Genomic DNA, 57,671 nt, shown 5'->3' on the forward strand with positions numbered 1-57,671 from the left:
AAAATCTTTGGAACCCTGGAACGTCACAACATCCTATGCTACTCCAACATGACTCATGAACCTATCTACGAAGATTCACACTTTCGCTTGTGACAAGGACTTGGGTGGAAAAGATTTTCAATATATTTTCCTGAAATAGGCCCACATAAAGCAAGTTTATACACCAGAAATTTATATGAGTTATTCACTTCCAAATTTTAGTTCTAAGTGGTATACTTTATATTGTTTTAGACATGTGGGGAGGGAAATAAAGTATGTTGTTAAAAGTAATTCTAAAAAAATCATATGATTTAATGGGTAGTACTTGGGGTTTTTTAGGTTTAATTTTTGTTCTACTATTTTACAGTATTACAGCCATTATAAGAATCTTTTGGAGTCCTATAGAGTATGGAATGTGGGGAATGGCCATTATAATATTATGCATATTAGTTTATAGGCGTATGCCTAATAATTTATCCAGTAGAGTAAGTCGTATAGAAAATCAAGTATCCAATCAAAAGTACGAAAAATCATTAAAGGAATTGGATAAAATACTTAGTAAAAAGGTTCCAAAATTAAAAGGGAACAAAAAAAACAAAATATACTACAAGTGCATTTTTTCAAAGGCATTATGCCTTTTAAATTTAGGACTTTCCCATGGGGATTTGGAAAAATTAAAAGAATCCATCACACTTTTTGAGGAAAATATTAAAATAGCTTTTCGAAAAAACATTAGTAAAAATGTCCCAATACTTATGCTACATCTAGGCTTATGCCATTACTATTTAGGTTATTGGGAAAATAATGAAGAATCCTTAGAAGAGGCAATAGACATTTTTAAAAATGCATTAGAAGAAAAAAATATTGAAGATGATAATTTTAATATTTCTATTTACTCAAGGATTGGCTATACCTATGAAATCCTATCATCCATTTATAGTAAGAAGGAACATCTGCAAAAATCATTAGAATCATTAGATTACGCCTACGAGCTATCCTGTAAAATAAATTCATTAGAAGATCAAGCTTATATCAATAATCGAAGGGGATCCATACTAAGAAAATTGTACGAAATAAATAATGATAAAGCTACTAAGGACAAGGCCATAGAAATGCTAAATAATTCTATTTTTTACTGTAGTAATAATATAAATAAGCATACGAAGAGATTTTTTATGGACTATTATGTCTCTGTAAAATTTCATATTGGAAAAGCATATTTTGATTTATTTATACTTGATAAGCTAGAAGATGATTTAAAAAAATCTAGAGAAGCACTTACAGAAGCTTCCACATACTATACGAAAGAAAAATCTTATTATTACAATAAACAAATTAATGAGATGCTAGATTATCTTGATAAATCCCCTATTATAATTTAAAGGAGAGGCATGCCTCTCCTTTTATACTTTTGTTATCCATATATATAAGAATATGGCAAGCTTTGCAACTATACACCATTTGAAAATCGTATAAAAAACATATATTACTTTACTTATTAGAGGTGTTTTAAGTTTTTCCTTAAAATCACTATCTTCAAAAATTTTTTCTATATATTCCTGAAGAGTTTTATTTTTAGGATTATACCCTTTTAATTTAGTAAAATAAAGAAACAGTTCACTAGACTCTACTTTTTCAACTAATAAATCCATAAACTCTAAATCTTCATTTGTACACTCTTCCTTTAATTTTAAATGTTTGTTAAATTCTTTAAAACTCTTTTCTTCTTCTCCAATTTCAAAATAGGCTTTAGCAAGGAGTAGATGTACCTTTTTTTCCTTTGGACATTCTTTAGCTATATCTTTTAACATATCTATCCTATCTTCTAAATACTCCTGCATATTTTCTTTAAAGTACTCTATGTTCTCTAAACGTCTTTGATTACCCTTATCATTTGGATTTATTCTCAATATTTCTTTCACATGTCTTTGGGCTTCATGAATATTTCCAAATTCATACTGTATAATTGCATATTGCTCATGGGGCATACAATGTTGTGGGTCTAGTTCTATGGCCTTTCTAGCTTCTCTTTGGGCATCGTCTAATCTTTTTGCAAAAAAGTATAGGATACCTAAAAAGCTATGGCCTAGGGCAAATTGGGGATCTATTTCTATACTTTTTTCTAATATTTCTATGGATTTAAATAAATTATCCTCATTTTGCCCGATTAAACACAGACCTAACTTAAAGTAATGGTCTGGGTCATTTGGATCTATATCTATTGCCCTATGGAATTCTTCTATTGCCTCCTTAAACTGCCTCTTACTTTGTAATATGCGTCCATATAAGGCGTGGGCGCAATCATCTTCCTGGTATTTTTTTAAATATTCTAATATTACAGTTTCTGCCATATCCATCTTATCTAGATTTTCATATGCTTCTGCTAACATATATAATCCGTACTTGTCTTGTGGGTCCATACTTAATAAATTTTTTGCTTCTTCCACTACCGATTCTATTTTTCCCACATTTGATAAAAATTCAATACGTTTTCTTATTTTTTTTATTTCAATATCTATACTACTTGTCTCTTTCATCACAATATATGTTCCTCCCCCTTTTACTATTTATTTTTTTCAAAGTATTCTAATATCTCATCATAAATACCACTTTGGTTACTATATGTGGCATAATTTTTTGCTGTTTTCAACCACTCTATGGTAGATGGTTTCAAAATCCTAATTCCACTTAATAAATCATCCGTATTAATGGGCACTATTTTTCCAGCTTTCATGGCCTTTTTAATAGCTCTATCACTAGCAAAATCACAGACCCCCTTTATATCTGCACCTGAATAGTTTTTCATCTTTTTAGCTAAGAAGGTATAATCTATATCTTCACAGGGTCTATCCTTTAAATGTAGCTTAAGAATCTCTATCCTAGCAGCTGTATCTGGTGGTGGAATAAATTGAATTCTATCAAACCTTCCTGGACGTCTTATTGCTGAATCCACATACCAGGGCATATTAGTAGCTCCAATAACCAGTAAGTTTTCATTGTTATTTCTAGTGCTATCTAGCTCTATTAACAACTGATTAGTTAGGGTACGGCTTGTTTGATTTTTCATTCCCTGTCTACTACTTCCAATTGCATCTATTTCATCAATAAATATGATGGATGGTGCTTTTAACCTAGCTGTTTCAAATAGGGTATGAAGATTCTTCTCACTTTCGCCTAAATACATATCTAAAATATCCGTAATAGAAATGCTCACAAAGTGGGCATTACATTCTCCAGCTGTTGCCATGGATATGAAAGTTTTCCCACACCCAGGAGGCCCATATAATAATATTCCTCCTCCAGCAGATTTTCCATAGGCTCTATAGATTTCAGGATTTTGCAGGGGAAAAATAATGTTGGAACGAATACTCTCCTTTACATCTTCTAGACCTGCAACATTTTCAAAGTTAATTTTAGGTTTTTCAAATTCTCCATCTATTTCCTCTCCTGCTGAAAAATTAATCACCTTTAGGGGCACTTTTTCTTTTCCAGTATGATTTAATAGTTCTTCATAAAATTCTTCATCCCTTAAATTTGTGTCTAATTCCACTGCCTTTTCATAATACGTCTTAGCTTCTTCATATTCTTCTTCATCATATAAACACTCTGAGAGTACCTTGTACCCAAAGGCCCAGTTTTGTCTTTCCTCTATTTCATCCTCTACTATCTCCAATGCTTCTTCATAATCTTCTAATTCTAATAAGCTTTTTAACATACCTTCTAATGATTCTAAGTCATTTTCTTGATCATATATAATTTTATAATTTTCATAGGCTTCTTCATATCTTTCTCCTTCAAATTGAAGCTTTGCCACATGACTTCTAAGAATAGAATTATCAGCACTTACTTCAAGTGCCTTAATCAACACCTGTAATTCATCCATTTTATTTCCCCCTAGGTTTATAATAATTTACCAAATAGTAATTTCTTATAATATATACTTTTATTTCCACAATTTTTCCAAGTAGTCCCATATATAAAAAAATAAAGTAATAAGAGTTCCATGGGTAAGACACATATAAATGGTTCCCTTACGAATATCTTTTTTAAGTTTATCCTCAAAATTAGTATGATTGTAAATATAATCCATATGAATCTGAACATTCTTATTGTCAGAACCTTTCGCCTTTAATTTGTCCAAATAATAACGAACATAGGCTGGCCTAACTTCCTCAATAAGCCTTCTAACAAAATCTATTTCAATATGTGTATTTTCTGGATTTACTAGCAAATGCTTATTCCACTGGGCCAATGCCTTATCCTTTTTTCCAATTTTAAAATAAGCTTTAGAAAGGAGTAAGTATACTATTTTATCCTCTGGATATGCTTTGGCTGCACTTGATAAGTATTTTATACGATCTTCTAAATACTCGTCCATGTTTTCCTTAAAATAATTTATATCATTTAGCCAATTTCTATGTGCTTCAAAGTCTGGATTCATTCGAAATAGTTCCTCAAAATGTTTTTGAGCCAAATGAATATTTCCAAATTCATATTGGATTCTTCCATATTGATCATGGACCATATGATGATCAGATGCTAATTCTAATCCTTTCATAACCTCCCTTTGTGCATCATATAATCTTTTATCATTAAAATATAGTTCTGCTAAATAGGAATGGTTTATTCCATTATTAGGACTTATTGATACGGCTTTTTCTGCTAATTTTATACACTTTGGTAAATTTTCATTATCATGAATCATTAGATTGATAGCTAACTTAATATAATAGGAATCCTCATCTGGATCTAAGTCTATTGCCCTTTGAAATTCTTTCTCTGCCTTCTTATACTCATTCATTTCTTGCAATATATCACCGTATAAAACATGTCCATTAGGATCCTCTTCATATCTCTTTAAATATTCTAATATAACCGCCTCTGCCTCATCTATTTTCTTTAGTTTTTTATATGCCTGTGCTAGCATATATAATCCATACTCGTCTTCTGGATCTATACTTAATAAGTTTTTTCCTTCTTCTATTAATAATTCTAATTTATTTGAATCCCATAAAAATTCAATCCGTTTTCTTATTTTCCCCAGTTCAATATCCACACCACTCGTATTTTTATTCACCTTATTGCCCCCCCTCATGAAACAAGCTTTCACACATTATGTATCAATCCTTACATAATCCCATGAATCACCCCTATGTCCAATATAGAATATAATTCTTCATCTTCTATATATGATAAAAAGACAACTCCACTAATTATTAAAAGAGTTGCCTTTTCACTTTATCTAGTTCCTTCTAGCCTTCGCTCTTTTTTCATATTTATCATAAGCGAAAGTTTCTTCTACTAAATTAATATAAATTCCAATATATTCTTTATATTTATAAAAACAGAAATTATTACAGTAAATACCATATTTCATGTTTAAGATTTTACCAACTTATGTGTATAATGCAATATGTCTAAAGTCCCATTTTTCATTATTTTTATAAGACAAAATAAAAAAGTTAGAAATATTGAAGAGAATTTTCTTCAAATTTCTAACTTTTTATCTTAGCTGTTATTTAAATTATTTTTTTATATTATTTGGATAACCTACGCCTTAATCTTATAAGTTAAATACTTTCAAACTATCCTTATTAAATTCTAATACTTCCACATAGGCCCTGAATGTATCTATACATGTGAATATATTTACATTAGACTCAATGGCCTTTCTTCTTATTTTAAATCCATCACGCTTAGAATCATTTCCCTTTGTAGGGGTATTTATTACCATGTGAATTTCATCTTTGTTTATAAGAGTTAATAGCTCATCGGATTCCTTTAGTTTATCCACTTTTTGCACACTCAAATTGTTAGTTTTTAACAATTCATAGGTCTTACTAGTGGATATAAATTCATATCCTAGTTTGTCTAAAAGCTTAGCTATTTCTAGGAACTCCCCCTTGTCTTCATCCTTTACAGTGGCCAATACTTTTTTCTTTTCACACTTCATATTGAAGTTAGCTCCTAAGAACCCCTTGTATAGGGCTTCTTCTAATGTTCTTCCCACACCTAGGACTTCTCCTGTTGATCTCATTTCAGGTCCTAAGGAAACTTCCACATCTGGTAATTTACTAGTAGAAAATACGGGCACTTTTACAGATATTAATTCAGGTCTCTTATATAAACCTATTCCATATTCTAAATCCTTTAGCTTTTGTCCCATGACTACCCTAGTAGCTATGTCTATTACGGGTACATCACTTACTTTACTTATATAGGGCACCGTTCTACTTGAGCGTGGATTTACTTCTATTACATATAATTCATTGTTACTTTCTATAAACTGAATATTTATCATACCCTTAGCATTTAAGCCCTTACCTATTTTTTCAGTATACTCTATTATTTTATTTTTAATATGATCATTTATGTCATTACTTGGGAATATGGTGATACTGTCTCCTGAGTGAACTCCTGCCCTCTCTAGATGTTCCATTATACCTGGAATCAGTATATGATCTCCATCACAAATGGCATCTATCTCTATTTCTTTTCCCACTAAATACTTATCTATTAAGACAGGATTCTTTTTATCCCTTTTAAAGGCATTTTCCAAGTATTTCTCAAGTTCCTGTGGATTATGAGTAATTTCCATACCCATTCCACCTAGTACATAGGATGGTCTTACTAAAAGGGGATAACCTAATTTCTCACCTTCTAACAGTCCATCTTTTGTGGAAAATACTGCCTTTCCCTTAGGTCTATTTATATCTAGGTCATCTAATAATTCCTCGAATCTTTCCCTATCTTCTGCTCTATCTATGTTGTCATAACTAGTTCCTAATATTTTCACATTCTTTTCATTTAAAAACTTAGCTAATTTTATAGAAGTTTGACCTCCAAACTGTAGTATAACCCCCTCTGGCTTTTCCTTGTCTATTATATTTAGTACGTCCTCTTCTGTTAAAGGCTCAAAATATAATTTGTCAGATATATTAAAGTCTGTACTAACAGTCTCTGGGTTGTTATTTATTATAATAGTTTCATATCCTAATTTTTTAAGGGCTAATATGGAATGTACACTACAATAGTCAAATTCGATTCCTTGACCTATTCTTATGGGTCCTGATCCTACAACTACTACTTTCTTTTTGTCACTTACTACCACTTCATCATATTTATCATAAGTTGAATAGTAATAAGGTGATAGGGCTTCAAACTCTGCCGCACAAGTATCTACCATTTTATATGCAGGTACTATCCCTAATTCTAATCTCATTTGGTATATACTATCCGTTTCTACCTTTAATAGTTTTCCTAATGCCTTATCAGAAAAACCTATTTTCTTTAGATAATATAACTTTTCTTCTGTTAAATCTTCCATATTCATTTCTCTTAGAGTTTCTTCTTCATCTATAATATTTTTTAATTTCTTAACAAAGAATTTATCTATTCCAGTTATTTCTGCTACCTTTTCTACTCTATAAGCTCTTCTTATCATTTCACAAATGTAAAATATTCTCTCATCATCAGGAACTTGGATTTTTTCTTTTAATTCTTGTAAGCTAATATCTGAATATTCTTCATCTACCAAAGAGTATCTCCCTATTTCTAAAGATCTTACTGCCTTTAGAAAAGCAGATTCAAGATTATTTCCTATGGCCATTACTTCCCCTGTGGCCATCATTTTAGTTCCTAGTCTCTTGTTAGCATCTTTAAATTTATCAAAGGGCCATTTTGGTATTTTTACTACCACATAATCTAGACTTGGTTCAAAACATGCATAGGTCTTTTCTGTTACAGAGTTTTTAATTTCATCTAAAGTATATCCTAGGGCTATTTTAGCTGCAACCTTAGCTATTGGGTACCCTGTGGCCTTAGAAGCTAGGGCTGATGAACGGCTTACCCTTGGATTTATTTCAATTATTACATATTCCTTAGAATCTGGATGAAGGGCAAATTGTACATTACATCCCCCTTGTACACCTACTGCTTCTAATATTTTAAGGGCTGAGTTCCTAAGCATTTGATATTCCTTATCTGCTAGGGTCTGACTAGGTGCCACTACTATGCTATCTCCCGTATGAATTCCTACTGGGTCTATATTTTCCATATTACAAACACTTATTTTATTACCTAACCTATCTCTCATAACTTCATATTCTATTTCTTTCCAGCCTCTTATACACTTTTCAACTAAAACTTGTTTAACTGGACTTAATAACAATCCACTTTTTACAATAGACATTAATTCTTCCTCATTCTCGGCGATTCCACCACCAGCACCACCCATAGTGTATGCTGGTCTTACAACTAATGGATATCCTTCCTTCATGGCAAATTCTAAAGCTTTGTCTAAATCATTTACTATTTCACTCTCTATTACGGGCTCATTTATTTCTTTCATTAAATTCCTAAATAGTTCCCTATCTTCACCCTTTTTAATACTCTCTATGGAAGTACCTAAAACCTTCACATTGTACTTCTCAAGTATTCCCTTGTCACTTAATTCTACTGCAAGATTAAGTCCCGTTTGACCTCCCATACCTGCTATTAATCCATCTGGTCTTTCCTTTTCTATGATCTTTTCTATTACCCCTACTTCAAGAGGTTCTATATATACCCTATCTGCCACTTCCTTATCCGTCATTATGGTAGCAGGATTACTATTAACTAAAACTACCTCTATGCCTTCCTCTTTAAGCCCCTGACAAGCTTGAGTCCCTGAGTAGTCAAACTCTGCAGCCTGACCTATTACGATTGGACCTGATCCTATTACTAATACCTTTTTTATATTTAAATTTATACTCATATTCATTTCCTCCCATATAGTTTCCTGAAGTAGGCTCACAAAAACCTCTGCTTACTTCACACTTTTTTTTAAGCACTCAATAAGAACTTATCAAATATATAATTCATATCACTAGGTCCTGGGCTAGCCTCTGGATGAAATTGAACACTGAATATGGGAAGGAATTCATGTCTCATTCCCTCAATGGTATTATCATTTAAACTCACATGAGTTATTTTCATATTCTCTGGTAGTTTACTCACATAATATCCATGATTTTGACTTGTTATATAAACTTTGTTCTCCTCTAAATCTTTAACAGGATGGTTGCATCCCCTATGGCCAAACTTTAGCTTAGAAGTTTTACCTCCTAAACATAAGGCCAACAATTGATGACCTAAACATATACCTATTATAGGCATCTTTCCTATTACCTTTTTTATATTTTCTATTATATCTGTTAAATCTTCTGGGTCTCCCGGTCCATTAGATAAAAATACGTAATCTGCATTTGTCTTTAATATGTCTTCCCCCTTAGCATGGGCAGGAAAGACTGTCACTTTACAATCTCTTTCTAAGAAAGAGTCTATTATATTTTGCTTTATTCCAAAGTCCCATATGGCCACATGCTTACCATTACCATCTATAGTGTATGCTTCCTTAGTAGTCACATTATTTACAGCCTCTTTATTAGAAAAATTCTCTAATTTATTCTTTATTTGACTTTCACTAAGTTCCCTTAGGGCTATGATTCCCCTCATGGTTCCACTACTTCTAAGGATTTTAGTTAGATATCTAGTATCTATTCCTTCAATCCCTATTATTTTATTAGTTTTTAGATAATCATCTAACTTAATTTCACATCTATAATTATTTGGATAATCACATTGTTCCCTTACAATAAAGCCTTTAACCTTTGGAGAATTTGACTGCATATCTTCTAGGTTTATTCCATAATTCCCTATTAAGGGGTAAGTCATGGTTACAATCTGTCCATAATAAGATGGGTCCGTTAATACCTCCTGATATCCTGTCATTCCCGTATTAAATACTACCTCTCCTACACTTTCCTTTAAGTACCCAAAGGCTTTGCCTTCAAGTACAATTCCATTTTCAAGTATTAATTTAGCTTTCATACATGTCTCCTTTCTAGCCTCTCTGGACTAAATTAAAGTTTCGTTTTAGCTGTTAGCTGTTAGCTGTTAGCTGTTACAATTGTATTGTTTTCATTCTATCTTTTCAAATCTTTTTTCGCTGCGAACTACTGACTGCCTACTGCTAACCAATTTTCCTACTTCCTGGTTGATAAAGTTCTACGCCATCATTACATAAGGGACAATTGTCCTTATCATAACTTTCTATTTCTAACTTGATTGCACTATACACAGGCATGTTTAAATCAATATCTGTGCTTCTTCTATCTACTATGCACCCAACTCCCACTACTACTCCCCCTAGTTCCTCTAAAAGTTTCTTTACTTCTAGGGTAGACTTTCCTGTAGTTACCACGTCTTCTACTATTAAAATCCTTTGTCCCTCTTTAATTTCAAATCCACGTCTTAAAGTCATAATGTTGTCTTTTCTCTCTGTGAATATAGATTCCTTACCAAGGGCTCTTCCTACCTCATAGGCAATGATTACTCCTCCCATGGCAGGACCTACTACTAAATCTATATCTAAATCTGCTACCTTCTCTCCTATTATTTTTCCTAAGGCTTCTCCATCCCTTGTGTCCTTTAGAGCTCTAGCACATTGTACATACCTATTAGAGTGCTTTCCTGATGATAATAAAAAATGTCCCTCTAGTAATGCCTCTGATCTCTTTAATATATCCATAACCTTATCCATGTGAAATCCTCCTTGTTTTATATAATTCCTATTATCTCTTCAAAACTCTTTATATTTTCTTTTTCCATAAATTCTTTTAAATCATTTACTATTATTTCTCCCATATTAGGGTTTATAAAATTAGCCGTTCCTATGGATACTAGGGTTGCTCCTGCCATGATAAATTCTATGGCGTCCTTATAATTCATTATTCCACCCATACCTATTATGGGGATATTAACATTCTTACTTACCTCGTGAACCATCCTTAGGGCTAGGGGCTTTATGGCAGGGCCTGATAATCCTGCATAAGTGTTTTCAAATACCTTTTTTCTACTTTTTATGTCTATGGCCATTCCCTTAAAGGTATTTACAAGACTTACTCCGTCTGCTCCTTCTCCTTCACAAGCTTGTGCACACCTTATTATATTTTCTGCATTAGGAGATAATTTTACTACTAAGGGCTTTTTAGTAATACTTCTTATTCTTTTAACTATCTTCCCTGTGGATACTTCATCTAGACCAAACATCATTCCACCGCTTTTAACATTTGGACAAGATATATTTAACTCTATTATATCTATGTCTTCCTTTGATACTAACTCTATGGCCCTTTCATAATCTTCTAGTGTTGCACCACCCACATTGGCAATTATGTTAGTACCTAATTTTTTCATGTATGGTAACTCTTCCTTTATAAACCTATCTACCCCTGGATTTTCAAGGCCTATACTGTTTAATAGACCACTAGGAGTTTCATATAATCTAGGACCCTTATTTCCACTTTTAGGATTTAAGGTTAAGCCCTTAGTTGAAATTCCACCAAGTTTTGATAAATCATAAAAGTTTTCATATTCCCTTCCAAATCCAAAGGTTCCTGACCCAGTAACTAGAGGATTTTTAAATAATACATCACAAAACTTTACTTCCATATTACTCATAATACACATCCTCCCCTAGAAATACTGGCCCGTCCTTACATACCTTTTTATTTCCATCCTTAGTCTCACAAGTACATCCTAAGCATGCTCCGATTCCGCAAGCCATGTGCTTTTCCACAGATACATATACCTTATCTTTTCCCATTTTAGTTACTTTCTCCATCATCTTTTCAGGTCCACAAGTGTATATATAGTCATATTTGTGAAAGTCAACCATGTCCGTTATATATCCCCCTACTTGTATATATAGGTTTTCACATACCCCTTCATATTCCTTTTCTAAGAAAGATCTTTCACTAAATCCTAAATATATATCCACATTATCTAAGCTCTTAGCCGTATAGAATAGGGGAGCTATTCCCATACCTCCACCGATTAATGCAATTTTTCCTTCTCTTTTCTCAAATCCATTTCCATAGGGACCTTGTAGTATGATTTTGTCATCTTTTTTTAAGTTCTTTAGTATTTCCGTTCCCTGACCCTTTACTTCATACAAGAAACTTATACAACCTTCTTCCATATTGTGAATGCTTATAGGTCTAGATAATAGGGGAAAATTATCACATCTTATCATGTAAAACTGTCCCATCTGCCCCTTATAATTTCCTCCTACCTTCATTAGGTAAACATTAGGAGATATTTCTTTATTAGATATTATTTTTCCCATCCTATGTCCTCCCTCATTCTCAAGGTTTCCTTCCTGGCACACAAGCTAAAAGTCTCTGTTTCATCCACATTTTTATGGGCAGTTATAATCTTTCTTGATGAGTTTATAACTGCGCATATGCCGTCTTTGAAAAGCTCCTTTAATACTTTTGGGTCTCCTCCTTGTGCACCATAACCAGGTATTAAGAAGAAAGTATTTTTAAGTTCATTTTTTATGTTTATTAACTCTCCTGTTCCCGTAAGACCTACTACGCCTCCGATGGAGCTATATCCACTATTTCCTGTAAATTCTTTTCCCCAAGATTCTATTCTCTTAGCAACTTCCATATATAACTTCTCATCTTTAATTTCTAACTCTTGAAAATCAGAGGATGAAGGATTAGATGTTTTCATAAGAACAAAGAGTCCCTTTTCCTTTGATCTTATATATTCATAGTAAGGAGATATGGCATCTTCACCCATGTATGGATTTACAGTTATGAAATCTGCTTCAAATTCGCCTTCAAAGTGGCCTTTAGCATACATAGTAGCCGTTGATAATATATCTCCCCTCTTTATATCTCCTATGGATAATTTATTATTTTCCTTTATATACTTTAAAGTTTTAGCATATGCCTTAAGTCCTTCTAACCCTAAAGATTCGTAGTGGGCTATTTGAACCTTATAGCAGGCACACGTATCTAATGTATTATCTATAATCTTTCTATTGAATTCAAACAGCTTTTCACTATCACTTATATTTTTATCCTTTAAATACTCAGGTAAATATTCTATTTTAGTATCTAGACCTACACATACGGGCCCATATTTTTTCACTTCTTCACACAATCTATCTATAATCATAAAGCACACGTCCCTTTCTCATGGTCTTAATTATTCTTCCCTTAACCTTTTCCCTATTAAATGGGTTATTTTTTCCCTTAGATACAAAGTCATTAGTATCTATTTCATATTCTTCATCCACATCTATTAAAACTAAGTCTGCGTCGTCTCCAACCCTTATTAATCCTTTATTGAGTCCTAGTATTTTAGCAGGATTATAACTCATTAGTTCACTTATCTTATTTAAATCTATTCCATATTTCTTAAGTGATGTATATACCATGGAAAAGGCCACTTCTATATTAGATATGCCAGGAGATCCCTTCTTTTTATCATCCTCACTGTGGGGTGCATGGTCTGTGGCAATTATATCTATATATCCATCCTTTATTCCTTCTATTAGACTCTTAAAATCTTCTTTACTTCTAAAGGATGGATTTACTTTGTAATCTATATCATAACCATATATGTGATGGGGTGCCACCTCACAAGTAAAGTCTAATCCCTTATCCTTATGATTTTTTATATATTCAACACTTTCCTTACTACTCACATGACATATGTGTAAATTTCCACCTATTTCTTCAAGTAGACTTAAATCTCTTTTTATAATTTTGGCCTCCGGTTGACAATGGGTTAGTATTTTGAATCCATATTCCTTAGATAATTCTAAGGAATCTTTCATTATGCTTTGACTAAATATAGTATTTCCATCATCTGAAAAGAGATTCGTGTGCTTTATCATATTATCCATATTCACAATTTCTTTTCCTTCTAGATTTCTAGTTACACTACATACGGGAATTACTTCACATAGATTTATCCTTTTACTTTCATCCTTTATATACTCTATAGTCTTTTCATTATCACAAACGGGCAATGTATTTGCCATGGAACATAGGGTAGTATATCCACCCTTAAGTGCAGCCCTTTGTCCACTTTCTAAGTCTTCCTTGTATTCATACCCAGGAGTCCTTAAGTGGGTGTGCATATCTATAAAGGCTGGCATTAACACAAATTTTCCATCACCATGACACCTGGTAATTTCTTTTATTTTCCCCTCTTCTATTAATACATTAGCTGTATAGTCACTATCCTTGTCTATTACTCGTACCCCTTTTATTAACATGGTTCATCACCTACAAAATCTGCTATTAGAGCCATTCTCACATACATGCCGTATCTTACCTGATTGAAATATACAGCCCTTTTATCCTCATCTACCCTAGTATCTATTTCATTTACACGAGGTAGTGGATGCATGATTATCATGTCTTCCTTAGCCTTTTCTAATTTAGGAGGATCTATTATATAGGTGTCCTTTAATCTATTGTATTCCTCTATATTTTCAAATCTCTCCCCTTGGACACGAGTTACATAAAGTATGTCTATTTGGTCCATAACTTCTTCTAGGGAATGAGTTTCTACATAGGAGTTTTCATCTATATATTCTTTTATATAATGGGGGATTTTTAATTCTTCTGGGGAAATGAATATGAACTTCATATGGTCATATCTACTAAGTGCCTTTACCAATGAATGGACTGTTCTTCCATAGAGTAGATCTCCACAAAAGGCAACAGTTTGATTTGATATATGTCCCTTAATGTCCTTGATAGTTAGAAGATCCGTTAAGGTTTGAGTAGGATGGTGATTCGGTCCATCACCTGCATTTATAATTGGTACTAAAGAATGGGGTATGGATTTTTTAGGAGTTCCAGCCTCTGGATGTCTCATAACTATTAAGTCACTATATGAAGATATGGTCTTAATAGTATCTGCCATAGACTCACCCTTTGTATGGGATGAAGTACTAATATCTGATAAATTCATTACATTGCCACCAAGCCTTAACATGGCAGCTTCAAAGCTAAATCTAGTTCTTGTGGAAGGTTCATAGAAAAGATTGGCCATTAATTTGCCCCTACATACTTGAGCAAATTTCCTTGGCTCCTTCATTATAGATTGTGCTAAAGATAAGATTCTCTCCGTTTCACTTAAGCTTAAATCGTTTGGTTCAATTAAATATTTCATTTTCACACTCTCCTTCTTAGCCTCACAGGACCTAAATTAAAGGTTTATATTAAAAAAGCCTTTCCATAATAGAAAGGCTGTATAGGTATACTAAATTAAGCTTATCTCGTAAGCTCTTAATTTTCATATAAAACCTTTCTAGTATCTCGTACTAGATTAAAGATGACTTTTTTCTTTTATTATACTCTTATATATTTTTTTGTCAATAGGAATTATATATACTATCTACATTCTTCCACAAAGGCTCCCCCATTATCTATTTTCAAATCCTTAATAATCCAATTATCTTCTAACATACTTAAATAATCATTCATTCTTTTAATATAATCATGATTCTCCCTAACTATAGTCATAATAGTAGGGCCTGCTCCACTTAGGAAAACCCCTTTAACGCCAGCTTCCTTTACGGCATTTACTATATTATCATAATCCCTTATAAGCCCCCCCCTATAAGGCTGATGGAGTACATCATCACATGCAAGGCCTAGAAGTTCATCTTCCCCGTTTACTAGACTACCTATTAAAAGGGCTACCCTTCCCACATTAAATACGGCCTTTTTATAATCTACTACCTCAGGTAAAACTCCCCTGGCTTCACTAGTGGATAGTTTAAAGTTTGGTATTAGGGGACAAAAGCTATAATCATTTTTCACAGGTATTTTACTATAGTGTATCTCACCCTTGTCATATATGCTAGTGACCATACCACCAAATATACATGGAGCCACATTATCTGGATGTCCCTCAATTTCTGTGGCTATTTTCAATATGCCATACTTATCCAGTATACTTCCTCCTAGGGCATTTGCTCCCATAATTCCCCCAACTATACATGTGGCACTACTTCCAAGACCCCTTGATACGGGAATATTACTTTCAACTTTTATTCTTATTCCCTTTGGTCTATAACCTATTTCTTCAAAGGTAGTTACCATAGATTGGTATATTAAATTATCTTCATTTTTAAATTCTTCATCTACCCCTTCTATAATAAGGCCAGAATCTATTTCTTCCATGTAAAATACATTATATAAATCTAGTGCTATTCCTAGTGCATCAAAACCTGGACCTACATTTGCAGTAGTTGCAGGTACTTGTACTCTAATCATGTCCTCATCCCCCTATGCAAGTATTTCTTTAACCATATCCTTCATATGATCCTTATGACAAAGTCTATCATGTAATATTTTTCTTTTATCCAGCCCTTTGACAGCTTTTGGTATATCCATACCATACTTCTCTGATAACTCCTTAAGTAACTGAAAATCATCCTTTCCTTCCACAACTTCTCCTAGACCTGCCATTACACTCTTAGTAAATTTAAAGGGGCTAGCAGTAGAAGCTATGATAGTCTTTTTATTATCATCCGTGTCCTTTAAATACTTTTCATAGGCCCTGTAGCCTACAGCCGTGTGAGTATCTATCACATAATTAAACCTTTCATATACCTTCTTAACTGTATCTAATGTTTCTTCTTCACTTACCCAAGCTCCATAAAAACTTTGGAGTTTATTTTTCTCATTTTCATTAAGTTCATATACTCCCTTTTTCTTTAAATCATTCATATACTTTCTAACTTTACTAGGATCCCTATCTACAATTTCATATAATAATCTCTCTAGATTACTTGAGATTAATATATCCATGGAAGGAGATATGGTCTTTATAAATTCACGCCTTTTATCATATATGCCAACCTTTAAAAAGTCTGCCAATACATTGTTTTCATTAGAAGCACAAATTAATTTATCTATTTTAATTCCCATATGTTTAGCATAATAGGCTGCTAATATATTCCCAAAGTTTCCTGTAGGTACTACCACATTTATCTCTTCCCCCATATCTATTTCTTTCTTTTCCAATAATTTCACATAGGAATAAACATAATATACTACCTGTGGTATTAACCTTCCTATGTTAATAGAGTTGGCAGAAGAAAATTCATAACCTAAACTATTTAAATGATCCTTCATCTCTTTACTCGTAAACATTTCCTTAACATTAGATTGAGCATCATCAAAGTTTCCATCAATTCCTACTACGTAAGTATTTTCACCCTCTTGAGTAATCATTTGTGATTCTTGTATTTTACTTACTCCATTTTTAGGATAAAATACTATTATTTTAGTGTTATCCACATTAGCAAATCCTTCTAATGCAGCTTTACCCGTATCCCCTGATGTTGCCGTTAAAATGACCACATCCCTATTAAATCCTATATTTTTCCTTGCCACATTCATAAGCTGTGGCAACATACAAAGGGCCATATCCTTAAAAGCTATAGTAGGTCCATGGAATAATTCTAAGAAAAAACTATTATTTGCCTTTTTAAGGCTAACTAAATCGTGAACGTGAAATTTATTATCATAGGCCCTATCCACACATTCTTTTAAATCATCTATAGAAAAATCACTCAAAAACTTACTTAATACGTCTAAAGCTATCTCCTTATAGGTCTTTCCTACTAAACTTTCCACATCTATATTATTAGGAAGAACTTTTGGAATAAATAATCCACCTTCCTCTGATATTCCCTTTATAATCCCATAAGACGAACTCACTTCAACGGACCCATCTCTAGTACTTACATATTTCACACTAACCACCTCTTGTCATTCTTTAAAATTTTTTTCAACTTTCTCTATTGATTATTCTAATATATATGTTATAATGTTTTTTATAGAAATACAAGTGTTTTTTATTCGCGAACATCGAAAGGGTGGGGTTATATGATAAATGTTGGTCTTCTAGGCCTTGGAACTGTTGGGTCTGGAGTATATGAAATATTAAATAGCGAAAATAATAATTTTAAAAAACTATTAGGAAAAGATATTTCCATAAAAAAAATATTAGTTAATGATATAAATAAAAAAAGACAAGTAAAACTTCCAAAGGGTACTTTAACAACCAACCCTTATGACATACTTCATGATGATGATATTCATATAGTGGTTGAAGTAATGGGTGGAATAGATAGGGCCCATGACTATATTTGTGAGGCTTTTAAAAACAACAAACATGTGGTAACTGCCAATAAGGCCGTAGTTGCAAAACACATGGATGAATTTTTATTTTTATCTAATAAATACGATAAAGGGTTTTTATTTGAAGCAAGTGTGGCAGGTGGAATACCTATCATAAAACCCCTTAAACAAAATGTGAGAATCAATAACATAAGCGAAATCAAGGGAATATTAAATGGTACTACTAATTTTATTCTAACTAAAATGATTGATGATGGCCTTGGTTTTGACGAAGCTCTAAAGTTAGCTCAAGAACTAGGTTATGCAGAAGCAGATCCTACAGATGATGTGGAAGGCTTTGATGTGAAAAGAAAGCTGGCAATCCTAGCGTCCATCGCCTTTAATAATCAAATAGATGTGGATAGTATAAAATGTAGTGGTATTAGAAATATAAACACATTAGACATTTCCATGTTTAAGAAATTAGGAGCTTCTGTTAAGCTTGTAGGTTCAGCTTTATGTTCTGGTAACAAGGTTTCTGCATCGGTAGAACCCCTATTAGTTAACAAAAACTCCACTATGGCCACAGTGAAGGGTGCCTTTAATATTGTATCCATTGTGGGAGATACTATAGGTCAACTTCAGTTCTACGGTCAAGGAGCAGGTAAAAAACCTACAGCAAATGCAGTAGTTTGTGATATATACGATATTATAAGCGGTCAATATAAAACGGATCATTTCATACAAAATGGTCATATAAAGGAAGCTGATTTAGATTTATTTAACTGTAAATATTATTTAAGGGTAAATACTAAAAATATATCTAGAGTACTTGGCCTCCTTGATAAAAATCACATTCAAAAGTTTACAATCATGTCCATGAAAAATAACCTAGTATTAATTACAGATAATACAAGTGCAAAATCTATGGAAATAATAAGTTCCCAACTAAAAACTATAGGTGAAGATTTCTCCATAGTTAGATTAGAAGATGATCTAAACACTAATGCCCTATGCATTGGAATTTAAGACTTAAGGAGTAAGGTTTATGAATAATATAATAGTTCAAAAATATGGTGGAACATCTGTAGGTTCCATAGATAGAATAAAAAAAATTGCTAAAAAGGTAGTGAAATTAAAGGCATCAGGTAAGAAAGTAGTAGTAACCGTATCTGCCATGGCCAAGACTACTGATGATCTTTTAAATAAGGCTAGACAAATAAATGAAAATCCTCCCGAGAGAGAATTAGATATGCTTTTATCCACTGGGGAGCAAATTTCCATCTCCCTACTTGCCATGGCCATAGAAAGTCTAGGAGAAAGGGTAATCTCCTTAACTGGGGGCCAAAGTGGAATCCTTACTGATTCTAACCATAAGAAGGCAAGAATAACTAATATAGATACAAAGAGAATAGAAAATGAATTAAGTGAGGATAAAATAGTAATAGTAGCTGGTTTTCAAGGTATTAATAAAAACAATGATATTACCACATTAGGTAGGGGTGGTTCAGATACTACTGCTGTGGCTGTAGCTGCGGCCCTTAAGGCAGAAAAGTGTGAAATCTACACAGATGTGGATGGAGTTTATACAACAGACCCTAGAATAGTTAAAAATGCTCGATTATTAGATCAAATTTCCTATGATGAAATGTTAGAATTGGCAAGTCTTGGAGCTAAAGTACTCCATTGTCGTTCTGTGGAAATTGCTAGAAAATATAAAATCCCTTTAGTAGTAAAATCAAGTTTTAATGATTCTAAGGGAACAGAAATTGTGGAGGTAAGTAAAATGGAAAAGGTTCAAGTTAGGGGTGTATCATTAGATAAGAATATAGCAAAATTATCCGTACTAGAAGTGCCAGACCGACCAGGAGTTGCATTCAAATTATTCTCTGAGCTATCTAAAAATCATATTCCCGTTGATATGATCATTCAAAATATAAATAGGGATTTAGTAAATGATATTTCCTTTACAGTAAAAAAGGATGATTTAAAAAAGGCACTAGTTATCTGTGAAGAAATAGCCAATGAAGTTGGTGCTAGTAAAGTATTTACAGATAGTAATGTATGCAAATTATCTGTGGTAGGTACGGGCATATCAGGAAGTGCAGAAGTGGCTTCCACTTTCTTTGAGACTTTATATGAACTGGGTATTAATATTCAAATGATTAGTACTTCAGAAATTAAAATTTCCTGCATTATAGATGAAAAATGTGGAGAAAATGGCCTTTGTCACCTTCATGATAAGTTTAATTTCGATTTAGATGTGGAGCGTGAAGTTTGTTAAAAAAAGTTTAGGTTTAGAAATTTTATTTCTAAATCCTAAATTTTTTAATCATCTCAATAATTGTTTATCCTTTACCTTCAGCTTACTCTTTAATAAACTTCCCCTTGTAACCATATCTTGACCAAAGTCCTTTCTTATATTATCTAATACCTTATCTAATTCCCTCTTTTTATGTACTTGTTCATCGTCAAATAGAGAGCACTGGACTAAATTATCCTTAGTTAAATCCCCAACTCTCACTCCTAAATATCTAAGGGGTTCCCTTTTCCAACACTCATCGAACAACTTCTTTATCCCATCATATACAAGATCTGTACAATCCGTTTGATTAAATAACTTCTTTTGATGGGTATATCTTTTAAAATTATTATTTTTAATTTCTACACAGATTGACCTGCACTTATATTCCTTTTTCCTAAGCCTTATACATACATTTTCCGTTAAGGATAGTAATACCTTATGGGCATCCTCTTTGCTCTCTATGTCATAGGGCAATGTGGTAGAATTACCTATGCCCTTCACGTCATCATAATCATTAGCTTCCACCTTAGAATAATCTATTCCATTTGCAAAATTATATATGACCTTACCATGTTTTTTAAACATGATCTTTAGGGTAGGTAAATCATAATTGGCTAAATCGCCTATGGTATATACTCCTATGGATTTTAACTTTCCTTCACTGGCCCTTCCCACCATAAACAAATCTCTTATGGGTAGGGGCCATAGTTTTTCTTTAATTTCATGGGTATAAAGGGTATGTACCCTATTAGGCTTTTGGAAATCAGAGGCCATTTTTGCCAATACCTTTTTATCTGATATGCCAATATTCACAGTAAACCCCAGTTTTTCATAGATATGCCTTTGTATTTCCACAGCCATATGCTCAGGTGACTTTCCACTTTTATTATTGGTCATATCCAAAAAGCATTCATCTATGGAATATACTTCCACATTATTAGCATATTCTTTTAAAATCTCTATCATATTCCTACTGTATTTATAATATACTTTAAAATTTGGAGGTACTACTATTAAATTGGGACATTTCTTAAAGGCATTGAAAAGACTTTCTCCCGTCTTAACTCCATATTTTTTAGCCAAAGAAGATTTAGCTAAAACCACCCCATGCCTCTTCTTAGGATCTCCCCCTACAGCCGATGGAATCTTCCTTATATCCCTCTCCTCACCATTTTTTAACCTCTCAGTGGCCTCCCAAGACAAAAATGCCGAATTCACATCCACATGAAATATTAACTGTTTCATAAAATACCACCCTTTAAACAATAGTCTTCTTTAATACATTATAAACAGACGTACATTCTTTTTCAAATTCTGTAGGTTCATAAAAAAATATGGAGTACTTAAGTACTCCATATTTTTTATGTTTATAGTATATCTGGTTCATCAACTACATTAATGGTTAACTCTATTGATCCTTTAGTTACAGATTCCCATTCCTGATTATCAACTTTAATATTTTCAATCTTTGTTTTATATTTCGTACCATTTCCTCCATTGTCATCCTTAACAGATACCTTTATGAAGCATATATACTCTCCCTTTTGTAAATTATCTGGGAAAGTAATTGTTTTAGAATTATTACTTGCCGAGTTCTCAATGGTACAGTTGCCCGTATATTTAATATCATCTTTCGTTAATTTAATAGACTCCATATTAAACTTATCCATATGAGTACTAGATAAATCTATTTTTAACTTACTTAGATTTTTATTCAATTTTAACTTCACTTTAGCAATGAACTTACCGTTTTTTATAATTTGAGTTTGAGAATTACCTTTACTATCCGTAATGGCTACCTCAGTAACAGAAGCTATTCCAGTAACCTTAAGCCTTGGGAATTCTTTTTGGTTATTTGTATAATCATCTATCTCCCTATACATTAACATGGATTTTTGCCGTTCACTAATTGTATATTCTTTGCCTTCAGATAATCTTATAGTAACTTTAAATTCTATTGGATTTGCATTATTCCCATTATAGGTAATATTATTAAGGGTTCCGTTAATAGTTCTTGAATTATTAGTTACTATAGAATTATTTAGATTTTCATGACTAATTATTGTTACCCCTTGTGGGAACTCATCATTAAATCTTATATTTGTTATGGTACCATTTTGTATTAATGGATTTTGGGTTGGGTTTATCTTATATGTTATTTCATAATCTGAATCGTTAATCTCTTTTATTGTCTTTTCTAAATTCAATGAGTCATAGTTTTTCACTTCAAAAGGCCCATATATGATTTCTTTTATTGAATCCTGATTACTATCTTCTGCTTTTACTGCTATATAATAACTTCCTGCTTCCTTGGGTATATCTATACCTGCTTTACCAGTGAATTTTCCCTTTGCAAATTGCCCTGGTGTTGTACTTTTAGAAGGATAGAACCAATCCTTTGGTACTCCATGTACACCATATGAACTATCACTATTGGCATTACTTCTAAATGGACTCTTCTTATACTTCATTATAAATTCAGCATATCCACCCCAATTGAAATATTCTAAATGGATTGGGTAGTAAGTATTTGCCTTTAACTCTAGTGCTTGGTTTGTTGTTGTAAAGTAGGTATATTGTGGGCGAAAACTATTAGAAATAGTTTTAGTTTCACCATTTACTGTAATATAGCCCCTATTACCATCATCAGAACGAATACCAAAGTAGTAAGTTCCATCTGTAGGCACCTTTATATATCCCCAAAATTTCGATGCTTCCTTATAATCTCCACCTATACCCATTTTGCTTAAAAATGCCGTATTTGTATCCCATATCCTATTAACTGTAGTACCATTATCTAGTCTATAAGGAGCTATACTCTTCCAACTTCCATAGGCTGACACACTAGAAGATACACCCATATCCTTATAATCTATCATTCCCATAGGATATTTATATACTAGATTTTCATTACTCCAACTATCCCTGTTACCATAATTGGGTAAATGATGGACTATATATCCTCTATGGGTAAGGCTTCCTCTCTTATCTAATATGATATCATCTTCTACATTTTTTCCATTTGCCACTACAGATTTCCATCCATTAGTTGGCATAGTATTTGGAAACTGGGTTAATATCTGATATTTCAGAGTATGTGCTTCCTCGATTTCACTAGTAATATCTACGTGACTATTCCCCCTTAGTTCCTTAGGAGGGTTTAATATCTTATCTTCCCTCTTATCATTAGTGCTTGTTACAAATTGGTCAACTTGTCCTCTTCCGTCCGTCACCTTAACTGTAATTTTTCGCTCACTAATAATTTCTACATCTACACTTGCTTCTTCACTTTCATTTCCTGCCTTATCTATTGCCTTTGAATAGATTGTTGTTTTTCCTTGATTATCTAATGCTGTGATAACATCTCCCGATGTATAATCATTCCAAGTGCCATTACCAATTTTATATTGTAACTTGTCTATACCTGAAACAAAATCTGAATTCTGTTGATCTCCATTATCTGTTAAGGTAAATGTTACACTAGTATCTGTACTAGTTGTGTTTATAGTTGGTTTATTTGGAGGTAATGAGTCTATACCCTTCCATTTAACATTTAACCTCGTATTTAGTCCATTTATTTCACTTTGACTCAATGCATAATTCCATGAGATGATTTCTCCAAATGCTCCATGAAACGGGCTATTTGAGTCTATTATTGAATAATCCACAGGAGATATGGTGGACCCATTTACATATCCAACCCCTATAGGATCTCCATGGTCATGTTGTGGATCTACGTTATTTAGTTCACCCATCTTTGTTGGATTGCCCTCATCTTTATTCAAATAAGCAGTAAATTTATTAGATTTAGAGTCATGGACCATATAAGCCTTATATAGGGTATTAGGGTCTAACTGTCCCATATTAATTCTTTTATACTTGTGTCCATGAGACCATTCTCCATTATTATAGACCATGGCATACAAACTAGAATTATTTATTACTAAGTTGTATCCTCTACCGCTTCCACCTTGTTCGTAAATAACCTGTGTACCTGATAGATTATTTCCCGTTTTAAATACGAATGCAAAGGATTTTTCTTCTTCAAATTTATCATTTAATTCTTGGTGTGTAGAAATACTATACCCTACACTTCTTGTGGACATGTCTATTCCTGGATGACCATTTATTAACTTATTGTTATATACAAAACCATATCCATTAGAAGCACTATTATTGTGGCCTGCACTATCATTCCACTGAGTTATTGTGTTATTACTAGGTTTTTCTGAATCAAGTCCATTTCCATCAATATCAAAGGTATCTAAATGTAGAACCTTACTTCTATCCTTATCTGAACTACCTACAATAGTTATGATCAAGTTAGCTCTATCATTATTTCCTGAACCAAAATTAGTAGTATAATTAAAAATATCTTGTATAGTTTGCCCTTCGTCCAAGTCTTGAATTTCTTTTAAATCATTTTTCAAATAATAATCAAATTTTCCATTTTTATGTATAACTAATGTACCATACTTGGAGCTTACCCTTAAATAATCCTTACTACCAAAGGATATATTCCTTATATCTATTAATCCAGTTTTTCCTGAACCATCATTAGATAAAACATTTCCTGAAATAACTACCATACCTTTTCCAGTACCATATATGGCTCCATTATTCGTAATATTATATATTTTTTTAGTAATCTTTCTTTTTAAATCTAATTGGTTTGCTTGATTTCCATGTAAAGCATATATTTCACCATTTAAACTTGACATGCCATAAGTATTTGCTGGCAAATTCATTATTCTCGTGGTTTTTTTATTTGTTAGATCAATTTTAACTAGTCCATTCCACTTACTAGCTAAATAAAGTTCTCCATTATGAAAAATCAAATCTCCAGCTGATTGATATCCTAGATTATTTATTACCGTTTCTATTTGCCCTGTTTTATAATCATAGGCCATTAATTTTCTATTAGCATTGTTTACATAATAGAACTTATTATCCCTTTCCACAAGGGAGTTTACAGTAGCATGTAAGTTTTTTATTTCCCTTCTATTTCTATTATCAATGTTCTCGTATAACCTTCCACTATAGGTTACACCATACAAAATCCCCTCATAATTTTCAATATCATGCCATGTGGAACCTGTATTTACCACAAATTTAGATTTACCATCTGGAGTCATTTCCCATAGTTGACCATTTGAATAGGCAGATATGAATTTGCTAGCTGAGTCTTCTTGTACAAAATACTCTTCATCCACCGCCAGCCTACCATTAGCCATTGCCACATTAGGCATTAATGAAATCATGATCATAAAAATCATAATCCAACTTATTAATCGTTTCATCCTATCCCTCCTTTTTAAATATACCTGATCTTTTAATTTCCATTTCTAAAGTAAATATTGTTTTTCAATGAAACCTTAGCATCATTTATTTCACTTGTTATAGTAATAGTAACACCATTCCCATTACCTGAAACATGAAAGTCTGTGATATTTCTAGCAATAACTTCTGATGTATCCCTACGACTTATGCTTTGATCATCCTTATCATAGTCATATGTAATCGATTTAGCATCGCTTATTTTAAGAACTACTCTATTATTTTCATTACGTACTAACCCTTGTCCACCAATAATATCTCCAATAATTATGTTCATGGCAGCTTGCGCATTATTTTGTGCTTGAATATGATCATCTGCCCTATTGAATGTCTTTAAATTGGAGATGAAAAATGAAAAAATAGCAGTTATTATAACACCCATAATTCCTATTACAATTAGTAATTCTATTAATGTAAATCCCTTATTGTTGTGCTTCTTATATTTCATCTTTTAAAAACACGCTCCTAGTTATGGGGACTATTTATAAAAATCATTTTACTTGCTCCCAATGTACATTTATAATATCTTCATATTTCAGGTAAGACTTTGTATCATCTACTCCTGCCTCTGATTGGAAAAGGAAATTTATTGACTTCCCATTATTTTTAAATTTATCCTTTAAGTTATGCTTTTTAACTCCACTTTTATCCGTCGTTCCATCTAGTGTATATACTGTTTGCCATATGTATTTTTCTGTTGTTGGAGGGTCTGTTATGGTATTTGTTATGGTCTTAGGATTATTATCTTGTATATAAATATTTCCTTTTGCTACGATAGTTCCTGTATAGTTTAATTTTCCTGTTATATATACATCTCCTTTTGTAACTATAATCCCCTTTAAATTACCATCATTAACGTGTATACAATTATCTGTCCCTACTCCAGGATCATTTCCACCAGGGCCTTTAATGGCTATATGTTCATTAGAAAGATTATTCACCAAAACTACCTCTTTAATATTACCATCCTTATCTCTTATAATGTTTCTAAAGTTTTCGCTAAAGTTAAATCTATCAGTAATAGATACTATTTCTTCCAATTCTGATTTCAATTCTTCGGATACCTCTTCTTGGCCTAGTTTATATGGAAATATAGGATCTGACATTTTATTTATACTATATCTATAATCATTATATTTTCTAATCAGCACCTTTGAATTTCCCCCTAATTCCTTGCCCTCACTTATATTTCCTCCACTTATGATAGCTCCTGTATTATGCTTCACATTTACAAGGGTAATTCCACTACTTCCTCCAAGATTTAAATCACCTTTATAATCCTCATTATAATAACTAAAATATTTACTCTTCTCTATTGAATCTAACTGATTACTTCTAATCAATACTAAGGGTTCATAATTTTCAAGTTCAATATTATCAGGTTTAAATTTTATGTCTCGTTCACCAGAAGTAGGATCATTTGAATATGTAACTGAACCATCATCTTTTAAATATTCTCCATATGCTCTATAATTTCCCTTTATAGAAAGACTTTCTCCTGTTTGATAATCAAAAGAATTTCCCTCTGAATCCTTTAAATTATTAATATAAACAGTACCTCCAATGTATATACCCTTTTCATATAAACTGGTTTCGCCCTTATCTCCATCAATTGTTAGTGAGGAGCCTTTTCCAATATCAGGACTATTTATAACTATACTACTACTTTCATTATGTTTCTTACTATGACTTCCATCTGAAAAGCCATAATAACTGCCATTTATGGATATTCTAGCATTTTCTCCATTTAATTCTATATCATCTTCCGTATTTAATGAACCGTTTTTTATGGATATATTGGTATCCTTTGTACCTTCTTGGGCAACTAAACTATTACAATATACATCTCCATTATTTATTTCAATAGAGGAGTTATCATAATTTGTATGAATATAACTACTAGTAGCCACATTTCCATTAATTGTTAAATGTCCCTCTTCTTTCTGTCCATCTTTTCCTTTTCCTACAACTATGCCACCAAACTCTCTAGATTTTTTCTTGTCTTCTGGCTTTGTTCCATATGCATATATATTTCCATCAATAGTAACATCCCCTGTACCTGTCACATATAAATTTGATTCTGTAGTAATAGCATTTTTCCATAATATATTTTCATTTAATTTTGCTTTCACATTTTTAACATAGTAAGGAGCATTGTATGGAGGTATTTCTATTGTAAATGTGCCTTTTATTTCTTTTACGATATTTTTATGAGTAAAAGTAGATTTTAAAGTTATTTCATAAGGCTTTACTGTTTCTTTTCCATGTATTTTTTCCATTTTAATAGCAGAGGATGGTTCTCCAGTAATTGAATTTACAGTAATTGGATCATTTTGAATATTATATTTTTCAACATTTCCGTCTTTATTAACTCTAAGTTGTTTATTATCTATATCTTTATCTACCGTACCATAATTATGATAATTTTTATTTGCCTTATCTAATTTACCTTCTAAACTCCCATTTATATATTTTGCAAATCCTAGTCTAAACCATTCTTCAATTACAGGTTTTATTTTTTCCTTATTAACTTCCTCGTAACCATCAGTTCCATTAATAAAGATACTAGCTTCTGCCTTTGGATCACTTTCTTCCTTTTTTCTTTCCTCTTTTATAAAATTTTCTAATTTATTTTTTACCTCTGTATTACCTGCTTCAATAGCCTTTTCTACATCTTTACCTATAACTGCATAGGCCTCTTCAAGTCCGGCCTCTGCTAAGTAAAAGGATGTTTTTACATTTTTGTCTACTATTTGCCTCCTAAAATTCACAACACTTAGTGATATCATGGCAGTCCCTAACATACTAAGTATAGATAGAACTACCATTACTAGAAGAAGGGTTGACCCTCTTTTCGATTTTAAAATCTTTATAATCATATAAGGCACTCCTTATTTAATCGTTTCAAAGGTTACTAACTCAGCTAAAGCATTACTGTTACTTCCCTTTGTTACAGTTATTTTGATCTTACAAACCCTATTTTGGTTTAGCTCTATACTTTCACTACCATCATAAATATTGGAATAAATATATACTTCTCCATCTGTAACATCTATACTAACCTTATTGTTTTTTGATTCAGAATAAACTTTATATATATTTACTCTTTTTTTTGATTTGTTAGAAACTTTAAAAGTTTTTTCCATAGGTTCATCACATTCTATTTTTATATTTGTTGACTTTGTTTTATTTTCAATAGTTATAGTGTGACCATCCATATGCTGAGATGCCTTAATAATTCTATCAAACTCAGAATCATCCTTTATACTTCCAACATTATTTTTATAGGATTTATCATTTTCATCTTTGTACTCAGAAATAGTTCTTATTATTTTAAAAGGCTTTTCTTCATATGTTTTCGTTGGTTCATCTATAATGTTACTAATATTATTCATTGATTCTTCCATATATTTTTGAGCCAATTGATTTGCAATGAGCCTGTCCTCTGCATTTACGTTATTTTTAACACCCGATACAAATAAGGTTGCCAATGGAGTTACGATAATGCCTAATATAGCTAGACTAACCACAATTTCTATTAAGGTCAATCCTTCATTTTTCTTTATGATTTTCATCATCTTAATTCCTCCAGCCTACCTTTTTACCTCTACATTCCCTATATTTTTAATAATATTTACCCTTGTCTTTTTAGTATCATCATAGTCAATTTTTACATTTAATTTTAGATTAGACTTATTAATAAGGGACAAATTCACTCCACTTGTATCTTCACTACTATTTCTTTTGTGAGTAATAATATTTAACCCGATTTCATTACCCTTTGGTGTAAATGAAATCTTACTATTTTCATAGTCCCTTGGATAGCTTTCAGATTGGGTTTTATACTTGTAAAAATACTTGCCCTCTTCCTCTATTATTTCAAATTCCACATTTTCAAAGTTTGGATTATCCGCATGGACATAACTTCTACTATTTCTATTATCCGTCTTTCCCATTACTACAGTTGGTATATCTGATGTAACTGGTTTTACAGTCATAACAAATTCATACTTTTTCCTTTTTACCACGGGACTATCATTTGTCCTAGTTGACCCTGATGTATATCCACTAAATACACTAAAGGGATTGTCCTTTCCATATTCGTTTTCTATATGCCAGTTTAAATAATCCTCATCCTGGACATGTATCTTAGGTAGGCCATAGAAATCTAGGACTATATTACCTGCCATGGGACCCTCTTCTAGTTGGGTTAGGATTAAACTCTTAATAATTATTTTTCTAGGTGAAGATTCTATATTCTCCACAAAGGCCATAATTTCATCATAACTACCCTCATAACTAATGGTTATGGTAGTTTTCTCTAATTTATTTTCCACCTCTTCATCCTGTGGATTTTTATCTTCTACTAAATCCTCTCCATCTTCACTAGATTTTCCATGATATTCTAATACTAAATCCCTCAGCACATGGTCTTCTTCTTTAGTTTCTTCTTTTTTCTTTTCCATTTCCTTTAATTCTTCTTCACTAAACTCCATACTGAGAATCTCTATTTGAGAAGCATCTATCATTTCATCTAAAATAGTTATTATTTTTTCTTGTATTATTTTAGGAAATAATCTTTCACTTACAACGGCTATTTTAGAATTCATTATCTTAAAGTTTTTATGTATTTTACTATTGGGAGAAATCTCTATTTTTGTCTTATTAACTTCATCCCTATATGCTTGTACATCTGATTTCAATTGTGCCACGTTCCTCATCTGGGGTCCTAATACAAATTGATAGTATCCACCTAATAATAGGATTACACCTAAGCATATAAGTAATGTTTTTTCTCTTTTAGTCAATTTCATAGTTATTCACATCCTTAAGTGTACATCTTATAGCAAATATATAATTGCTACTTTCTTCACCCTCTTTGTTAATTATACTCACATGGACATTCTTAAATAGATCTAGACCCTTTAGGTTATGTTCAAATTCTGCAATGGGTACTCTACTGTCTGCTACCCCTTGCATTTCTGCTTCTTCTATTGTTATGGATATGGTTTTAATAAATAGGTTCTTAGGAATGGTAGAAGATATCTTTTCCATGAAATCACTACCTATAATGTCTATGTTATCCATATCCATATTCATTTCTTCCACAATATTATAATACTTATTCATAACTTCCATTTTTCTTTTCTTTTCTTTCACTTCTTTACTCTTTTTAACTACCTCTTGGGATTCTAGATAGTTTTTCAACCCTGCAATTTCCACTTCTAATTTATTAGCTTCATACATATTAAAAGCTGTAAATCCTCCTACTACTAATAGGAGTCCTATTGATATAAGGATCATCTGTACTTGATTTTTCTTAGAAGTGTTTTTCGTCTCTATATATGATGAAAAAAAGTTAAAATCTCTCATGTTATCACCTACCTTCTAATAAGGGCTCCTATGGCATTTAAGTAATTTCCTAAATCCATTTTGGCACTCATCTTTCCAAATTTTATATTATCTATTGTATTGATTTTAATGGTAGGTATATTAGTATAGTTAGTCATATAGTTTGATAGATTTTTAATATTTGAGCTTCCACCATATAAATAGATCTCATCTACACTGTTTCCACGTTCACGACTGTTATAGTATTGAAATATCCGTTGAATCTCACTAATCCACGTATCCACATTAGATTGTACCAGTTCATTTAACATGCTAGTGGATGTGAATCCTCCATCTACCTCTTCTAAATTGGTATGTTCTATTTTACGATTTTGGGCATCTTCTAAGGAGAGGTTGTATGTATTGGCAATACTAGTATCAATATGCCTTCCCCCCTGATGGATCAATCTATTGAATCGAATTAATCCCTTATTAATAATAGTCACATTAGTATATTCATGGCCTAAATCTATTAAAGTAACAGTTTTATCTAAACTGTGATTTTCCTTATTTATTGTAACATTTCCTCCAAAAATCTTAGAAATGCAATTGGCGTGCATATCTAGGGCTAGGGCCTTTAACTTTAAACTTTCTATTAGTTCTAAGTATATTTTTACCATGGATTTTGGTAGTGCTCCAACTAAAACCCTTATTTTTTTTATGTCATTATCTACAAACTCTTCTAATACCTTATATTCTACTGCATATTCATCTAATCTTATGGGTAGGTATTGTTCTATCTCTAAATAAACCATAGATGATAATTCCTCTTCTTTCACATAGGGTAAAACAATTTCCCTTGTGATAATGTCCTTACTTTGTACCGTAAAGATTATATCCTTTTCCTTAATCTTATTTTTATTTAAAATACTGTGGATCATCTTTTTGAACGCTTCTAAGTTTTTTATGTATCCATCTTCATAGGATTCTGATGGTGTCTCCACCATAAAAGCATTATTAATATGGATTTCTTTATTTTTGTTTTTAGTTTTTCCAACTACTATTTTCGTCGTATATGTTCCAATATCTACAGATATGATATTTTTTCTAAACAAGTCTTTCACCCCATTGTATTTATCCAAATAGTATACTCATATACCAGCTTATAATCTCTGTGCCATAAAAAATCGTTATTAATGTTGCCACTGAAATGAAAGGTCCAAAGGCTATGGCATCCTTCCTATTTTTTAATTTTAATAATAATAATATAATAGATACGATTGCTCCTATTACAAAGGATAGGAGTGTAATCAAAAGAATCAATTTCCATCCAAAGGCAAATCCTAAAACCCCCATGAGCTTAATATCTCCACCACCCATGGCTCCCGTTAGAATTGCTATAATCAAAAATATTCCCCCACCAAGTAATAGTCCTAATAAGGATTCCTTTAGTCCTGTATAATTAAAATTGTGAAATATAATAAAAGCACCTGATATAATGATTCCAAATAGGTTGCATTCATCAGGTATTATTTTTAGTTCATAATCAATAAATGAAATTACTATTAATAGACTAGCTAGTACTCCATATTTTACGAAAAGAATGTTAAGTCCAAATTTAAAATATAATAATAAATAGATGATTCCATTTAGAAATTCAACAATAGGATATTGTAGGGAGATAGTCTCCCTGCAATATCTACATTTTCCCTTGTTTAGTAAATAGCTAAATAGGGGTACTAAGTCTAATGGTTTTAATTGATTATTGCACTTAGGACAATGGGAAGGGGGATAGGCTATGGATTCTTCTTTGGGTATGCGGTATATGCATACGTTTAGGAATGACCCTATTAATAGGCCTATTGTTAGTGTTATGTATGTCATTTTTGCTCCCCCTTTTTGTATTAGGTAATTAAATTACTTAATTCCTTTCCATGTTGATGAACCTTGCAACCCTTCAACAGTTGTAGCAGTTATTGCATCATGAGTTCCAAATGTATCTTTTGCAATAGCAACATTTGCTCTTCCACCGCTAGTTACTGAATATGTTACTCCTGTAGGTGCCTTTGGTTCAGCTTGTAAATATTTAGCAGTGACTAATGCTGCCATATCTTTTGGTAATTTTCCTTGTTCAGCTTCGTGTAGAGCAATAGCACTATCCAATGTTTTCAAGTTAGCTTCTATAGCAGATTTTTGTGCATTAGTTCTTGCACCACTCAATCTTGGTACAGCAACTGTAGCTAGTATGCCTAATATTGCAACAACAACAATAAGTTCTACTAATGTAAAACCTTTCTTATTTCTTAATTTCTTGTTAAAAAACTTTAACATATTTTCTCCTCCTTAAAAATAATTTATTATAAAGGCATTAATATAAGGCCTTTTAATCTCCTAAATAGTGTTCATCATATCAAACATAGGCATTACCATGGCTATTACTATGGCTCCTATTACCACTGCCATTATGACAATCATGATTGGCTCTAATAGGGTGGTCATCTTTTGAATGGCCGTTTCAACCTCTTCATCGTAAAAGTTAGCAGTCTTGTCTAATATGTCATCTAGGGCTCCCGATTCTTCTCCTATTCGAATCATGGAGTCTACCATAGGTGGGAAAACTCCTATGTTTTTAATGGGAGTTGCCAAATCTATACCCTTTTTAACTTCTTCCTTGGCATTTAATACGCCCTTTTCCACTATGACATTTCCAACAACTCTAGATACTATATCTAGGGCCTGAATAAGGGGAATACCACTTGATAATAGGGTAGATAGGGTCCTTGTAAATCTGGATGTGACGATCTTTTGGGTAGTTCCCTTTACTATGGGAATCCTAAATTTTATATGGTCTATTAAAAATTGTCCCCTATCCGTGTCTATGTATTTTTTTAGTCCATAGAATGTCACTATTAAAAATACAACAAGTATATACCAATACTTAGTTATTCCGCCACTTATGGCCAGCAAAATTCGCGTTGGTAGGGGAAGTTCTACGCCACTTCCTGTAAACATTCCCACGAAGGTAGGCATTACAAAGGTTAATAAAAATACTACTACCAAAATGGATACTATACTTAGTATGAGGGGATACATCATGGCACCTTTTACCTTGTTATTAATCTTGTTTTCCTTTTCATAATGGACAGCCATCCTATCCATAATAATATCTAAGGTACCACTGACCTCTCCTGCTTGTACCATATTAATCAGTAAGTCTGGAAAGGTTGATCTATGCTTTCTCATGGATTCTGAGAAGGTAAGTCCCTTTTGCACCTCATCGTGGACCTCTCCTATGACTTTTCTGAACTTTTTATTTTCCGTTTGAAGTCTTAATATGTCCAAACAATTTATAATGGTCACACCTGCATTTAGCATGGCGTAAAATTGTCTACAAAATATGGCTATATCCTTAGTCTTTATCTTTGTTAAGAAATTAAGGCTAATTTCCTTACTTCCTTCTGATACCTCTTCCACACTTATGGGCATATTTTGATTTTGTCTAATGAGACTAAGGACCTCTTCTTTGGCCTTTGCCGTATAGGTTCCCTCTATTTTTTCTCCTGTTTTACTTATTGCCTTATATTTATAAGTGGGCATGTACTCACCCCTTGTTCTTTGTATTTTTACATATGCATATAACCTGCCAACCTATCCGGATCTACTGCATAGGTTAGGGCTGTTTTTCTATCTATTAACATGTTGTTGTATAGTTCAAGTAAAGAATTATCCATTGTCTTCATACCAAACTTTTTACCTGTCTGGATACTACTTTGAAGTTGGTGGGTTTTTCCTTCTCGAATTAAATTTCTTATGGCTGTAGTTGCAGTCATAATCTCTAGGGATGCCACACGGCCACTTCCATCGGCCTTTTCTAAGAGTTGCTGTGATACTATACCCTCTAGGACAGTGGATAGTTGTACCCTAATTTGTTGTTGTTGATTAGAAGGAAATATGTCTATTATCCTGTCTATGGTCTTTGCAGCTCCTATAGTATGTAGGGTAGAGAGTACCAAGTGTCCCGTTTCAGCAGCAGTGATGGCAATACTAATAGTCTCTAGGTCCCTCATTTCACCTACTAGGATAACATCTGGGTCCTGCCTTAAGGCTGCCCTTAGGGCATTTGCAAAACTATGGGAATCATTTCCTATTTCCCTTTGATTTACAATACTCTTATTATGTTTGTGAAGATATTCTATAGGATCTTCAAGGGTTAATATATGACTGCTTCTTTCCTTATTGATAGAATCAATCATGGAAGCCAAGGTGGTAGATTTACCACTTCCTGTGGGCCCCGTTACTAATATGAGGCCCCTTTGTTTACGGGACAATTCCCTTATGACTGGTGGAAAGCCCAACTCTTCAATAGTTGGTATATTTAAAGCAACACTTCTTACGGCAATACCATAACTCCCCCTTTGCTTATACACATTTACCCTAAATCTCCCTAATCCTGGATTAGAAAAGGATATGTCTATTTCTCCCTTTTCTTGTAAATCTTCCAATTGCCTTTCTGTTAATAATTCCTCTGCTAAAGAAATAGTATCCTCTGGACACAAGGATTTTTCATCTAGTCTCTCGAGATTTCCGTTCACCCTTATAACTGGGGGTACGGCCACTGTTATATGTAAATCAGATGCTTTTGCTTCAACGGTTTTCTTCAATAAATCTATTATATTCATACGGCACCACCTAATCTAAACTATAAGCTACCCTTGTTAATTCTTCCACAGTTGTAATTCCTGCGAGTACCAGTTCCTTACAACTTTCCTTTAGGGTAAGCATTCCCTGTTCTACGGCCCTTTGTCTTAGAACATCTATACTCTCCCTTTTATCTATGTGGATTCTTATTTCCTTATTTACAGGCATAACTTCATGGATTGCTATCCTTCCCCTATAGCCTGTCCCATTACAATAGGTGCATCCCTTTCCCCCATATAATGTATGACCATCCATAATATTTAACATTTTTTTTTCAGAATCATTTGGTACATAGGATTCTTTACAATCATCACAAATCTTTCTTACTAATCTTTGAGCTATTACACCCACAACGGAGGAAGAAACTAAATAGGGTTCTACTCCCATATCCATAAGTCTTGACACAGTTGAAGGTGAATCATTTGTATGCATAGTACTTAAAACTAAATGACCCGTAATAGATGCCCTAACGGCTATTTGGGCCGTTTCTAAGTCCCTTATTTCCCCAATCATTATGGTGTCTGGATCCTGTCTCAAGATGGATTTTAGGGCATTTGCAAAGGTCATGGTTGCCTTTTGATTTACCTGTACCTGGTTAATACCATGGAGCCTATATTCCACTGGATCCTCCACTGTTATGATATTTTTATCTAACCCATTAAGTTCCCTAAGAATAGTATATAGGGTTGTGGTCTTGCCACTTCCTGTTGGCCCTGTAACTAGTACAATTCCACTAGGATTTTTAATTATACTTTCAAGTTTTTCTAGATTTCTTTGAGAAAAACCCAACTTTGCCTTTGACATTAAAAAATTACTTCTATCTAATAGTCTAATAACTATCTTTTCTCCATAAACAGTAGGTAATATGGAGATACGTAAATCTACTTCCTTTCCATCCACATTAGTCTCAACCCTACCATCTTGTGGTACCCTCTTTTCAGCAATATTCATTTTACCCATTATCTTTATCCTTGTTACTATTGCCGAGTGGGTTGACCTTTCTGGAGACATGATCTCTTGTAGTACTCCATCTACTCTAAACCTTACCCTTACACTGCTTTCAAAGGGTTCTATATGTATATCACTGGCCTTTGCCTTTACGGCTTGTCTAATAATGGAGTTGACTAACCTTACCACTGGTGCATTGTTAATCTCATCAATAGTTTCTTGGTCTAATTCTGTATCATCAATGTTATATTGATTTTTAAAGTCTTCAACAGCCTTCTCTGCACTCTCTTTTCCATAATATTGGTCAATGGCATTTAAAATGTGTTGCCTAGATGCAATTACTGGTTCTATCTCTAATCCTGTGGCAATTTTCACATCGTCCATAGCAAAAATATTAAGAGGGTCAGACATGGCCAAAGTCAATCTTTCATATTCTTTTTTTACAGGTATTATTAAATGTCTTTTAGCTAGACTTTCACTAATCAACCTTGGAATTTGAGGATCAATATAGTGCTTCTCAATATCCATGTGGGGAATTCCCAATTGAATCTCTAATACCTCTATCATTTGATTTTCTTGCACAAATCCTTCATCTATTAAAATTTCTCCCAATTTCTTACCTGAAGCCCTTTGTAATTTCAATGCTTCACTTAGCTGTTCTTCTGTAATGAATCCAGCATTAATGAGCAAATCTCCTAATCTCTTTTTTTCCCTAATCATAATTTTCCACCTAAGTTTTATATTTTAAAAAATAACCGGCTAACTACAATTGTATAGTTAGCCGGTTACGTCACTGCATTCACACGGCTTAGACGTCCACATATATCCGTATTTCATCTGCTCTAATTTTCTTATGTTGTTAATTCATTATACTACATTAACCGTCACTGTTTCAACCATTTTATGTAAGGATAGCGACATATTTCCACAAAGAACTAACAATTTTAAAAATGTTCTCCATTTTCATAATATAGTTCCTTTTACAACTTTAGTTCTCATATGCCTAGAAGTTCTTCTAATTTTTTAATTCTCTCTTTACTAGATTCTACATTATAAAAGGGAATCCCTTTTAATTTTAATTGGGTTATTATTATTTTTCTCATAAGTATTGGAGATCTCACTCCCCCAACCATATTTATTCTTCTTAGGGAAAATAATCCATTTTTTATGGTGGATACGCCCCTTTTTCCCGTAAGACTTCCCCTTATACCTAGATCTTTTAACATTTTCTCCGTTTTATCATTATAGATTCCATAGGGATAGGTGTACATGGTTATATCTTTTCCTGTATGTTCCTTTACCTTATCCATTATGAGTTTTGTATCTGACTTAAACCTGGCCATATAATGTGTGTCATCTTCCCTTTTCATCTGATCAACCCCCCTTGGACTACTTATTTCATCGCCCCAATTATGAAGGTCATATGAATGGGATTGTATTTCTATAACTCCACTATGACTCATTTCTCTAATCTTATCCCACGTAAGCATAAAATTATAACTACTATGACTAGATTCATCTATAAGGCTTCCTATTATGGATATTACACCCTTCATTTTTAATTCTTTTAGTACTGTATATGCATAAGTATAATTACTCATATACCCATCATCAAATGTTACTATTATGGGATTTTCAGGTAAAGTCTTTTTCCCTTCCCTATAATCTATTAGATCCTGAAAATTCACTGTATTATATCCCATGGCCTTTAAATAAAGCATGTCTTCATAAAATTTCTCTGGTGTTATGGTTATAGGTGATAGTTCCTCTTCAATATTTGATATATGGTGATATATTAATACGGGAACCCTATTTTCATCATTACCTATATATAAAACACCTAAAGCTCCTATAATAAAACTTATTAACAATATCCCTGCTGCAATTTTTTTCTTAGTCATTTTTCTCCCCCTATTTACGTCTTGTTCATGTATAGATTTCATAACACTAGGATTTCTTTATACGGTAACTTGCCTGAAATAGGCACACATAAAGCTGGTTTATAAATACAAAATCCACAACCATTTCATTATATCAGAATATCTTCAATATTACGTATATCTTTTATGGTTACGGTACTTCTATCAAAATCTATTATACCTTCATCCCTTAACTTTATCATCTCTCTAGATAAGGATGGTCTTTGAACACCCATATACTTTGCTAGGCCCTCCCTAGACATACTTAACTTTATTTTTAAACTCTTTTGCTTTTTATGTTCTTCAAATAGATAAAAACATATTTTTTCCCTTAGGGTATCTAAGGATAATTCTTTTACTTTTTTATTGAGCATTAATATTTTATTAGATAACAAATTCATAAAGTTTTTGAGGATAATTTCATTTTGACTACATATTTTAACTATTTCTTCTTTAGGTATGAAAATTATTTTAGATCTAGCAACAGATATGACAGTGGCTGGATATTGATTAAAATTAGAAAACATTATGGCCTCTCCAAATATATGGGATTTCTTCAATTGGGTCAAGGTTACATTCTTGCCACTTGAATATATCTTTCTTATTTCTATGGTCCCATCTATTATTATTCCCAGCAAACTACAATCATCTTCCTCAAAGGCCACCACAGAATCCTTAGCATATTCCCCTATCTTATAATTAATCTTCCTAATTATCTTTTCTATTTCTTCCTCATGTACATTTTTAAATAACATACACTTATTCAATATTCCTATTATATTTTTCATTGAAAATTTCTCCTTTTTTATTTTTGAAAACAAATCCCTAATAGAATTTATTATACTCCCAATTTTTTCTTCGGTAACATTTATTACATACATAACTTTTAATTATAAGTATACTATACTCATAAAAGAACATTAACAAAAGGAGGAAATTAAAATGAAAAGAAAAATAATTCATATAGATCAAGATAAATGCAACGGATGTAGATTATGCGTAGATGCCTGTCATGAGGGTGCTATCCAAATGATAGATAATAAAGCCACCCTAGTTAGTGATAAATACTGTGATGGACTTGGAGATTGTCTTCCTGTTTGTCCTACTGATGCTATTAAAATGGTAGAGAGGGAAGCAGATCCCTTTGATGAAGAAGCTGTAAAAGAAAGAATGGAGATGAAGAAAAAAATGGAACCAATGCCCTGCGGTTGTCCTGGGACCCATGCAAAAAAAATACAGAAAAAAATACCTAAAGTAGTAACAACGGACACTACTCAAAAAAATACCTTTTTACCATCCCAATTAAATCAATGGCCTATACAACTTAGATTAGTAAACCCTAACAACGATTACTTTGAAGGGGCTAACCTATTAGTAGCAGCCGATTGTACAGCCTTCTCCTATGGAAACTTCCACGAGGACTTCATCAAGGACCACATAACTGTCATAGGTTGTCCTAAATTAGATGATAATAACTATAACGTGGAAAAATTAACTGCCATAATAAAAAATAATAATATTAAGAGCATAAAGGTAATTAGAATGGAAGTTCCATGCTGCACAGGAATGACTAAGGCAGTAAAGGAAGCCATGCTAAATGCTAGAAAGATTGTAGATTATAAAGAAGTCATAATAGGAATAGACGGAAATATTAGATAATGTTTAGTAATAAAACAAAGGCATCCTAATAACAATAAAAAGGATGCCTTTTATAGTATTAGACATATTCAAAAAATAAATTAGCCATTTCACTGGTTATTTGAATCATTTTCTTCGTTATGGAATCCCTCACATAGGTTTAATATACTCACTCCCCATGCCTTGAAAATAATCCAAATTCCTCAGGGACCTGACTAGTTTATTTTTTTCATATGCCTTATTCTTCAATTTTATCTGTGTTCTCTTTAAAGTACTTTAGCCTTTCTCTAAAGGTCTTTATATACTCCTCATTTTGGTCCATTCTATATATTCTAGCAGGCTTCATATTTGTATCCCAATCAATACCATTCCACCAAATGGCCACCTTTATATTTGGATATTTATTAGAGGCAAAACCATCAAACATATCATTTATCCATTTTACCTTATCTCCACCTGCAGCAGTTGACCCAAATTCTGTAATCATAAAGGGTTGTTCAAAAATAGACATATATTCTTCATAAACAGGTGGGTAAATTTCATCAAATTCTCTCCAAATCTCCCCTTCATAATAATTTCCCGTATTGTATCCAGTAATTCCTATAATATCCACATACTCATCACCTGGATAATAATTTAAATAATGGTTCCATTTAAAACCTGGAAAAGACAAATCATGTGGATTCCATACCCATAGGACATTGTCCACTTGATTTTTTTCAAAAATACCATAAACATATTTCCATACTTCCTTATAAAGATTTGTATCCTTAGAACTATGATAGCTAGAATAAACACACCAATCCCCATTCATTTCATTGTTCAATCTAAAAAGAACAGGATGATTAAACTCTTTCACCTTTTTTGCATATTCATTAAAATAATCATCATATTTTCCATTTAATATATCATATGTAACACTGGCATTATCCCCTTCCATAAACATAGTTTGAAGGGTTAATTCCACATAATGATTGCCTTCATAGGCTCTTTTCATTTCTTCCATGGGAAAAATTCCATCCAATGATTGATACTTAAGTACAAACTGGAAAGTGTAATCTATTCTATCTTCTAAGCTATTTAAATATGCGAAATCCGTTGGGGCATTATATTCAAAAATCCCCCATCTTAATCTATCACTTTCCATAAAATATCTATTATAAAATTCTTTTGTTTCATCATTTAAATTTCTTTCTATTGATTTAAACTTCACATTGACCTTGTGGTCCCCACATTTTTGTACTAATTGAAAAGTATTAATAATGTCCATATAAGACTCGTAACTCTCAAAGGGTGTTGTTGATTTCATAATAATCGTATAAACTTCCTTGTGATTTTTAATAATCTCTGCACTTACATAATAATTTTTATCATTTTGTACCTTAGATAACTTTTTTCGTTCCCATTTAAGTAAATGGGTCTTCATACCATTTACATATATGGTATCTTCATATTCCTTATGGTGGTCCTTCAGGTTTTTTAAAAATAGATTACTATAATATGTATAGGCCTTAGATGAATGCTCTGTGTTTTTAAAATTATCATAATATATTTCAATTTCCCTATCTTTATTCCTTATTACTGTCTTAACCTTGGATAAGGTTCTATCCACTTCCATATCCATAGGATAATTGATCATATATCCATCTACATAATTTATACATGTTTCATATGATATCTTCTTCTCAGGCAAATCCATTGACTGGGAAGGCTTTTTGTTTCCTGTATCTGCATAAACAAAAATACTTGAAAAGCAAATGATGAATGCACATAATACTAAGCCAATTTTCTTCATATTTTTTATTTTCCTCCCTTTAAAATGTACCATTTTTCCTTTTTTTACAATTATAACATAATCCTCAAGGGGATAGAACGACTATTCTATCATAGGATTTACCTAGGACATACAAAAAAATCACACCCTTTACCTTCTAAGGTGTGATTTTTTTATATCCCTAATTTTTAATCTTACTAATATCCTAAGGATTCTTCCACTAATATTACATGGATTCTATCTTTATCCATTTGCTTTTTAATTAAAACATAATCACTACAGATTCTTTCTGGTGAACTACATTCTACACAATATCCTAGCTCCTTACAGGGAGTTTTTCTATCTAGTCTTTTCGTATTAGCTGGGGCTGCTATCCTTTCATTTCTGCCTATAGCCTCTTTCACATCCTTCACTATCTTATTGACTCCAGCTACTACTATGACCTTATCTGGTCCATAGATCATGGCAGCAACACGATTTCCACGGCCATCCACATTGTATAAATAGCCCTCCTCCGTAATTGCATTAGTACTAGTAAAATATCCATCTGCACAGAAACTCTTTCTATATATATCCTTAATGTGAGCAGGAGTTAAACCTTCCTTATATCTATCTAGAAAATTATAATCTCCATTCCTTAAAAATTCCACAACTCCACATTCAGCCAAAGATACAGAACCTCCCACAGAAACCGTATCTCCCTTATTGATTAAATTTCTTATTATACCTACCACATCTTCTTTCCTTCTAGCATGATATCCATTCATATTGTTTTTCTTTAAAGCCTCAATAGTCCTGTCAATCCTTTTTTCCACAACCCACTTTGCATTCTTATCCATAGTTATTCCCTCCTAAATTAGCTTTTTTATTATACATAAATTTATCATCTCAAAGCTTTGTTTATACAGTAACTTACCTATATATTATCCTTATCTTAAAAGAATCATCAAATACCTTATAACTATAACTTATTTTTGTATTATACCTATTTTCTCTTAACATATCTTCAATTAACTTATCCACATTCATATTAGTATTATCTACCTTTAAATATATATATTCAATCCTATTCTCTACAGCAACCCTTATCCTTTCCTTAAATTCATCTTCACCTTTAGCATAATCTGTCATACCCAAATTATTCTTATAATAATTAACGTTTATAGTATCACATTTAGGATATATTTCCCTATTCCACTGATGGTCCTTTTCCATTTCCCCATCATCTATGAAAAAATAATCATAACTCAACATATCCATCTTTTCATAATAGGGATCATCAAAGGTTAAATCCACATGATAATATTTATCCTCTAGTTTCACCATAGTCCATGCATGGTTATCACCTTTTACACTTATACATTCCATTCCTAATTTCTTTAGGATTAACATGAAAGCCTTAGAATAACCATCACATACCCCTACCTTTTTAACAAGGGGTCCATAGGCCGTATGCTCCCAATGGGGTATTTTCCCACTTTTGAATCCTTCATAATCATACCTAGTATTATTTATTATATAATCATGGACTGCTATTATTTTTTCAAAATCTGTCATGTCTTCCCTTATTATTTCATCTATTATTTCATGGGCCTTCATATGAGCTTCTTTCATTCTCTTTTTTATATCATCCCTAGTGTAGCTATATTCAAAGTATATATTTTTAATATTTCCATTTCCCCTAGAATATTCGTACTTTATACGGCTTACATAGTTTAAATGATCATAGTCCATAAATGCCTTTTTTATTACATGATCTATACCTTTTTTGAAGGGAACTGATTCAGAGGTTTGTTCATTAATTGATACATTTTTAATTCCCTTTACTATGGTATCATATAGATATTGAAATTCTTCTTCAGTGTATCCGCTATTTTTTAAATAATAGTCCTCACCTAATTCTCCTCCATATGCAGTGCTAAATAATAGTAAGCTAATGAAAATACCAAATAATATTCTTTTCATTTTACCCCTCCTAGTGGAATGTGACTTCATGAGCCATAAGTTTTTTATTTTCGTATATAAACTTTGCACTGAACATTCCCCTGTCTTCTAATAACCACTTTAGAAAAATCAAATCCCCTTCCCAGGTGGGCATGTCCAACACTTTATTATTCTCCACCCACTTCAAAACACCTTCATCAGATTCTATAATTTCACCATAAAATTCATTTGCCGTATATAAAAAAACATGCCAATCCTCATTATCTTTAAATTTAGGAAAGGTCATAATTCCCCTTAATTTAGGTTTTTTTATAATAAGTCCACTTTCTTCTTTAACTTCCCTTTTGACACAATCTTCTGGACTCTCTCCATCTTCTAATTTTCCACCTAACCCTATCCACAATCCCTTGTGAACATCATTTTTCTTTTTTATTCTATGTAAAAGTAATGTTTTATTATCCCCTTGTATATAGCATAATGTGGCTAATTTCATTTTCTTCAATTCCTTTCTTATATTATGTAAGGTATATGAAAAAAATAAATTAGTCATTTCACTGGTTATTTTTTTCATATACCTAAATATTTCCTTTACTATATTATAACATTATATTTTATGTTATAATTTTTAAGTATTCTTATTATAAGGAGGAAATTATGTTAATAATAGGAGTAGGTCGTAGGACCATTAAAAATTATGGATCATTAAAAACAGATTATTGTAACAGATGTTCTAATAATTCTGATTTTCAACTGCACAAACACACTAAATGGATAAGCTTATTTTTTATTCCCCTAATTCCCTACGGAAGAGATAATCTAATTGTATGTCCTAGATGTGGATATTATGAAAAAATAGATGAAATAACTTTTACTAAACTAAAAACTGCCCTAGAAAACAAGGACCTTATCACACAGATTCCTTTAAAGCAAGAGGTTGACCCCTACAAAGGAAAAAATGAAACTCAAGTTAATTTCCTAAGGGAAATGGCTAAACATAAAGAAGAATCTTTGAAAAAAAATACCTCTAATGATGAAAACCTATAGTTAAAAACTATAGGTTTTCATCATTAGATGGTTTTGTTGGATATATTATTATTTCATTTTCACTTTCTCTTTTTATTTCTTCTATCCTAGATTTTTTAACCTTTCCCTTAATCTTAGTCCCCATATTCATCATATTATCAGCTATATTCTTAGCCCTATCCTTAATATGATAATCATCCCTAATCTGTTCTACTCTATCTTTTCCCTTTTTAGCCATTTGACGAGTTGAGTTTATTATTTCTTTACCCTTATCTGAAACTTCATATTCATTGTATATATCTTGAGCTTTCTTGCTTATCTTACTCACTATATTATTTTCCTGCTTTTGGATTTCTATTTTTTCTTCTAAATAAATTATAGAATCCAATACGTCTCCATTATTTATTTCCAAAGCCTCTTTAATATCCTTATATGTACATCCAGTTCTTTCTCTTACCATGTCCACCTTTTCTAAAGTAATCATATTGACACCCCCTATAACTTTCCTTTATTTAATCATATTAAAAAAAACTTTAACTTTCAAGATTTTTCTACAGATAATTACATCTTCCCCTTTCTTTTTTTATTCATATTGCCGATATATAATTTATGTGATTTCTTTAAATCATAAGCGATAGTCCTAATTCAAACTAAAAGCGAGGTGAAATCTATGGATATAGGTTCTTTATCAATGGCCATGAGCCAAATGAATTTAAGCCAGCAAGTATCCTTATCAGTTGCTAAAATTGCCATGAATACATCAGAAACATCTAGTGATAATCTAGTTCAAATGATGGAACAAAGTGTTAACCCTAGTGTAGGATCTAATTTAGATATTAGGTTGTAATATGAAAACTATATTATACACCTATTGTTGACTAATTTTATAAAATATATAATACATAACTGATTTTATGTAAAAGAGAATTCATTTCAATGGAATTCTCTTTTCTTTATTGTCCAAGAAATTACACTAACTAATAGAGAGCTTATTAAGAACATAACTATTATTTTTAAGGTTATATGTTGAAAAAATTCTAAGGGTAATATGTTTATAAGAAGACTTTCCTTTTCATAAAAGGTCCATGTTCCCTCTTCAAAAAATAATTTATGAAAATAAGTGAAATACTTATAATAATCTATACTAATCATTAAAAATAAAATAATAACAAAAACCATACTAAAAATACTTGTACCCACAAGGCCTTCTAGTAGCACTTTCTTATTATTAAAAAATAACAATAATATTATTAAAATAATTAAAATCAATATAATATCTTTCAGTTTAAAACCATATGTATATACTCTTTTCACATCTAGCATATGGGATTTTTCCTCTTCTTTAAATACTTCTTCATTATTTAAAGAGGCCACCCTTACATCTAAGTTATGACGATCATCCTTTATATAATCTATTATAGCCCTTCCTATAATTCTTAAATCACCTTCACTTATACTAGTTCTTTTAGCTATATTATTCTTTTCAAATTCCCTTTCATAAAACCTTTCATTAAAAGAACAATACTCAACAGACACTAATAATAAATAAATTGGCACCATAAATATTAATAAGTACTTAAAAATTTTCATAGTTTAAGATTCCCTTCTTTACTAATGCCATTGCCTCCTCTAGATAAAGTTCACTCATAATATCCTATTTACAAGTATCTCCACATCTTTATTCTTCTAAACCTAATTATTAACTTAAAGGAGCCATTGATTAATCAATGGCTCCTTTAAGTTAATAATTAAACTGTAATAATGTACTCTCTAATTTCCTAACCATACGCTCTAGGTCTTCACTTAATTTAGATACTTCATGAATTGACCCAGCTTGTTGCTCTATAGCTGAGGATACTTCTTCTGTACTAGCAGCATTTTCTTCTGCTAAGGATGATAAGGTCCTTATTATATCATTAACTTCTTGATTTTTTCTTTCCATAGTACTACTTGCCCTACTTAATGATTCAACTATCTTAATTGTTCCTTCCATAGAAAGGGCTATTTCTTCATACTTACTTCTAGATTCCATAACCTGGTCGGATTGTTCTTTAACTGTGTCTAATACTCCCTTTACAAGTTTCACTGATTCTTTCGAATTTTTCTCCAATTCACTTACTACCCTATCTATTTCTTCTGTAAATTTAGATGATTCTTCTGCAAGCTTTCTTATTTCATCTGCTACCACAGCAAATCCACGACCACCTTCTCCTGCCCTAGCCGCTTCAATAGCTGCATTTAAAGAAAGTAAGTTCGTTTGATTGGCTATTTGAGTAATCACATTACTTGCATCATGTATTTTAATAGCACTATTATTAGTTTCTTCTATCTTTTCGTAAATTAACTCTGAAACATCCTTTGTTTTCTCAGTTTTATTTGATAGAACTTTTATTATATTTAATCCATTATCTATGAGATTGTGTATCCTATTGGATGAATTTTTTAAATCATTCATATATTCCTTATTTAAATGAACCTCATTTTTAAGTTCTTCCATATTCCAAATTCCTGACTCTGTATCTTTAGATTGTTTATCTGCACCTGCTGCAATCTGCTCAAGGCTCTGACTTATTTCATCTATGGACTTTTGATTTTCCCCCACGGCTAAAGTTATTACCTTAGAAGAATCCTTAATAGTTTTAGCTACTTCGTCCGTTTCTACTATTATAGATTTAATACTCTCTACCATCTTGTTAAAACCATTGCCTAATTGTCCTATCTCATCTATCCTATCTATTTTAAAATTCACATTAATATTTCCCTCTTCAAATTCCTTCATAGCTCCTTGTAGTTTTCTTATGGGTTTGATTATACTATTTCCACTCATCCAGACTACAATACTTATAAAAAACATTATCACTAGAGCTGAAACAATTAGGAATACTAATAAACTATCCACATTACCATATACTTCATCATTATCTTGATAAAATATCACATACCAATCATAAGATATATTATGAGCTTTTAATTCTACCTTAGTAACTGTATAGGTATTTTCTACTCCATCTATTTTTTCTTCGAAATAATATTGTCCATTTAATATCTTATCTGCTACAGGCCTTATTTTATTTTTCAAATCTTCACTTTCATTCAATATATATTTAGTATTTTCATGGGCTATTAAAATCCCCCTGGCGTCCATGAAAAATAATTTCCCCGTCTCCTTATATTTTAGTGGCTTTACAAATCTATCAGTAAAATAATTCATTTGTGGTGCTACCACAGCAGCTCCTACTATTTTACCATCCTTCTTAACAGGAACACTTATAGTAAATACGGGATTTTTTCTAAGCAAGCTTGGATACACATGACTTATAAAATATTCTTTCCCCTCAAATATTTCTTTTATAAAAGTAATGTCTGCACTAGCCTTGCCTATGGTCTTTCCTCCCACCGTATCCACGAAGATAGATCCTTTTTTAAGCGTAACCCTATTTCCATCCCTATTAATCTGAACTCCTTCACTACAGGTAGATACCAGTGGTATATTCTCATTAAATGGATAGGTTTTGTGCATACTCAATAAATACTTCTGTGCTTCCCCTACGATTTCATTATCCCCTGGATTTAAACAGGCATTAATCACCCTTTCATCAAGTGCTATAGTTTTAGCTACTTTTATTTGTTCTTCTATCCAACTCTCTAATGCTTTAGAAGTTTGCTCTGTAATATTTTTACTTACAGTATAGACTTCTTTTTCCGCTACTTTTCTCTCCCTATTGTATAAGGAAATCTCAAGTGCACAAGTTCCCAAAAGGCTTGTCATTAGAATATATACCACATATCTAATGGCAATTTTTCTCTTTAGAATCTTTAACATTATTTATCCCCCCTCAAACATATATTTTACCATATTTTTCAATTCTTTCCCATTATTTGGTATAGTTTTTGACATTCCTACCCCTATGTTGTAAATTAATATTGTGACCATTTTTTTCCATTAACCATTTTATCCATTAGGGGGAGATCAAATTGAAAATAACCACACTTATAGAAAATACTAAAGAAAAGGATTCTAACTTAATTAACGAACATGGCTTATCCATATTAATTGAAGTGGACAATAAGAAAATACTATTTGATACGGGTGCTTCCGCTTCTTTTATAAATAACGCTAAGGACTTAAACATTTCATTAAAGGATATTGACCATATATTACTTAGCCATGGTCACTATGATCATTGTGGAGGCCTTAGAAACTTCCTTGATGAATATAACCCAGATTGTACATTACACCTTCATAAGGATTTTTTCAAAGTATGTGATAAAAGCTATTTAAATGATGAAAATAACGTATTTAGCAATGATACATGTGAAAAATACAGATATATAGGAATAGATTTTGATGAAAATTACATAGGATCAAAAAATGCAGAAATCTCTTTAATTAAAGAAGATATCTATAAACTTTCCCATTCATTATACGTCTTTTCAAATTTTGAAAAGAGTATAGACTATGAAAAAAGAAATGAAAATATGAAAATAAAAATCCACGAGAAATATGTTACAGACAATTTCACAGAAGAAATTGCCCTAGGTATAGACACACCTAAAGGTCTATTAATAATAGTAGGTTGTTCCCACGTGGGCATATTAAACACTCTAAGCACCATAGAAAAACGTACAGGTAAAAAAATATACGGAGTAATAGGCGGAACCCATTTAGTTGAAGCCCAGGAAGATAGAATATTAAAAACTATAGATTACATAAAAGAAAAGAACATAGACTTAATTGGATTTTCCCATTGTACTGGGGAAAAGGCCGTTGAAATGTTTAAAAAAGCATTTCACAATTTCTTTATAAATTCCACAGGTACTATTATAGAAGTATAATTTAAAGGATGTGACTGAGAGGTTACATCCTTTAATAATTTATATTCTTTTCCACGTATACATTTATGTACTTATACATTATACTATTACTAATAGATATGTTATTTTAATAGACAGGAGGACTTGTATGGATACAAATTTATGTAACAACCTTTATAACTTTATTTCATACAGATTATTATCTAAATCCTTCTTAAAGGATAACTATGATAAAAAAAATATGTTTAAAGAATATATTCAAACTAAAGAATTTAAGGATAAATTAAAAACTATTAGTGAGAATAATGACTTTTCATGTACTGCTGTACTAAATTTATTGGAGGATTTACTAAATAGTTTAAGTCCTAATCCTCCAGATGATTGGTTAATATATATTTATGAATATACATTACATAAATCCTTTCCCCATGGAGTAAAAATACAACTTTATGAGGAACTAGATTTTCCCTGCTACATTTACCTACAGACCTTAAGAATTGTATGTGAACTACAAAAAAGCTCTAAGGATAATACTTGGCAAAGTAACTATCCCCTTAACTTTCTATCTAGAAAAGAAATAACATCCCTTGAAGACCCAACAGAATATAAAACCTTTGTGAAAGCTTTTAATAATAGTTATGTATATGAACTTATGAAATTAAATAGTGAAGTTTTAGGTCATAGTCTCATAGACCACGTATGTGGAGTACATTGTCTGGCCATGTACATATCAAGACAAATAAAGGACTCTGGTATGAATATAGATCTAGGTAGGGTATCTGGATCTACCATTGGACACGATATAGGAAAGCTTGGTTGTATAGATGAGGAAAAGAAAAGGGCCCCTTATCTTCACTATTATTATACGGATTTATGGTTTAATAATAACAATTTAGAGTATATAAGAAATATAGCTACAAATCACTCCGTGTGGGATTTAGAATTAGAAAATCTATCTATAGAATCCTTAATACTCATTTATTGTGATTTTAGAGTAAAAAGAATTAATAGAAAAATGCATATAGTATCTATTAAGGATGCCTTTCATGTGATTTTAAATAAGCTAGATAATATGGACAATAAAAAGAAACTTAGATACAAAAGGGTTTATAATAAACTAAAGGATTTTGAGGATTTCTTAATTGATAAACATATAAATGTCTATCTAGATGAAGATCCTATAGGCCATAAAAATAGAAAAAAATTATACTCCCTCATGAATGGACATGACGTAATAGATAATTTAAAATACTTATCTATTAATTACAATATAAATTTAATGCATACCCTAAGAACTGAGTCTTCCCTTGACCTAATATTAAAATCTGCCAGAAGTGAAACATTGGGAACTAATATTAGAAAATATTTAAGGATGTTTGAGGAATACTCCGCCTATTTAACTCAAAGCCAAAAGGAAATCACCCTCACCTTTTTATATGAACTTTTGACCCACCATGAAGATGACATCCGAAAGCAAAGTGCTACCATAATAGGAAAATTAATAGGCATATTTGATAATGATTATAGAAAGGATATTCCATCTAACTTTCCTCCCCTGAGAGGAGATTTTACTAGTAAAGAAATCCTAGAAAAATATGTTCATATGTTTTTATACCCAGATCATAAAATAATTCCAAACCAACAAAGGTGGATTAGAGAATTATTTGGAGTCATGATTAAATCATTTTTTGAAAATTGTAGGACTACAGAAGCCTTAAACATCCATATGGTCGATTATATATCCGTCTTAATAAAAGAATATGAACAGCCTACAGAACATATACTCCTTTACTTAATAGATGGTGTTGTATCCATTCCCCTTAATGATCATAGCCCCTATTACGAAAATATAATGAACTTTATATTAAACATGTCTATCCATAATACTTATAAAATTAGGGTTAATGGGCTCAATAGTTTATTAAATCTAATAGATGTAATTCCCATAACACCTTCTTATAAAAAAAACATATTGACCCTAGTAAAAACTTTAAATTCTAGTAGTGTCTCTTTAATTGAATATTATCTATCAATAAAAATAGAAAGTAAAATAACTGGCAATAAGGAAAAATCATCTATTTTTTTAACAGATAACCAAATATCTACTTTGACCTTATCAAATTTAAAATCTGCCACAGATCCAGTAGTAAAACGGGTTCAAATAGATATACTTTTAAATAATGTTTTAAAACCCAATCATAATGAACAACTTAGGACGGCCATGCACTTTTGTAATATCTTAAAGGTTAGCTCCTACAATAGTGTTCGAACTCAAGCAGGAGAATCATTACTTAAGATAATTCCCCATTTATCTCCTGAAAACAGAAATGAAATAGCCATAGAATTGTTTAGTGCTTTAGAACTTTCTCAATATGAATTTTCTAAAAGGGTAGCCGATTATTTGGGAAAAATCATTTTAACCCTAAGACCTAATGAACTAGATGAATTTATAAGAACTATTAATACTAAAATTGGTATATCTAATGAAAATATCACATCCCTTCATTTAAACACCATTAGTATAGGTATTTCTAACTATCCTAATTACTCAACAGAATTTAAAGAATCAAGGGTCATCCATGAAAATAGATTGAAAAATATGCTTAGGATATTATTAACCAGTTTATCTAATTCCAACACTAATGTGCAGCAAATGGCCCTAGAAGTAATTGGTAAAAATATTTTTGGTTCAGAGGATATATCTTTAGATGAAAAAAATAATATTTTCAAATTAATTAGCAAAAAGTTATTGACCCTTATAGATAAAAAAGAGGGTAATATGCTTCTTCTCCTATCTAATACGGCATCTATTAATCATATATACAAATTCATATGTGAATACATATTTATCCATGATAAATTTCAAGTAAACATCCCCACTAAGGTGGCATTTTTCCCTGGTACCTTTGATCCCTTTTCTGTAAGTCACAAGGAAATTGCCACTAATGTGCGTGATTTAGGCTTTCAAGTATACCTTGGTATTGATGAATTTTCCTGGTCAAAGAGAACCTTACCCCATCAGCTTAGGAAAAATATAGTTTCCATGTCTATAGCAGGAGAAGAAAACATATATATCTATCCTGAGGATTATCCAGTAAATATTGGAAATAGCCATAATCTAATGAGTTTAAAAAACAACTTTAGAAATTCTCAAGTGGCCATAGTTGTAGGTAGTGATGTAATATTAAATGCCTCTGCCTATAAAAATAAAACTAAAGATTTTTCCATAAATAATTTTAATCATATAGTATTTGATAGAAATCACATACTAACCTGTAAGGATCAGGGATTGAAATTTAAAAAAGCCTGTGAAAACATAGATGGAACGGTTGAAATAATAAGTCTAATGACCCCCTTTGAGGAAGTAAGTTCTACTCAAATAAGAACTAATATAGATAAAAATAGGGATATATCCACTTTAATAGATCCTCTTGCTCAAAGGTATATTTATGAAAATGGATTTTATAGAAGTGAACCCCAATATAAAAGTCCCACTGGAAAACTCACTTATGATATTCAGGTCATAAAGGATTTTTCAAAGGAATTAATAGATGAATTATGTTCATTATTTGAAGATGATTATGAAAGTTCTAGGATGAATCTAATAAAAGCATTGAAAAAAACCTCGGCTAGAATTGTAACCCTAAGACTTATACATGACAATTATTCCTTATTAGGGTTCTCCATACATCATCTTTGTAGAATTCATGGCCTTCATGAGGATTTAAATAATCCTAGAGTGTCTGAATATATTAGGGAAAAGTCCAGGGGTAAAATAGCCTTAATAGATGGAATAATCATAGATAAATTTAAAGCCTTTGAAAAGGTTGAACAAATATTATTCACAGAAACCCTATCCTATTGTCTTTCAAAGGACTATGAATATGGTATATATAAAAATCTAATAAATAAAAAAATACCTAGGACTGTTCACAATACCTTAGTTTTACAGGGATTCAAAAGATTAAATCTTGGAGACATTAAAAATCCTCCATATGTGGTAAACATGGCCTGTCCCATAAGCTTTTATGCAGATATTAGAACGGTTATAAAAAATCCTTTTAAGCACAATCCTAATATAAAAGCAAAAATAGATAAAAGTAGAAAGAATTTAAGAAAGGCCTTAACAGGCCTTTATGAAGAAAATCTTGTAATTACATTTGATAGGAAAGTCCTCCATGACATTTTAATAAAAAAAATATGTAAGGAAAATAATGTGGAACCTATTCAATTTAACAAGGCTAAACTTGGAGCTGCCATGTGCGTATCCTTCGGAAACATGCTTAATCAAAGTATTATTCCAAATACGGTCACAAAGGCCATGCATACGGAAAAAATGTTTTATCCAGACATGAAAGAATATTTCATAGGTCCCTTTCCCTATTATAACGATTTAGATATTCAAGTTAAAATGATTAAATCCTTTAATAGACCCATCATATTAATAGATGATATTCTCCATAAGGGCTATAGAAACAATGTGATTCACCCATTACTTCAAAAACATAATGTGAAAGTTCAAAAGACCATAGTAGGCCTCTTATCAGCTAGAGGGCGGGAACTTATGTATAGACAAAAAAGAAATGTTGATTCTGCCTATTATATACCTAAATTAAAAGCCTGGTTTAATGAAAGTTTAATATTACCCTTCTTTGGTGGGGACACTATATGGCGAGGGAAAATTCCTTTAAGAAACTTGACTCCATCAGTAAACCTTATACTCCCATATACTTGGCCAGCTTTCATAAAGGGCGCATCCAGGCAAAGTATATATAATCTATCAAAGACCTGTATTGAGTCTTCCATAGATATTTTAAGTGAAATAGAAAGTATTTATCACAAATTGTATAAAAGAAGATTAAGTCTTTCTTCCTTAGGAGAAGTATTCATATCTCCAAGATGTATAGATTATGGTGTAGATATGAGCTATGATTTAAATTTAAATCCATCCCATTATCTATATAATGATTTAGATAAATTAGAGAGATACTATAAAATGTTTTTTTAGGGGGAATTAATGTGTATTTTTACAAAATTAATAATCAATTTGCCTTTTCCCTTTTCCAAATAGATGGTTTACAAATAGGTCATCTACAGGATTTACATTCCCATGATAAATTATATTATTTATTTAAGGGCAATCCTATAAACACTAGGGATACTTATGTGGTATCCCATGAAGATTTATTATTTATTCATAAGGAAGACTATAATCTTTTAAATGTGAGTGACAATAAAGACTATAATCTACCAATCCAAGTAGTTCATAAGATAAGAGAGAAAAAAGTAACGGGAATTAATATATTATTTCCTAATTGGAAGGATAAACTAGTTTACACAAAAAAGAAAAAATATAAAATAAATGTACTAGGTCTTGGAGATGTGGGGTCTACCCTAGCCATAGGTCTTAGACTCCTAGGTGGAGATATATTAGATGAAATAGGAATTTATTCTAGAAATGAATCTACCCAAAAAAGATGGTTTTATGAACTAGGACAAATATATTCTACAGATAAAAAGTCATTTCCAAAGGTTACCATGTGCTCTTATGATGATCTATTTCATTGTGACTTCTTTGCCTTTTGTGCCTCTGCCTTTATTCCTCCTGTGGGAGAAAAGATTGCCGATGTGAGAATGGCTCAATTTGAAAAAAACTCTAACATAATAGACCTATATGCTAAGGAAGCTAGAAAAAGAAATTTTAAAGGAATCTTTGGAGTAGTTTCAGATCCTGTAGATCTACTTTGTAAAAAAGCATATTTATCTAGTAATACAAATGGGGATGGACATTTTGACTCTCTAGGCTTAAGTCCTAGTCAAATTCAAGGATATGGTCTTGGTGTAATGCACGGGAGGGCTGCGTTTTATTCTAATTTCGTAGATGGTGCCCAAGGTTATCCTGTAAATGGCCGTGCCTTTGGTCCCCACGGTAAAGGATTAATAATAGCAAATAATATTAATGATTATAATCATGAGTTGTCATTAACCCTTACGGATAAAACTATTAAGGCAAATTTAGATGTTAGAGCTCTAGGTTTTAAACCCTACATAGCTCCAGCCTTATCATCTGGTGCTTTATCCATCCTAGCCACCCTAAGGGGACATTGGAATTTTAGTGCAACTTTCTTAGGAGATATATTTATGGGGTCAAAAAATAGAAGGTTAGACAATGTAATAGAAATGGAAAGAAATAAATTAGATCCAGTTCTCTTACATAGGATAGAAGAAACATACAATTATTTAAGGAGCATATTATAATGAATTTGTACATTATTTCATCTAAAAACAAGTCCTCACTCCTTGAAAAAACCATAATAGAAGCTACAGCTGGATTAGATGTGGTTTATGTAGATCAGGTGACAGATGAAAAATATCTTCAAAATAAAAAAATATTATTTGCCATAGAACTAAACGAAATAGGAATTTGTGAAGATGCTTTAAAGTTTGTAAGAAATCTTTATAGATTATCTAATAAGTCCTTATTAGGTTCTAGTGCCTCCTTAATAATAAAAAGCAATAGTGACTTATACACGAAAAATTTTGCTAGGGACATGGTCTTTCTTTTGAATAATCTAGGATGTTCTTTTATGGGACAACCCCTAGTTGAGATGACTAAGGATTTAAAAAATCTCTATACCTTTCAAAAGAAATTTAACATTCCATTACCAGAGCTCTCTAGTAACCTATGTAAAAATACTATAGATAGATTAATGTGTTATAATCCAAAGATCCTTGAAAATCCCCATGTTCTGGCCCTTCATTCTAGCAACTATAAAACATCTAATACCTTAACCCTTTGGAATTTAATAAAAAGTAACTTAAATTCCGTAAGTGAATATCATGTGGAAAATGGTACTATTTTAGATTGTATAGGTTGTGCATTTAAAACTTGTAAACATTATAGTAAACAAAGTAGCTGTTTTTATGGTGGAACTATGGTTAAAGAAATATATCCAGCCATAGAAGCTGCCAATGGATTAGTCTTTTTATGTCCTAACTATAACGATGCCCTCTCTGCCAACATTAGTGCTGTTATAAATAGATTAACGGCCCTTTATAGGAGGTCTAAATTTTATGATAAAAGCCTATTTTCCATAGTTGTATCAGGAAACTCCGGAAGTGATATAGTGGCTAAGCAATTAATAAGTGCCTTAAATTTAAATAAGGGCTTTAGATTGCCCCCTTATTTTTCTCTCATGTACACGGCCAATGATCCTGGTAGTATTCTCAAATATAGTGATGTGGATATTAGGGCAAAGGAATTTGCCAATCATATATTGATGGAAACTAAAAGTTAAATAAAAAATCTCTGAATTTTTTTCTCAGAGATTTTTTATTTAATAAAATTATTATTTTATACTAAAGCCCATTTTTCTTAAAGAATTTTTTAATTGACGAATCTTTTCAGGTGTGAATCCATTTTTCTTCACATCCCTAGTTACTTGTAGGTATTCTATACCTATTTTCCTTAATTCTTCTGGAATTTCATTTCCTTCTACTATGGTTAATTCTTTGTTGTCTGTTCTTCCTAATATATATTCTGGGGTACAACCTAATGCATCAGCTATTTTTTCTAATGTTTCCTTGTTTGGGATTCTTTGACCTCTTTCATAGGAACCATAAGTACTTGATCCTATTCCTATCTTAGCAGCAAGTTCCTTTTGTGATAATTTTATTTCTTGTCTTAGTCCTTTTAACTTATCTTTTAGCATTTGTCTACTCCTTACTATCATTATCTATATACTATTATATAATTTTTTTGAATATTTTTCCTTAATTATTTTAAATAAATTATATATATATTATTATACTAGTTTTTCTACAAATTTTCTAATAAAGAAATAAATATTTTATTATTTCCTCTTAAATACAATATTAGTGTATTTTTTTGTATATTTAGCTAAGGTATATGCCTAAAAAAGATTGTTTGTTAATAATCTAATTAATGAAATTTATTTCATTGATTATATGTA

General features: G+C 31.8%; 46 protein-coding genes. 10 read left to right on the plus strand and 36 right to left on the minus strand.

Going from position 1 to position 57,671, the window contains the following annotated elements; genetic code table 11:
* The first annotated feature begins 254 nt into the window (after positions 1–254).
* Complete coding sequence (locus N4A57_RS12935) at positions 255–1,361, plus strand: hypothetical protein (protein WP_293658413.1); 1,107 nt, start codon at positions 255–257, stop codon at positions 1,359–1,361.
* Positions 1,362–1,382: 21 nt separating this feature from the next.
* Here N4A57_RS12935 and N4A57_RS12940 read toward each other — a convergent pair whose 3' ends face one another.
* The 13 genes from N4A57_RS12940 to thrC form a co-directional block, all read right to left on the minus strand.
* Positions 1,383–2,516 carry a tetratricopeptide repeat protein gene (locus N4A57_RS12940; protein WP_293658461.1) on the minus strand — a complete coding sequence of 378 codons (1,134 nt, stop codon included), beginning with the start codon at positions 2,514–2,516 and terminating at the stop codon, positions 1,383–1,385.
* Between the two features lie 26 nt (positions 2,517–2,542).
* Positions 2,543–3,862, minus strand: coding sequence for an AAA family ATPase (locus N4A57_RS12945; protein WP_293658414.1), 1,320 nt, complete (start codon positions 3,860–3,862; stop codon positions 2,543–2,545).
* Positions 3,863–3,922: 60 nt separating this feature from the next.
* Entirely contained in the window at positions 3,923–5,056 is a 1,134-nt protein-coding gene (locus N4A57_RS12950) for a tetratricopeptide repeat protein (RefSeq protein ID WP_293658415.1), read from the minus strand.
* A gap of 486 nt (positions 5,057–5,542) precedes the next feature.
* Positions 5,543–8,734 carry a carbamoyl-phosphate synthase large subunit gene (carB, locus tag N4A57_RS12955; RefSeq protein WP_293658416.1) on the minus strand — a complete coding sequence of 1,064 codons (3,192 nt, stop codon included), beginning with the start codon at positions 8,732–8,734 and terminating at the stop codon, positions 5,543–5,545.
* Between the two features lie 68 nt (positions 8,735–8,802).
* The gene (carA, locus tag N4A57_RS12960) at positions 8,803–9,849 is read right to left on the minus strand and encodes a glutamine-hydrolyzing carbamoyl-phosphate synthase small subunit (RefSeq protein WP_293658417.1); all 1,047 of its coding nucleotides are present in this window, start codon (positions 9,847–9,849) and stop codon (positions 8,803–8,805) included.
* A gap of 142 nt (positions 9,850–9,991) precedes the next feature.
* A complete protein-coding gene (pyrE, locus tag N4A57_RS12965; RefSeq protein WP_293658418.1) occupies positions 9,992–10,561 on the minus strand; it encodes an orotate phosphoribosyltransferase in 570 nt (189 codons plus the stop codon).
* 17 nt (positions 10,562–10,578) lie between these two features.
* Positions 10,579–11,481 (minus strand): dihydroorotate dehydrogenase, encoded by a 903-nt coding sequence (locus N4A57_RS12970; protein WP_293658419.1) that lies wholly within the window; start codon positions 11,479–11,481, stop codon positions 10,579–10,581.
* Complete coding sequence (locus N4A57_RS12975) at positions 11,474–12,148, minus strand: dihydroorotate dehydrogenase electron transfer subunit (protein WP_293658420.1); 675 nt, start codon at positions 12,146–12,148, stop codon at positions 11,474–11,476. The genes N4A57_RS12970 and N4A57_RS12975 overlap by 8 nt, the downstream gene beginning before the upstream one ends.
* Positions 12,136–12,990, minus strand: a complete 855-nt coding sequence (gene pyrF, locus N4A57_RS12980; protein ID WP_293658421.1) for an orotidine-5'-phosphate decarboxylase — start codon at positions 12,988–12,990, stop codon at positions 12,136–12,138. The genes N4A57_RS12975 and pyrF overlap by 13 nt, the downstream gene beginning before the upstream one ends.
* Complete coding sequence (locus N4A57_RS12985; protein WP_293658422.1) at positions 12,977–14,098, minus strand: dihydroorotase; 1,122 nt, start codon at positions 14,096–14,098, stop codon at positions 12,977–12,979. Before N4A57_RS12985 ends, pyrF begins: the two co-directional genes overlap by 14 nt.
* Positions 14,092–15,003 carry an aspartate carbamoyltransferase gene (gene pyrB / locus N4A57_RS12990; RefSeq protein ID WP_293658423.1) on the minus strand — a complete coding sequence of 304 codons (912 nt, stop codon included), beginning with the start codon at positions 15,001–15,003 and terminating at the stop codon, positions 14,092–14,094. Before pyrB ends, N4A57_RS12985 begins: the two co-directional genes overlap by 7 nt.
* Positions 15,004–15,224: 221 nt before the next feature.
* The gene (gene thrB, locus N4A57_RS12995) at positions 15,225–16,112 is read right to left on the minus strand and encodes a homoserine kinase (RefSeq protein ID WP_293658424.1); all 888 of its coding nucleotides are present in this window, start codon (positions 16,110–16,112) and stop codon (positions 15,225–15,227) included.
* 12 nt (positions 16,113–16,124) lie between these two features.
* Complete coding sequence (thrC, locus tag N4A57_RS13000) at positions 16,125–17,600, minus strand: threonine synthase (protein WP_330671516.1); 1,476 nt, start codon at positions 17,598–17,600, stop codon at positions 16,125–16,127.
* Positions 17,601–17,732: 132 nt separating this feature from the next.
* Between thrC and N4A57_RS13005 the strand changes: the two genes are divergently transcribed.
* Positions 17,733–18,995: a homoserine dehydrogenase gene (locus tag N4A57_RS13005; protein WP_293658426.1), complete on the plus strand. Its 1,263-nt coding sequence runs from the start codon at positions 17,733–17,735 to the stop codon at positions 18,993–18,995.
* Positions 18,996–19,014: 19 nt separating this feature from the next.
* Complete coding sequence (locus N4A57_RS13010) at positions 19,015–20,250, plus strand: aspartate kinase (protein WP_293658427.1); 1,236 nt, start codon at positions 19,015–19,017, stop codon at positions 20,248–20,250.
* 48 nt (positions 20,251–20,298) lie between these two features.
* On the opposite strand, the gene N4A57_RS13015 is transcribed toward N4A57_RS13010, so the two are convergent.
* The 15 genes from N4A57_RS13015 to N4A57_RS13085 form a co-directional block, all read right to left on the minus strand.
* Positions 20,299–21,516 (minus strand): Y-family DNA polymerase, encoded by a 1,218-nt coding sequence (locus N4A57_RS13015; RefSeq protein WP_293658428.1) that lies wholly within the window; start codon positions 21,514–21,516, stop codon positions 20,299–20,301.
* A gap of 122 nt (positions 21,517–21,638) precedes the next feature.
* Positions 21,639–25,571, minus strand: a complete 3,933-nt coding sequence (locus tag N4A57_RS13020; RefSeq protein WP_293658429.1) for an OmpL47-type beta-barrel domain-containing protein — start codon at positions 25,569–25,571, stop codon at positions 21,639–21,641.
* Positions 25,572–25,603: 32 nt separating this feature from the next.
* A complete protein-coding gene (locus N4A57_RS13025) occupies positions 25,604–26,056 on the minus strand; it encodes a PilW family protein (RefSeq protein WP_293658430.1) in 453 nt (150 codons plus the stop codon).
* Between the two features lie 43 nt (positions 26,057–26,099).
* On the minus strand, positions 26,100–28,487 hold the full coding sequence (locus N4A57_RS13030) for a pilus assembly PilX family protein (protein WP_293658431.1): 2,388 nt from the start codon (positions 28,485–28,487) through the stop codon (positions 26,100–26,102).
* A 12-nt stretch (positions 28,488–28,499) separates the two neighbouring features.
* A complete protein-coding gene (locus N4A57_RS13035) occupies positions 28,500–29,186 on the minus strand; it encodes a type IV pilus modification PilV family protein (RefSeq protein WP_293658432.1) in 687 nt (228 codons plus the stop codon).
* 15 nt (positions 29,187–29,201) lie between these two features.
* A complete protein-coding gene (locus tag N4A57_RS13040) occupies positions 29,202–30,422 on the minus strand; it encodes a hypothetical protein (protein WP_293658433.1) in 1,221 nt (406 codons plus the stop codon).
* The gene (locus N4A57_RS13045; protein WP_293658434.1) at positions 30,409–30,981 is read right to left on the minus strand and encodes a PilN domain-containing protein; all 573 of its coding nucleotides are present in this window, start codon (positions 30,979–30,981) and stop codon (positions 30,409–30,411) included. Before N4A57_RS13045 ends, N4A57_RS13040 begins: the two co-directional genes overlap by 14 nt.
* A gap of 8 nt (positions 30,982–30,989) precedes the next feature.
* Positions 30,990–32,054, minus strand: a complete 1,065-nt coding sequence (pilM, locus tag N4A57_RS13050; RefSeq protein ID WP_293658435.1) for a type IV pilus assembly protein PilM — start codon at positions 32,052–32,054, stop codon at positions 30,990–30,992.
* 19 nt (positions 32,055–32,073) lie between these two features.
* Positions 32,074–32,823: a prepilin peptidase gene (locus N4A57_RS13055; protein WP_293658436.1), complete on the minus strand. Its 750-nt coding sequence runs from the start codon at positions 32,821–32,823 to the stop codon at positions 32,074–32,076.
* A gap of 33 nt (positions 32,824–32,856) precedes the next feature.
* Complete coding sequence (locus tag N4A57_RS13060; protein WP_293658437.1) at positions 32,857–33,270, minus strand: competence type IV pilus major pilin ComGC; 414 nt, start codon at positions 33,268–33,270, stop codon at positions 32,857–32,859.
* A 60-nt stretch (positions 33,271–33,330) separates the two neighbouring features.
* Complete coding sequence (locus N4A57_RS13065; RefSeq protein WP_293658438.1) at positions 33,331–34,536, minus strand: type II secretion system F family protein; 1,206 nt, start codon at positions 34,534–34,536, stop codon at positions 33,331–33,333.
* Between the two features lie 26 nt (positions 34,537–34,562).
* Entirely contained in the window at positions 34,563–35,618 is a 1,056-nt protein-coding gene (locus tag N4A57_RS13070) for a type IV pilus twitching motility protein PilT (RefSeq protein WP_293658439.1), read from the minus strand.
* A 10-nt stretch (positions 35,619–35,628) separates the two neighbouring features.
* The gene (gspE, locus tag N4A57_RS13075) at positions 35,629–37,305 is read right to left on the minus strand and encodes a type II secretion system ATPase GspE (RefSeq protein ID WP_293658440.1); all 1,677 of its coding nucleotides are present in this window, start codon (positions 37,303–37,305) and stop codon (positions 35,629–35,631) included.
* A gap of 275 nt (positions 37,306–37,580) precedes the next feature.
* A complete protein-coding gene (locus N4A57_RS13080) occupies positions 37,581–38,486 on the minus strand; it encodes a polysaccharide deacetylase family protein (RefSeq protein WP_293658441.1) in 906 nt (301 codons plus the stop codon).
* Positions 38,487–38,614: 128 nt separating this feature from the next.
* On the minus strand, positions 38,615–39,292 hold the full coding sequence (locus N4A57_RS13085; RefSeq protein WP_293658442.1) for a Crp/Fnr family transcriptional regulator: 678 nt from the start codon (positions 39,290–39,292) through the stop codon (positions 38,615–38,617).
* A 154-nt stretch (positions 39,293–39,446) separates the two neighbouring features.
* On the opposite strand from N4A57_RS13085, the gene N4A57_RS13090 reads away from it, so the two are divergent.
* Entirely contained in the window at positions 39,447–40,163 is a 717-nt protein-coding gene (locus tag N4A57_RS13090) for an ATP-binding protein (RefSeq protein ID WP_293658443.1), read from the plus strand.
* A gap of 217 nt (positions 40,164–40,380) precedes the next feature.
* Here the strand turns inward: N4A57_RS13090 and N4A57_RS13095 are convergent, their stop codons facing one another.
* The 4 genes from N4A57_RS13095 to N4A57_RS13110 all read right to left on the minus strand — a co-directional run bounded on the left by N4A57_RS13095 (position 40,381) and on the right by N4A57_RS13110 (position 44,431).
* A complete protein-coding gene (locus tag N4A57_RS13095) occupies positions 40,381–41,937 on the minus strand; it encodes a glycoside hydrolase family 26 protein (RefSeq protein WP_293658444.1) in 1,557 nt (518 codons plus the stop codon).
* Between the two features lie 176 nt (positions 41,938–42,113).
* Positions 42,114–42,755: a lactate utilization protein gene (locus tag N4A57_RS13100; protein WP_293658445.1), complete on the minus strand. Its 642-nt coding sequence runs from the start codon at positions 42,753–42,755 to the stop codon at positions 42,114–42,116.
* A gap of 73 nt (positions 42,756–42,828) precedes the next feature.
* A complete protein-coding gene (locus tag N4A57_RS13105) occupies positions 42,829–43,881 on the minus strand; it encodes a transglutaminase domain-containing protein (protein WP_293658446.1) in 1,053 nt (350 codons plus the stop codon).
* A gap of 10 nt (positions 43,882–43,891) precedes the next feature.
* Positions 43,892–44,431: an NUDIX hydrolase gene (locus tag N4A57_RS13110; protein WP_330671517.1), complete on the minus strand. Its 540-nt coding sequence runs from the start codon at positions 44,429–44,431 to the stop codon at positions 43,892–43,894.
* Between the two features lie 83 nt (positions 44,432–44,514).
* Between N4A57_RS13110 and N4A57_RS13115 the strand changes: the two genes are divergently transcribed.
* The gene (locus N4A57_RS13115; protein WP_293658447.1) at positions 44,515–44,904 is read left to right on the plus strand and encodes a zinc ribbon domain-containing protein; all 390 of its coding nucleotides are present in this window, start codon (positions 44,515–44,517) and stop codon (positions 44,902–44,904) included.
* Positions 44,905–44,911: 7 nt separating this feature from the next.
* Here N4A57_RS13115 and N4A57_RS13120 read toward each other — a convergent pair whose 3' ends face one another.
* Positions 44,912–45,367: a hypothetical protein gene (locus N4A57_RS13120; protein WP_293658448.1), complete on the minus strand. Its 456-nt coding sequence runs from the start codon at positions 45,365–45,367 to the stop codon at positions 44,912–44,914.
* Between the two features lie 186 nt (positions 45,368–45,553).
* On the opposite strand from N4A57_RS13120, the gene N4A57_RS13125 reads away from it, so the two are divergent.
* Entirely contained in the window at positions 45,554–45,730 is a 177-nt protein-coding gene (locus N4A57_RS13125; RefSeq protein ID WP_293658449.1) for a YjfB family protein, read from the plus strand.
* A gap of 86 nt (positions 45,731–45,816) precedes the next feature.
* Here N4A57_RS13125 and N4A57_RS13130 read toward each other — a convergent pair whose 3' ends face one another.
* Entirely contained in the window at positions 45,817–46,473 is a 657-nt protein-coding gene (locus tag N4A57_RS13130; protein WP_293658450.1) for a TIGR01906 family membrane protein, read from the minus strand.
* Between the two features lie 151 nt (positions 46,474–46,624).
* Complete coding sequence (locus N4A57_RS13135) at positions 46,625–48,706, minus strand: methyl-accepting chemotaxis protein (RefSeq protein WP_293658451.1); 2,082 nt, start codon at positions 48,704–48,706, stop codon at positions 46,625–46,627.
* A 152-nt stretch (positions 48,707–48,858) separates the two neighbouring features.
* Between N4A57_RS13135 and N4A57_RS13140 the strand changes: the two genes are divergently transcribed.
* The 4 genes from N4A57_RS13140 (at position 48,859) to N4A57_RS13155 (ending at position 56,996) form a co-directional block, all read left to right on the plus strand.
* Complete coding sequence (locus tag N4A57_RS13140; protein WP_293658452.1) at positions 48,859–49,719, plus strand: MBL fold metallo-hydrolase; 861 nt, start codon at positions 48,859–48,861, stop codon at positions 49,717–49,719.
* Positions 49,720–49,846: 127 nt separating this feature from the next.
* Positions 49,847–54,706, plus strand: coding sequence for a cytidyltransferase (locus N4A57_RS13145; RefSeq protein ID WP_293658453.1), 4,860 nt, complete (start codon positions 49,847–49,849; stop codon positions 54,704–54,706).
* An 11-nt stretch (positions 54,707–54,717) separates the two neighbouring features.
* The gene (locus N4A57_RS13150; RefSeq protein ID WP_293658454.1) at positions 54,718–55,956 is read left to right on the plus strand and encodes a lactate/malate family dehydrogenase; all 1,239 of its coding nucleotides are present in this window, start codon (positions 54,718–54,720) and stop codon (positions 55,954–55,956) included.
* Positions 55,956–56,996, plus strand: coding sequence for a flavodoxin family protein (locus N4A57_RS13155; protein ID WP_293658455.1), 1,041 nt, complete (start codon positions 55,956–55,958; stop codon positions 56,994–56,996). The genes N4A57_RS13150 and N4A57_RS13155 overlap by 1 nt, the downstream gene beginning before the upstream one ends.
* 51 nt (positions 56,997–57,047) lie before the next feature.
* Here the strand turns inward: N4A57_RS13155 and N4A57_RS13160 are convergent, their stop codons facing one another.
* Entirely contained in the window at positions 57,048–57,410 is a 363-nt protein-coding gene (locus N4A57_RS13160; RefSeq protein WP_293658456.1) for a helix-turn-helix domain-containing protein, read from the minus strand.
* Positions 57,411–57,671 lie beyond the last annotated feature (261 nt).

It is taken from the genome of Anaeromicrobium sp. (assembly GCF_025210435.1).
Lineage (GTDB): Bacteria > Bacillota > Clostridia > Peptostreptococcales > Thermotaleaceae > Anaeromicrobium.

Excerpts from the sequence above, each read along its gene's own strand:
- N4A57_RS13160 (WP_293658456.1), bottom strand. The coding sequence starts at position 57,410 with ATGCTAAAAGATAAGTTAAAAGGACTAAGACAAGAAATAAAATTATCA.
- N4A57_RS13105 (WP_293658446.1), bottom strand. The coding sequence starts at position 43,881 with ATGAAAAGAATATTATTTGGTATTTTCATTAGCTTACTATTATTTAGC.
- N4A57_RS13055 (WP_293658436.1), bottom strand. The coding sequence starts at position 32,823 with ATGACATACATAACACTAACAATAGGCCTATTAATAGGGTCATTCCTA.
- gspE (WP_293658440.1), bottom strand. The coding sequence starts at position 37,305 with ATGATTAGGGAAAAAAAGAGATTAGGAGATTTGCTCATTAATGCTGGA.
- N4A57_RS13060 (WP_293658437.1), bottom strand. The coding sequence starts at position 33,270 with ATGTTAAAGTTTTTTAACAAGAAATTAAGAAATAAGAAAGGTTTTACA.
- pyrE (WP_293658418.1), bottom strand. The coding sequence starts at position 10,561 with ATGGATAAGGTTATGGATATATTAAAGAGATCAGAGGCATTACTAGAG.
- N4A57_RS13130 (WP_293658450.1), bottom strand. The coding sequence starts at position 46,473 with ATGAAAATTTTTAAGTACTTATTAATATTTATGGTGCCAATTTATTTA.
- N4A57_RS13145 (WP_293658453.1), top strand. The coding sequence starts at position 49,847 with ATGGATACAAATTTATGTAACAACCTTTATAACTTTATTTCATACAGA.
- N4A57_RS13135 (WP_293658451.1), bottom strand. The coding sequence starts at position 48,706 with ATGTTAAAGATTCTAAAGAGAAAAATTGCCATTAGATATGTGGTATAT.
- pyrF (WP_293658421.1), bottom strand. The coding sequence starts at position 12,990 with ATGATTATAGATAGATTGTGTGAAGAAGTGAAAAAATATGGGCCCGTA.
- N4A57_RS13120 (WP_293658448.1), bottom strand. The coding sequence starts at position 45,367 with ATGATTACTTTAGAAAAGGTGGACATGGTAAGAGAAAGAACTGGATGT.
- N4A57_RS13040 (WP_293658433.1), bottom strand. The coding sequence starts at position 30,422 with ATGAAATTGACTAAAAGAGAAAAAACATTACTTATATGCTTAGGTGTA.
- carB (WP_293658416.1), bottom strand. The coding sequence starts at position 8,734 with ATGAGTATAAATTTAAATATAAAAAAGGTATTAGTAATAGGATCAGGT.
- N4A57_RS13005 (WP_293658426.1), top strand. The coding sequence starts at position 17,733 with ATGATAAATGTTGGTCTTCTAGGCCTTGGAACTGTTGGGTCTGGAGTA.
- N4A57_RS13125 (WP_293658449.1), top strand. The coding sequence starts at position 45,554 with ATGGATATAGGTTCTTTATCAATGGCCATGAGCCAAATGAATTTAAGC.
- N4A57_RS13115 (WP_293658447.1), top strand. The coding sequence starts at position 44,515 with ATGTTAATAATAGGAGTAGGTCGTAGGACCATTAAAAATTATGGATCA.
- N4A57_RS13035 (WP_293658432.1), bottom strand. The coding sequence starts at position 29,186 with ATGATGAAAATCATAAAGAAAAATGAAGGATTGACCTTAATAGAAATT.
- N4A57_RS13095 (WP_293658444.1), bottom strand. The coding sequence starts at position 41,937 with ATGAAGAAAATTGGCTTAGTATTATGTGCATTCATCATTTGCTTTTCA.
- N4A57_RS12975 (WP_293658420.1), bottom strand. The coding sequence starts at position 12,148 with ATGGGAAAAATAATATCTAATAAAGAAATATCTCCTAATGTTTACCTA.
- N4A57_RS13025 (WP_293658430.1), bottom strand. The coding sequence starts at position 26,056 with ATGAAATATAAGAAGCACAACAATAAGGGATTTACATTAATAGAATTA.
- N4A57_RS13015 (WP_293658428.1), bottom strand. The coding sequence starts at position 21,516 with ATGAAACAGTTAATATTTCATGTGGATGTGAATTCGGCATTTTTGTCT.
- N4A57_RS13045 (WP_293658434.1), bottom strand. The coding sequence starts at position 30,981 with ATGAGAGATTTTAACTTTTTTTCATCATATATAGAGACGAAAAACACT.
- N4A57_RS13110 (WP_330671517.1), bottom strand. The coding sequence starts at position 44,431 with ATGAAAAAAATAACCAGTGAAATGACTAATTTATTTTTTTCATATACC.
- pyrB (WP_293658423.1), bottom strand. The coding sequence starts at position 15,003 with ATGAAATATTTAATTGAACCAAACGATTTAAGCTTAAGTGAAACGGAG.
- N4A57_RS13030 (WP_293658431.1), bottom strand. The coding sequence starts at position 28,487 with ATGATTATAAAGATTTTAAAATCGAAAAGAGGGTCAACCCTTCTTCTA.
- N4A57_RS12970 (WP_293658419.1), bottom strand. The coding sequence starts at position 11,481 with ATGAGTAATATGGAAGTAAAGTTTTGTGATGTATTATTTAAAAATCCT.
- N4A57_RS13085 (WP_293658442.1), bottom strand. The coding sequence starts at position 39,292 with ATGAAAAATATAATAGGAATATTGAATAAGTGTATGTTATTTAAAAAT.
- N4A57_RS12985 (WP_293658422.1), bottom strand. The coding sequence starts at position 14,098 with ATGTTAATAAAAGGGGTACGAGTAATAGACAAGGATAGTGACTATACA.
- N4A57_RS13080 (WP_293658441.1), bottom strand. The coding sequence starts at position 38,486 with ATGACTAAGAAAAAAATTGCAGCAGGGATATTGTTAATAAGTTTTATT.
- N4A57_RS13090 (WP_293658443.1), top strand. The coding sequence starts at position 39,447 with ATGAAAAGAAAAATAATTCATATAGATCAAGATAAATGCAACGGATGT.
- N4A57_RS12940 (WP_293658461.1), bottom strand. The coding sequence starts at position 2,516 with ATGAAAGAGACAAGTAGTATAGATATTGAAATAAAAAAAATAAGAAAA.
- N4A57_RS13070 (WP_293658439.1), bottom strand. The coding sequence starts at position 35,618 with ATGAATATAATAGATTTATTGAAGAAAACCGTTGAAGCAAAAGCATCT.
- N4A57_RS12935 (WP_293658413.1), top strand. The coding sequence starts at position 255 with ATGTTGTTAAAAGTAATTCTAAAAAAATCATATGATTTAATGGGTAGT.
- N4A57_RS13100 (WP_293658445.1), bottom strand. The coding sequence starts at position 42,755 with ATGGATAAGAATGCAAAGTGGGTTGTGGAAAAAAGGATTGACAGGACT.
- N4A57_RS12945 (WP_293658414.1), bottom strand. The coding sequence starts at position 3,862 with ATGGATGAATTACAGGTGTTGATTAAGGCACTTGAAGTAAGTGCTGAT.
- N4A57_RS13010 (WP_293658427.1), top strand. The coding sequence starts at position 19,015 with ATGAATAATATAATAGTTCAAAAATATGGTGGAACATCTGTAGGTTCC.
- thrB (WP_293658424.1), bottom strand. The coding sequence starts at position 16,112 with ATGATTAGAGTACAAGTACCTGCAACTACTGCAAATGTAGGTCCAGGT.
- carA (WP_293658417.1), bottom strand. The coding sequence starts at position 9,849 with ATGAAAGCTAAATTAATACTTGAAAATGGAATTGTACTTGAAGGCAAA.
- N4A57_RS13065 (WP_293658438.1), bottom strand. The coding sequence starts at position 34,536 with ATGCCCACTTATAAATATAAGGCAATAAGTAAAACAGGAGAAAAAATA.
- N4A57_RS13155 (WP_293658455.1), top strand. The coding sequence starts at position 55,956 with ATGAATTTGTACATTATTTCATCTAAAAACAAGTCCTCACTCCTTGAA.
- N4A57_RS13020 (WP_293658429.1), bottom strand. The coding sequence starts at position 25,571 with ATGAAACGATTAATAAGTTGGATTATGATTTTTATGATCATGATTTCA.